The following is a 53,076-nucleotide window of genomic DNA, read 5'->3' on the forward strand; positions in this document are numbered from 1 at the left end:
CGGGTCGAATAGGGCAGGTCGGCCCCGCCGGTGGGTTTCGAGACAGGCGCCAGAGCGCCTTCCTCAACCGTCGGACGGAGTGGGCTCGAGAATGAGGGTGATGGGGCCGTCGTTGACCGACGCGACCTGCATGTCGGCGCCGAACACCCCGCGCGCCACGATGCTGCCCAACCGTTCGAGCTCGGCGCAGACAGCGACGTACATCGGCTCGCTGATCCCGCTCGGAGCGGCGGCGTTCCCAGTGGGCCTGCGGCCCTTGCGCGCTCGCCGTACAACGTGAACTGACTGACCACGAGGATCGGTGCGTCGACGTCGCTGGCGGACTGCTCGTCGCGGAGGATCCGGACGTCGCGGATCTTGCGCGCCATCCGGAGCGACGTCTTCGTGCGTGTCGGTGTGGGTGATGCCGAGGTAGACGAGCAGGCCGGGGCTGGTGATCGCCCCGACGACCTCACCGTCGACGGACACGCTGGCTGTCAGGACCCGCTGAACCACTGCTCGCATGGTGCAAGGATGCCGCTCATGTCTGCTCCACTCCTGATCACCGTCGCGCCCACCGGCGCCGAAACCACCAAGGCCGACTGTCCGCAGCTCCCCACCACCCCCGAGGAGCTCGCCCAGACCGCCGCCGAGTGCGAGGCGGCCGGTGCCGCCATGATCCACATCCACGTGCGCGACGCGTCGCACTCGCCGACGCTGGAGCTGCCCCTCCTGAAGGAGTGGGTGGCGGCCGTCCGCTCGTCGTCCTCGCTCGTCGTGCAGCTCTCCACCGGCGGGTCGGTCCACGACCCGCTCGACGAACGGCTCAAGGTGCTCGACGCCGCGCCCGACTCGTGCAGCCTGACCATGGGCACGACGAACTTCGGCGACGACGTCTTCCTGAACCCCCGGCCGTTCGTGAAGGAGCTCTACCAGCTCGCGCTCTCTCGGGGGATTGCCCCCGAGTTCGAGCTCTTCGACCTCGGGCAGGTGCACGCGCTCGGGCGGCTGTTCTCGCTCTATGGGCCGCCCCCGTCCGGTCGCGCCCACGTCGACTTCGTGATGGGCGTGCCGGGCGGCATGCCCGGGCACGGCGCCCGCGCTGGTCGCCTCCGTCGCCGCACTGCCCCCCGAGGTGACCTCGTGGGCGGCCACCGGCATCGGGCGCTCCACGCTGTCCGTCGCCATGGCGTCGCTCGCCATGGGCGGCCACCTGCGCGTGGGCATGGAGGACGTGCTGACCATCAGCCGCGGTGTGCCCGTGGAGTCCAACGCGCAGCTCGTGTCTCGCGCCGCCTCGCTCGGGCGGATGGCCCAGCGGACGCCCATGACGCCCGCCGAGTGCCGGGTGCTGCTCGGGTTGTCTTGAGGGAGAAGTAGCCCGATTGGCATACTCAAGCGCATGACCGAGATGACGACGATCGAGGTGTCAAAGGACCTGCGTGACTCTGTCATGCGCTCCGCCCGCGCCGCGGGTCTGACGGTCGTCGGAATTCCTCGAGCTCGCCATCCACGAGCACGCTCGGCGCAAGCGCTTTGAGGCCGTGCGTCGTGCCTACGCCGACGCTGGCTCCGATCGTGACTACGTCGCGATCACCGACACTTGGGAAGACGCGGCGAGCCGGGACTTCCTCGGGCTGCCTTGAGGGGGCCGCTTTGACGGTGCATGGCCCGCGACACGCGTACGGCGAGAGCGACACGCCGTGCCTGACCGCGGATTGCTCTCGGAGGCGGCCCTCACGCAGCCTCACGCAGCCTCGCAGCACAGGCGCGGCACGGACGGTGGCAATCACGTCGCCCGGCTTGAACATGACCTGGTCCCGGGTGAACCGCAGCACGATCCAGCCGCCGGTGACCGGGGCGTTGTAGCGGAGGCAGTCGTCGTCGTGGTCCTGCTTCTCGGCGTGATGAGCAAACGAGTTGGCCTCGATCGCAATGCCGTTGAAGGGGTCGGCGAGATCGGGGTGGTAGGTGATGCCGTCGATGGTGGTCGCCCACTGCGGCACCACGGAGATCCCGGCCTGAATCAGGATCGCGCGGAGCACCGACTCGAACGGGTTCGCGGCGAGTGGGGAGGCGTGCTCGATCACCCGGCGCACGGCTGCATCCGCAGGTCGAACCGCCTCGAGGTCCTCGCGCGACACCTCACCGCTCCGTAGCGCCGAGTCGGCCACCGAGAGCGCTTCGTCGAACGACAGCTCGGCCGCGCAGTCCGGGACCGTGCGCACGCGCGACGTGGCCCAGCCGTCGAGGTCGGCGCGGGGCAGTGCGCCCACGGTCAACGACGCATCGACAAACTCGGTTGGCTTTGTCGCGACTCGGATCTGCGGCCACTGCGCCGACCACTTCACCTTCCACCCCCAGTGCGCCGCCGCCGACAGCAACCGCAGGTGGCCGTTGTTGGCCACGGCGACCGCCCGCGCCTCGTCCGCGGCGGGCAGCGCGTAGCGGGGAGCGCGCCACGTGCACGATCCGCCCGGCCGCCACCGCGTGACGAACCCGCTTGCGGCTGGTCAGCCCGACAAGCTCAGTCGTGGACGCGATCCCACCGAGCTGGGTGAGTGCGGCGACGGCGTCCATGCCGCGAGTCTCGCCAAGCGTGGGCGATCGCGCGAACGGTTCTCCACAGGGGGCCGCAACTGCGGTCGAAGACCGGCAACACGCCGTACGGCGAGAGCGACACGCCGCGCCCGGCCGCGGAGGAAGAGCCGGATTGGCCCCTCAGTCCTTGCGCTTCATCCCGACGAGCCCGGGGGTGAAGTTCGGATCCTCAAGCTGGGCGATAGTGGGCGAGCCGAACATCGGCAACCCCCGGCCCTTGCGCAGGAAGCCCCAGACGATCGGGAGCACGACCACGACGAAGAGGCCGACGCCCGCGATCAGCATCGGGTGGGTCTCGTCCGCACCGGCGCCCAGCGGCGCCCATCCGGCCTTGTCGAGCAGCGCGACGCCGCTCATGGTGAGCACGACGACGATGCCGCGGCGGATGATCGACTGCGGCACCTTGGGCGCGATCTTGGAGCCGAGGAGCGTGCCGGGGACGGAGCCGACGACGAGCGGGATGAGCACGCCCCAGTCGAGGCCGTGCAGGGCGATGTTGGAGATCGCGGCCGCCATCACGAGCGGCACCGCCTCGGACGAGGTCGGTGCCGACGAGCTTCACGGCGGAGAGCCCGGGGTAGAGCATCAGCAGCGCGATCATGATCACCGAGCCGGAGCCGACGCTGGTGATGCCGACGAGGAGTCCGCCGAGGGCGCCGACGAGCAGCGTGGGGATCGGGCGGATCGGCGGGTTGGGGTCTGCCTGCTCGCCGTCGCCGCGGACACGCTTGAGGTTGATGTAGAGCCGCAGGGCGTAGGTGGCCGCGGCGAAGAGCAGGGCGAAGCCGATGCAGAGCTTGAGGGTCTCGTCGAGGTCCTCCGGGTCGGCGAACCAGTTGATCAGGTGCGGCCCGAGCAGCGCCATCGGCACGGAGCCGAGGATCAGCCACTTGGCCAGCTGCATGTTGGGCGAGCCCTCGCGCTTGTGCACGATCGCGCCGCCGGTCTTGTAGACCGCCGCAGCCGTCAGGTCGGCGGTCACCACGGTCGCCGCTTCACCGACGCCGAGGAAGATCAGCGCGGGGGTCATCAGCGCGCCGCCGCCCATGCCGGTCAGGCCGACGACGATGCCGACGAAGAAGCCGGCCGCCGGGATCGACAGTGCGGTGACGGTGAGAAGGTCCGCCATCAGTCCTCCTCGGTCAGCACAGGAACAATCACGCTCAACATAGTCGAGATTGTGCCCGCTGCCGTGTCGGCTGCCGAATCCCCGCGCCGGTAGGGATCGGCGACGTCCGGGGCAGGATCTGCGGCTGTACGCCGCTGGCCGGCCGCCTCGATGAGCTTGCGCCCACGCAGGCCGCCGGCCTCGCGTGCGCTGGCCGCGAACTGGCCGAGGGTGAAGACCTTGCGGATCGCCTGCGGGAACTCCTCGAGGATGTGCGCGCGGTGGGTCGACTCCGCGGTGAGGATGACGTCGGCATCCTCGACCAGCTGCCCGGTCAGGCGCTGGCTGCGGAAGTCGTCGTCGGGCTGCTCGAGGGTGCCCGCCATCACGTCGTCCATCGCGTGGTCGGTGAAGCCGTGCGTCCCGGCGCTGACGAAGCGCACTCGGGCGTCCGCCCTCGCGAACTGGCGGGCGCGGATCTCCATGTAGGCCGAGCGGCAGATGTTCGCCGTACACACGAAGAGGACGGTGAGGGGGGCCTTGGTTTCGACACGCTCCTCGCTGCGCTCGTCGCTGCTCAACCGGCGGATGGGAGCGCGCAGGTCGAGGTGGCCGGACTCCGCGAGCGCCTCGATCACGGCGTCGAGCGCGGCCTCGATCGTGCGACCGGTGGTGTCGACGCGCACGGCGGCGTCCTCGGGCTCCTCGTATGGCGACGAGATGCCGGTGAACTCCGGGATCTCGCCGCGGCGGGCCTTCGCGTAGAGCCCCTTGCGGTCTCGGCGCTCGCACTCCTCGAGCGGGGTGGCGACGTGCACGAGGAAGAACGCGCCGCCCGCCTCCTCGACCATCGCCCGCACCTGCTTGCGCGTCTCGTCGAAGGGCGCGATCGGGCTGCACACGGCGAGCCCGCCGTGGCGCGAGATCTCGGCCGCGACCCAGCCGATGCGACGGATGTTGGTCTCGCGGTCGGCCTTCGAGAAGGTGAGACCGGCGCTCAGGTTGCGGCGTACGACGTCGCCGTCGAGGCTCGTCACGGAGCGGACGCCCTGCTCGAGCACCCGGTCCATCAGCGCCTGCGCCAGCGTCGACTTGCCGCTGCCCGACAGGCCGGTGAAGAACAGCACCGGGCCCTGCTCGTCCGGCGCGGGCAGGTCGCGCCTCGACGATGGCGGCGATGGGGTCGGGGTAGGGCCCGTCGACGTCCGTCAGCGCGTGCACCGGGTCGCCATCGGCGTACGTCGAAGCGACCTGAACCCCGAGCGCGTGATCGGCCTCGGGGTCACCGTGGTCGGCGAGGGGAACCACGACAACGGCCGCGTCGTCGAGCAGGTCGGCGGCGGCGAGGGTCGCGCGGACCAACGCCACGGAGGAGAGCCGTGAGGTGCCGTGGCCGGCGAAGGCGAGCAGGAGCACCGGGCCGAGGGCGCCGATCTCCGCGAGCTCGGGCTCGGTCAGGGCGTCGGTCACCGGCACCACGGTGCGCCCGGCGTAGGCAGCGCGCCCGGGCGGGGACAGGTGCAGGCGCCGGAAGGGGCCGTACTGAGCGTGCGTCAGCGCGACGACCTCGCCCGTGGCGGGCGTCAGCGTCGCGAGCGGCAGGCCCTCGGGATCGACGAGCTCGACGGATTCCGCGGCGGCGACATCGGCGGGCAGGTCGAGGGTGACCACGCTGCCGGACTCGTTGAACGAGGTGAGCGGGGCCAGCGCGCCCGTCGTGAGGAGCTGGAGGTCATCGAGCTCGCGGGGCGTGGGGCAGTGCTGGGGGCGGGGCTGGGGTGTCGACACGGCTGCAATCCTGCCAGCCCGCGGGCACTAGCCTGCAGCCATGCCAAACCCAGTCGTCGTGGCCGAGATCGTGCGTTCGGGGTTCGTGGAGGGCCACCACTACGGATCGGTGGTCGCGCTCGACGCGACCGGCGAGGTCGAGTGGTCCGTCGGCATGGTCGACGAGCAGGTCCTGCCGCGCTCCTGCAACAAGCCGATCCGGGCGCTCGCGATGGTGCGCGCAGGCCTGAAGCTCGAGCCCGAGCTGCTCGCCCTCGCCTGCGCCTCGCACTCCGGCGAGCCCTTCCACCTCGAGGGCGTACGGCGGATCCCGGCCGCCGCAGGCCTGTCGGAGGACTCCCTGCAGACCCCACTGGACTACCCGCTCGACGACGCGGCCCCGCGAGGCCGTGATCCGCGACGGCGGCGCCAAGAGCTCGATCCAGATGAACTGCTCGGGCAAGCACGCCGCCATGCTCGCCACCTGCGTGCTCAACGGCTGGTCCATCGACGACTACCTCTCACCGAAGCACCCGTTGCAGGTCGCGATCGCCGCGACCTTCGCCGATCTGACCGGCGAACCGGTCGAGGTCGTGGCCGTCGACGGCTGCGGTGCGCCCCTGCTCTCGACGTCGCTGATCGGCCCGGCCCGCGCCTTCCGTTCGCTGGCGGTCGCCACGTCCGGGCCGTCCTTCGAGATCGCCTCGGCCATTCGTCAGCACCCGGCCCACGTCTCCGGCACCACCCGCGACGAGCTCACGCTGCTCACTGCGATCCCCGGCTCGATCGGCAAGGCCGGTGCCGAGTCCTGCTACGCGGTCGCGCTGGCGGACGGCCGGGCGTTCGCGTTGAAGACCGACGACGGGGCGCCGCGCGTGCGTCCGGTGCTGATGGCCGCTGCGCTCGAACGTTCGGGCGTGCTGGACCTTGCGGGCGTCGACGCGGTCGCCGTACGCAAGACCGGGGAGCTGGCGCTGCTCGGCGGCGGGAAGCCGGTCGGCGAGATCCGCGCCTGCTACTGACGAGGGACGCGCCGCAGCGCCCACGCGAGCAGCGCACCCAGCGCTGCGCCGAGGGTGTTGGCCACCACGTCGGCGTGCGTGGCCCGGCGGTCGGGCAGCAGCGTCTGCAGGGCCTCGACGAGCAGCGACCCGCCGAACCCGATCGCGATCCGGGTGCTCACCGAAACGGCCGGGCGCAGGAGCGAGGCGAGCAGCGCGAGCGGCACGAACGCCAACACGTTGAGCCCGAACTCGATCCGGGGTCGCATGACGAGCGCTGTCGGGAGGTCGAGCTGTCGTCCGAGGGACGCGGCACCGTCGATGAAGCCGTTGCCGACCGCGGGCGACGGGTTGAGCAGCACGATCACCAGTGCTGCGGCATAGACCGCCAGCGCGATGGTCGCCATCACGCGGGCAGACGAGGACACGCCGGACGACGTCAGCGGCGTGCGGACTTCTCGGCCTTGATCTCGGCGCGGACGCGCTCCTTGGCCTCGCGTGCTGAGCGCTTCGAGCTGCCGGAGTCGTCGGCGCTGTAGCCATAGCCATAGCCGTATCCGTAGCCATAGCCGTAGGCACTGCCGACCTTGCGCTGCGGCGCCCTGTTGATGACGACACCCCGGGACCTTGGCGTCGACGGAGTCGAGCCGATCGACCGCGTGCGCCAGCTGGTCGCGGGTCGTCGACCCGTGGTGCGTGACGACCACGGCGCCGTCGGCCCGGGTGGACAGGAGCGCGGCATCGGTCACCGGCAGCAGCGGGGGAGCGTCGAGGATCACGACGTCGAAGTCGGACCGCAGGTCGGCCAGCAGCTTCTCCATCGCGTGCGACTGCAGCAGCTCGGACGGGTTCGGCGGGATCGGGCCACAGGCCGGGACACGTAGTCCGCTGTCGCCGTACGACTGCAAGGCGTCCTCGAGGCTGATCTTGCCGATGAGCACGCTGGTGGTGCCGACGGCGTCGTCGAGGCCGAGGCGCCCGGCGATCAGGGGGCGACGCAGGTCGCACTCGATCAGCGCGACGCGCTCGTTGGCCAGCGAGAGGGTGATGGCGAGGTTGACGGCCACCGTGGACTTGCCCTCACCGGGCAGCGAGCTGGTGACGACGATGACCTTCTGGTCCTCGTCGACCTCGACGTACTGCATGTTGGTGCGCAGCACCCGGAAGGCCTCGGCCCACGGCGTGGCCTGCTGCAGCACCTCCAGAGGTGCGCGCTTGGCCGCGTCGTCGGTGAAGATGTTGCCGAGGATCGGAGCGCCGGTCACCGCGGCGACGTCGTCGCTGGTGGTGATCGAGGTGTCGAGGAGCTCGCGGGCCACCGCCGGGCCGAGGCCGAGCAGGAGCCCGAGGACAGCCGCGAGGCCGAGGTTGCGCAACGGCTGCGGCGAGACCGGGTCGGTGGACTCCCGGGCGTCATCGACGATCGTGGCCTTGATCAGCGCGTTGTTGCCGCCCTTGGGAGTCTCGAGGTCGTCGATCAGCTGGGTGAGCTCGTCTGCATAGGCCTGCGCGATGTCGCGCGCCATGGCCGGGTCGGGATCGGTCGCGCTGATCTCGAGGTTGACGGTCTCGGGCACGACGGTGGCTCGACCTGCTGGCGCAGGTCGTCGGGATCCGTGCCCGGGGGCAGGGTCCCGCTGACGCCTCCGCGAGCTGACGGCTGGTCACCGTGTCGGCGTAGGACGTCACGCGCTGGCTCGCGAAGAGATTTCCCGTGTACGCCGCACTCGTGTCCGACTCGCTCGTGGAGACGAACAGGCGCGTGGAGGAGGAGTACTGCGGCGTCGACTGCCACGTGAGGAGGGCGGCGCCGATCAGCGTGACCACGAAGCACACGACGACAACGCGCCAGCGGCGTCGGACGGTGCGCCAGTAATCCTTGAGCTCCACGAGATCCCTCTTCTTGGTCGATGGGCGGTCCCCTGATCCGCCGGTGGCACTCTAGGTCACGGTCGGCGTTGCTAACTCAAGGACAACGATTCTCCCGTGTGTGAGCGCCGTCACGGGAGCCGAGTTTGCATTTTGCTAACAGTTGTTAGCAGGATGGCGACATGGCCAAGGGCAAGGACGGGAAGACCGTCGTCGGTTCACTCGGGGGTTTCCTCAGGGAGCAACGACTCGCGTCGCGTCTGTCCCTGCGGCAGCTGAGTGAACAGGTAGGCGTCAGCAACCCCTACCTGAGCCAGATCGAACGTGGTCTGCGCCGGCCCTCGGCAGAAGTTCTCCAGCAGATCGCGAAGGCGCTGCGCATCTCGGCCGAACAGCTCTATGTCCGGGCCGGGATCGTCAGCCCCGAACCGCATGTCGGTGGTTCGGTCGAGCTCGCCATCCTCGCGGATGTCGGCCTCACCGAGCGCCAGAAGCAGTCCCTGCTGGACGTCTACTCGTCCTTCCTCGCGTTGAACGCGGGGCAGGAACCGGATTCACCTCAACCTACGGAGAAATGACATGGCGAAGACCAAGTTCGACCTCAAGACCGAAGCCACCAAGCCGCTCCTCGCGGGCGTCGGCGTCACCGACCTCGCCGTCGAGGTCGTCCGCGACTTCGTCTCGGAGACCCAGACCCGCCTCGCGGGCGTCCAGAAGGACGTCACCGCTCGCGTCGCCGGTGTGCAGACCAAGGTCGCCAACCCGAAGGCGCTGCGCGAGCAGGCCGTGACCGTCGTCAACGCCCGCGTCGACGCGATCACCACCGACGCGAAGGCCCGCCGCAAGGCGATCGAGGCCCGCGTGACCGAGCTCCGGGCCGAGGCCAAGGCCTACCCGACGAAGGTCCGGGCCCTCGTCGAGGAGAACGTCACCGTCGCCACCGGCACCTACTCCGACCTGATCACGCGCGGCGAGTCGCTCGTCGGCCGGATCCGTGGCCGAGGAGTCGACCAAGGCGACCGTGAAGTCCGCCAAGACCACCGTGTCGAAGGCCAAGAGCACGACCACGCAGGCCAAGAAGGCCACCGCCACGGCCACCACCCGTGGCCAAGACCGCCGCGAAGAAGGCCACCACCACGGCCAAGTCCTCCGCAGAAGCCGGCCGCCAAGCGTGCCGCGGCGACCAAGTCGTCCGCCAAGGCCACCGTCACCGCCGCCAAGAAGACCGCGACCTCCGCGGTCAAGGCCGTCACCGACGCCGCCGACAAGCTTGGCGACTGAAGAGAAGACGACGAACAGTTGACGCTGTTCTGACCCCCTGAATCCTTCCTCCCGGGGATTCACTCGAGGCCCTCGGCGTCCTGCCGGGGGCCTCGACTCTTCCGCCCTCAGCGCCGGGGCGTGACCTCGGCGAGAGCCGGGCGGATGTCGGCGAGATAGACGAACGCCGCGATCGTGAAGGCCAAGTTGATCAGGTTGAGCGGCGTCGCGATCAGGATCTGCGCCGCGAGGCCGAGCCCGAGCCCCGATGGTCCAGTGGCAGCCTTGGTGCCGCGGCTGGCCGCGGGGTAGGCCTCGGTGGGGTAGAGCACCGCGTTGATGAAGGCGAAGCCCTTGATGGCCAGCATCACGACGAGCACCACCGGGTAGGCGTAGCCCTCCGGGGCGAAAACAGTCACACCGTCACCCTACGTGCGCGTCCGGTGGTTAGGGTGTGCGCGGCATTCAGTGATTGGGACGGGGATTTTGTGATGGCGATGGACTCCGAAGAGCGGCCGTGGGGCTCGTGGCACGTGATCGACGAGGGCGTCGGCTACAAGGTCAAGCGCATCCACGTGAAGCCCGGACAGCGGTTGTCCTACCAGACCCACGAGCACCGCAGCGAGCACTGGGTGGTGATCTTCGGGATGGCCACGTGTGTCGTGGACGGCGAGACGCACGTCATCGGCCCCGGTCACTCCATCGACGTCAGCCGGGGCGCGGCGCACCGGATCACCAACATGCACAACGAGGAGCTCGTGATCATCGAGGTCCAGCGCGGCGGCTACACCGGCGAGGACGACATCTGCCGCCTCGAGGACGACTACGGGCGCTCGGACTCTGCCTCCTGATACTGGCGTCGGCAGGGTCGTCGTCGCCGTACCAAGAAATGTAACCGGCGTTTAGTCGCACTGAACGGCCGCTGCAACGGCCGGTCAGTTCAGGTAAACGCCGGTTACATAAAACCGGGGATCAGGCGAGGTAGCGGTCGAGAGCGACGAGCGCGTCCTCGGGCTCGAACCCGGTGGCGCGGATCTTGGCGAGCGACATCGCTGACTGCAGCGGGCGGGGGCGAAGGGGTTGCCCTTCTCCAGCACGCCGGCGGCGTACGCCTCCGTCGTCGTCTCCGACACGTCGTCGCCGGAGCGGCCGGAGCGGGTGAAGACCTCGCGGGCGATCTCGGCCCACGACATGGCGGCCCCCGAGTTCGACATGTTGTAGGTGCCGAACGAGGCGTTGGAGTCGATGAGGTGCTTCGTCGCGCGCGACAGCTCGGACGCGAAGGTGAGGCGCCCGACCCGGTCGGAGACGACCGATGGGGAGACGCCCTTGGCGGCGAGGTCGGCCATGGTGCGGACGAAGTTCTTGCCGTCGCCGATGACCCACGAGGTGCGCACGAGGTAGTGGCGCGGCGCGAGCCCGACGGCGATGTCGCCGGCGGCCTTGGACTGGGCGTAGACACCGAGCGGCGAGACGGGCTCGTCCTCGGTGTGCTCCTCCGCGGTGCCGTCGAAGACGTATTCCGAGGAGTAGTGCACGAGCGTGAAGCCGTGCGTCGCAGGCCAGGCCCGCCGGGGTCGCGGGGGCGGTCGCGTTCGCGGCCCGGGACGTACGGCGACCATCTGGCGTCTCAGCGACGTCGACGGCGGTGTAGGCGGCGGCGTTGAGGACCGCGGCGTATTCGTGCCGGGGCCGGGCGGCGACCGCGGCAGCGTCGGTCAGGTCGAGCGCGGTGACGCCATGGCCCTCGACGAGGTCGACGAGGTCGGAGCCCGGGAAGTCGACCTGCAGGGCGCGGCCGAGCTGGCCGAGCGCGCCGATGATCAGCGTCTTCTTCGGCGCGATCGCGGTCGACGGGTCGAGCGTCGGGTTGTGCTGGTCCTTGTCCGAGATGATCGCCTCGGCCAGCGGGATCGGCCACGCGATCGCGACCGTGGGGTCGTCGAGAGCCAGCGCCGGGTAGGCGACGCCGGGACGCCAGTGCTCGTTGACGAGGTAGGTGTAGGCCGTTGCGTCCTCGAGCACTCGGTAGCTGTTGCCGACTCCACGCGGGACGAAGACCGCGACCGCGGTGTCCATCTCGAGCGTGAAGGTCGCGCCGAAGGACTCACCCTCGGCGCATGTCGACCCGGGCGCCGAAGATCCGGCCCGTCATGAGGGAGACGAACTTGTCCCACGGCTCGGTGTGGATGCCTCGGGGTCACGCCGCGGTCGGAGTTGAAGGAGACGTTGTTCTGGACCGGGCCGAAGTCGGGCAGCCCGAGGGCCAGCATCTTCTCCCGCTGCCAGTTCTCCTTGAAGAACCCGCGGGAGTCGTCACGACGGTCCAGCCGGACCACGACCGTGCCCGGGATGGGCGTGGTCTCGAGGGAGGGCAGGGACACTTACTGGCCCTTCTGGGCGTAGGCGGCCTCGACGGCCTCCTTCACGGGGCGCCACCAGACCTGGTGGTTCTGGTACCACTCGATGGTGTTGGCCAGTCCGGACTCGAAGTCCCGGAACTGCGGCGACCAGCCGAGCTCTCGGCGCAGCTTGCCCGACTCGATGGCGTAACGCATGTCGTGGCCGGCGCGGTCGTTGACGTGGTCGAACGCGTCCTCGGCCCGGCCCATCAGCTTGAGGATCAGCTGCACGACCTCGAGGTTGTTCTTCTCGCCGTCGGCGCCGATGAGGTAGGTCTCGCCGATCACGCCCTTGTTCAGGATGGTCCACACGGCCGAGGAGTGGTCGTCGGCGTGGATCCAGTCGCGGACGTTCTCGCCCGAGCCGTAGAGCTTGGGGCGGATGCCGTCGATGACGTTGGTGATCTGGCGCGGGATGAACTTCTCGATGTGCTGCCGGGGACCGTAGTTGTTCGAGCAGTTGGACACGGTGGCCCGGACACCGAACGAGGCGCACCCAGGCGCGCACGAGGTGGTCGGAGCCGGCCTTCGAGGCGGAGTACGGCGACGAGGGGTTGTAGGGGGTGTCCTCGGTGAACCGCTTCGGGTCGTCGAGCTCGAGGTCGCCGTACACCTCGTCGGTGGAGACGTGGTGGAGGCGCTTCTCGTGCTTGCGCACGGCCTCGAGGATGGTGAACGTGCCGAGGATGTTGGTCTTGATGAACGGCGACGGGTCGTTGAGCGAGTTGTCGTTGTGCGACTCGGCCGCGTAGTGCACGACGGCGTCGTGCTCGGCGACGAGCGGGTCGACGACGTCGGCCTCGGCGATGTCACCGACGACGAGCGAGACCCGGTCCTCGGGGAGGCCGTCGAGGGCCTCCTTGCTGGCCGCGTAGGTCATCTTGTCCAGCACCGTGACGCGGACGTCGGTCTCGCGCATGAGGTAGTGGACGAAGTTGGAGCCGATGAAGCCGGCGCCGCCGGTCACGAGAAGTCGATCCATGGCGGGGATCCTACGGGCTGGACGCGGAACTTCCGGCACTGAGCGTGAGGCGTGGAGACTCGTCGAGCGCCTCGGCAGACCAGTCGCAGCCCGGTCGCCGACCGCCGTCCAGCCGTCCGGCAGGTCGGGCACGCTGAAGCCCCGGGGGAACCGCACCGTGGTGGTGACGGACTCCGGTCGGACCATGCCCTGCGGGTCGGGCGCGCGGGCGACGGAGACGCCCGGGGCCACCATCCCCGCCGCGAATGCCGGGAGAACGATCGGCTTTCGCAGGGACGGGGCGGACGGCACGAGCGTCATCGTGTCAGGGAGAGCTTCACCTTGAAGGACTGTTGGGAGATCAGGGCGGGGCCGCCCCGAGCGATGGTGTCGGCGTCGAGCGCGACCCAGCCCTCCGGCATCTCGACGACCGCGGAGCCCGGCGGAAGATGCAGTGTGACGCTGATCGCCGACGGTCGCGCCAGGCCCTGCGGGTCGATGTCCGGGCGGTAGGTCAGCTCGTCGCCCTCGACCTCGGCGGCGCGGGGCACGTCGTAGGCCACCGCGAGCTCACGGGTCTCCCGGGGCTTGAAGGGAACCGTGCGGCGTACGAACGGGCGACCGTAGAAGTCGTTGACGATCGGCTCGAACAGCTCGTCGTCGACGCGGCCCAGCACGTTGCTGGCGCCCCGCGGGAGGAAGTGCGCGATCGACAACGTGGCGAACCGGGTCGAATATCCCCCGGCGCGGGTCGGGGCCGTCGAAGGGGTAGGGCGTCGAGTCGTTGTGGATCCGGGTGGTCGCCGTGACGGATGCGCTGCCGTCGGTCTTCAGCACGACGTCGGAGGTGACGGTGCGGCTCTGCCAGTAGTCCGTCTTGCTGGGGACGGCGTTCTGGGTGAAGACCCCGAGATAGTCGTGGTCGGTGTCCGAGAGCTCGCCCGTGAGGCCGAGGCGCGCGACGGCACGTTGTGCGGCCGGGTCCGCGCAGGTAGAGCGCGAAGTGGCGACCGTCCGCGTTGTGCTTGAGTGCTCGGAGCTTCTCGACGAACTGGCCGGTGCGGAACAACCGGTCGCGGAAGATCGGGACCAGCGCTCGGTTGACCGCGTGCCGGCCGCGGGAGTCGAGGATGTAGTCGTAGCTGCCGATCAGGGTCTGCACGAAGTTGTCGGCGTTGACCTCGCCGTAGAACGGGACCTGCATCGGGCCGGTGATGGCGACCGGGTCGCGCAGCGCCATCACGTCGATCGCGATCAGGCCGTCCATCTGCTTGCGGCCCAGGCTGCGCCACGCGCGCAGGGTCTCCTCGCCGGACACCGACCAGTCGGGGGCGAAGGTCGCCGTGCCGATCCGCAGCGCGCCGTGGTGGAACGGGTTGCCGCGCACCTTCGGCCACGTGCGCGGCAAGAAGGCAGCACCGTGGGTGGCGGTGTCTCGGGGAACCCCCATGTCGATCCTGCCGTCACGCACCGACATCGGGGTGAAGGTGAGCGGGGTCCCGCCGGAGTAGAGCTGCTCGGCCGGGTTGAGGATCGCGATCAGGTAGTCGCGCCGGCCGTTCTTCCCGAGCAGGTCGGGAAGGACGTCGGCGAGCGGCGCCAGCGTCTTCACGCCGCGCTCGACCGGGCGCAGGCCTGCGAGCCCCTCGTCGTCGGAGCTCGGCGATCTTCGAGCCGAGCAGGGGAGCGTCCGCCTCGACCGAGGCCGGGAGTCCCGGGCCCGCGCGACATGGACCCGGACGTCATCGAAGGAGTCGAGGACGTCGGTGAGCGTGGCCAGGTCGACCTTGCCGTTGGTGACCAGGCGGCCCTCGTCGCCGGTGAGCTGCAGGGTAGATCGCGATGCCCTCCTCGGCCACCGCGGTCAGGTCGTCGACGGCGTCGGCCATCCGCACGGCGTCGTCCGCGGCCGGTGCGAGGATCGGCAGGTTGCGCCACAGCGTGCCGACGACTCCGTGGCGGGTGGCGACCCCGCGGTCGGCGTACGCCCGAGCGTCCTCGACGTGCCCGCGCGCCTCGTCGACGTCCTCGTCCTGCAGGGCCACGAGCGCCTTCTCCAGCGAGGCCCGGGCCTGGTTGCCCTGCCACCACGTCCAGCCGAGGGGTACGGCGACGGCGACCGCGAAGAGGACGAGCGCCGCCACCAGCGTGAGGGCGACGCGTCGTCGTACGGAGGCCACGGGCATGGGCGTCATGGTGTCAAACGCCCCGGGCCATAAGGTGACCGCCATGCGCGGAATCATTCTGGCCGGCGGCACTGGGTCGCGACTGCACCCCATCACGCAGGGCATCAGCAAGCAGCTCGTGCCGGTCTACGACAAGCCGATGATCTACTACCCGCTCTCCACCCTGATGCTCGCGGGGATCCGGGACGTCCTGATCATCACCACCCCGCACGAGGCCGAGGGCTTCCACCGGCTGCTGGGCGACGGCTCGCAGTTCGGCGTGAACATCACCTTCGCGGTGCAGCCGAGTCCCGACGGGCTGGCGCAGGCGTTCATCATCGGCGCCGACCACATCGGTGGCGAGACCGCCGGGCTCGTGCTCGGCGACAACATCTTCTACGGCACGGGCCTCGGCACCCGGCTGCGCCGGTTCGAGAACCTCGAGGGCGCCGCGGTGTTCGGCTACCACGTGGCCGACCCGAAGGCCTACGGCGTCGTCGAGTTCGACGCCGACGGCCGGGCGCTCTCGCTGGAGGAGAAGCCCGAACGCCCCAAGAGCCACTTCGCGGTGCCGGGGCTCTACTTCTACGACAACGACGTGATCGGCCACGCCGCCGACCTCAAGCCGTCGGCGCGCGGCGAGCTCGAGATCACCGACCTCAACCGGATCTATCTCGAGCAGGGCAACCTCCGGGTGGAGGTGCTGCCTCGCGGCACCGCATGGCTCGACACCGGCACGTTCGACTCGCTCAACGACGCCAGCAACTTCGTCCGCACGATCGAGGGCCGCCGGGGCTTCAAGATCGGCGCCCCCGAGGAGGTCGCCCGGCGGATGGGCTTCCTGTCCGACGCCGAGCTCGCCGAGCGGGCCGAGCCGTTGGTCAAGAGTGGCTACGGCACCTACCTGCTCGGGCTCCTCGAGGAGCAGGCGGGTCAGTAGGCCCCGCGCGGTCGCACGACCGCCGCGAAGGTGCGCGCCGGGATCATCAGGTCCCGGCGCAGCGACCAGTTGTCGACGTACTGGAGATCCAGCCTGATCGCCTCGTCCCACGGCAGGTCCGAGCGCCCGGACACCTGCCACAGGCCGGTCATCCCGGGGCGGACGCGCAGTCGTCGCCGCATCTCGGCGGTGTACGCCGATGCCTCGGTCGGCAACGGCGGGCGAGGTCCGACCGAGCTCATCTGCCCGCGGAGCACGTTGACCAGCTGGGGGAGCTCGTCCAGCGAGAACCGGCGCAACCACCGCCCCGGCCCGGTGACGCGGGGGTCGTCGGGAAGCTTGAACAGACCGCCGGTGTGGTCGAAGCGCGGTGCAGCTCGGGGAGCATCGCCTCGGCGCCCACCATCATCGAGCGGAGCTTGAGGCACTCGAACGGCTCTCCGTCGCGACCCACGCGGAGCTGGCGGAAGATCACGGGTCCACGGTCGTGCGCGCGGATCCTGATGGCTGCGACCGGGAGCACCGGTGCGAACAGCACCATCAGTGCCATCGCGCCCACGATGTCGAAGGTGCGCTTGGCGGCCCGAGGGGTCGACCACGCGGTGACGCGAGGCGTGCCAGTGCTCTCAACCGTCACGCCCGATCTCCCTCCATGGCAGATACAACGTCAGCCACGATCTCAGGTCACTGGCACGGTGTCATGAGTTCTCTCGCATGTCGGCCGCCACCATCGCGGCCACCAGCCCGTCGAAGTCCACGGTCGGCTCCCAGCCCAGCTGGTCACGGGCGTGCGTCGCATCGCCCGTGAGGTCGGTCGCGTCGGCCGGGCGGGTCAGCGCTGGGTCGCTGGACACCAGCGGCTCCCAGTCGGTGATGCCGGCGTGCCCGAAGGCGGTGGCGACGAAGTCGCACACGGTGTGACCGACGCCGGTGGCGACGACGTAGTCGTCCGGTTCGTCGGCCCGGGCGGCCCGCAGCATCGCGTCGACGTAGTCGGGCGCCCAGCCCCAGTCTCGCCTTGCCTCGAGGTTGCCGAGGGTGAGGGTGCCGGCTCGGCCATGTGCGATGGCGGCGACCCCCGCGGTGATCTTGCGCGTCACGAATCTCTCGGGCCGGCGCGGGGATTCGTGGTTGTAGAGCACGAGGCTGGACGCGTGCGCTCCGCGCTGGCGTTGTACGCCGATCGCGAGATGTGCGTAGGCCTTCGCGGCGCCGTACGGGTTGAGCGGACGGACCGGCGTGGTCTCGCTCTGGGGAGAGGAGTCGGGTTGTCCGAAGATCTCGGCGCTGGACGCCCGGATGAAGCGGACGTGGTCGCCGACCTGCCGGGCGGACTCCATCAGCGCGACCGCGGCCGGGCCGTTGACGCGGGCGACCGTGTCGGGCTCGTCCCACGACTGCGCGACGGAGCTGATCGCCGCGAGGTTGTAGACCTCGTCGGGCGCGAGATCGAGGACGAGCCGACGGATGGCCTCGACGTCGGTGAGGTCGCCGTGGTGCAGCGTGACCCCCGTCGGTGTGTACGGCGACGCGTCGTCGCGCAGGACGAGCGCGTGCACCTCGACGCCCTCCGCGAGCAGCCGCTCGGCGAGGTAGCTGCCGTCCCGGCCACTGATGCCGGTGACGAGTGCCCCGGTCACCGGTGTCTCACCAGCCGGCCTTGAGGGCCGCGACGTCGGCGTCGACCATCATCGCGATGAGCTCCTCGAAGCGCACCGTCGGCTCCCAGCCGAGCACCTCGCGGGCCTTGCTCGCGTCGCCGATCAGCTCGTCCACCTCGGCGGGGCGCATGAAGGCCGGGTCCCGGCGGACGTAGCGCTTCCAGTCGTCGATGCCGACGTGGGCGAAGGCGATGCGGACGAGCTCCTCGATCGTGTGCGTCTCGCCGGTCGCGATGACGTAGTCGTCACCCTCGGGCTGCTGCAGCATCCGCCACATCGCGTCGACGTAGTCGCCGGCGAAGCCCCAGTCGCGACGCGGTCGAGGTTGCCCATGACCAGCTCGTCCCGGAGGCCGAGCTTGATCGCGGCGACGGCCTTGCTGACCTTGCGCGTCACGAACTCCTCGCCGCGGCGCGGTGACTCGTGGTTGAAGAGGATCCCGGAGCTGGCGTGCATGCCGTAGGACTCGCGGTAGTTGATGGTCATGTAGTGGCCGTAGACCTTGCTCACGCCGTACGGCGAACGCGGCCACAGCAGGGTCTTCTCGTGCTGCGGCGTCTCCTGCACCTTGCCGAACATCTCCGAGCTCGAGGCTCGGTAGAAACGCACGGCCGACGGGTCGTCGCCGGCGTGCAGCCGGACCGCCTCCAGCAGGTTGAGGACGCCCATGCCGGTCACGTCGCTGGTGACGAACGCGTTCTCCCGGGAGTAGGCGACGAAGCTGACGGCGCCGAGGTTGTAGACCTCGTCCGGGTTGGACTCGCGCAGCCGCGCATCAGGCTGGACAGGTCGGTGAGGTCACCGTTGTGGAGCCGGACGTCGGGCACGAGGCGCTCGACGAGCTCGCGGCGCGGGTTGTTCTGGCCGCGGATCACGCCGTGGACGTCGTACCCCTTCGCGAGCAGCAGCTCCGCGAGGTAGAGGCCGTCCCGGCCGGTGATCCCGGTGATGAGAGCGGTGGGCATGAGGGTGAGTCTGGCAGCCGCCCCGGCCGTAGGCTTCCGCACCATGAAGATCCTCGTCACCGGCGGCGCCGGGTACATCGGTTCACACACAGTCCTCGAGCTGCTGGCGCACGACCACGTCGTCGAGGTGCTCGACAACTTCGACAACTCCTCGGCCGAGTCGATCCGGCGTGTGGAGAAGCTGTCGGGACGTGACGTGGGCGTGCACGAGCTCGACCTGCGCGACGAGCCGGCCGTGACGGCGCTGTTCGCCGAAGGTGGCTACGACGCAGTGATCCACTTCGCCGGGCACAAGGCCGTCGGGGAGAGCGTGGCCAAGCCGCTCGACTACTACGGCAACAACCTCGAGTCGACGCTCGTGCTGCTGCGGGCGATGGCCGCCTCGAGCACGCGTCAGCTGGTCTTCTCCTCCTCCGCGACGGTCTATGGCGACCTCGCGCCGGTGCCCTACCAGGAGGACCACGAACCGCTCGGCGCCAGCAACCCCTACGGCTGGACGAAGGTGATGATCGAGCAGATGCTCAAGGATCTCGCCGTCTCCGACCCATCGTGGCGCATCGGCATCCTTCGCTACTTCAACCCCGTCGGGGCGCACGAGTCCGGCGAGATCGGTGAGGACCCGTCGGGCATCCCCAACAACCTGACGCCCTACATCGCCCGGGTCGCGGTCGGTCGCCGCGAGTCGCTTCCAGGTCTTCGGTGACGACTACGCCACCCCCGACGGGACCCCGCTGCGCGACTACATCCACGTGCTCGACCTCGCCGCGGGCCACGTGGCTGCGCTGGAGCACCTGTCGTCATCCGAGGGCGGCGCCCGCGCCCGGAACCTCGGCACCGGGCGCGGCACCTCCGTCCTCGAGATGATCGCGGCGTTCGAGAGGGCCGCCGGCAAGGAGATCCCCTACACCGTGATGCCCCGTCGCGCCGGAGACCTGACCGAGACCTACGGCGACCCGACTCGCGCCGAGGCCGAGCTGGGCTGGAAGGCCACCCGGTCGATCGACGACATGGTCACCGACCTCTGGCGCTGGCAGTCGCAGAACCCCGAGGGCTTCTCGGCCTGATGCTCGCGTCGCTGGCCGGTGCCCTGCTGGTGGCGTCGACGCCACTGGCGGGAACCACCATCGTCATCGACCCCGGACACCAGCTGGGCAACCACAACTTCCCGTCCCGGATCAACCGGCTCGTGCCGGCCGGCGGGTTCGACAAACCCTGCAACACCACGGGTACGGCGACCAACGGCGGCTACCCCGAGGCGACGTTCTGCCCGGGAGGTGTCGGTCGCACTGCGGGCCCGTCTGCGAGACCCGGGTGCGCGCGTCGTGATGACGCGGACCTCCAACCGCGAGGACCGTTGGGGACCGTGCGTCGATGCCCGCGGCCGGGCGGGGAACCGCATCCACGCCGACCTCAAGGTCTCCGTGCACGGTGACGGCTCGTATGCCGCCGGCGCCCGTGGCTTCCACGTCATCGCGCCGGCCGACCGCTCGCCGTGGACCTCCGACATCCACCGGCCCTCGTTGCGGCTGGCGGGCGCCGTACGCACCGGGCTGCTGTCGTCCGGGTTCCCGGTCGCCAACTACATCGCCGGCGGCGACGGGCTCGACGTCCGCTCAGACCTCGGCACGCTCAACCTCTCCGACATCCCGACCGTGATGGTCGAGCTCGGCAACATGCGCAACGCGGGCGAGGCTGCCGTGATGACGTCGGCCCGCGGCCGGGGGCGGTACGCCGATGGGCTGGCCACCGGGATCCGCCGCTTCCTGCGCTGACCGCCCCTCAGGTGACGGCGAGGCGGGTGGCGTACTTCGGCTCGCGCCAGATCTCGGTCGTCAGGACATCGGTGAGCACGTCGACGGCGTCCCACACATCGGCGTACCCGACATAGAGCGGGGTGAAGCCGAACCGCATCAGGTCGGGCGCCCGGAAGTCGCCGATCACGCCGCGCTCGATGAGGGCCTGCATGGGGGCGTAGCCGTCCTCGTGGCGCAGGGAGACCCGGCTGCCGCGGACCGCGTGGTCGAGGGGCGTGACGACCTCGACGTGGTCGCCCACGCGTCCCTCGACCAGCGAGATGAAGAGGTCCGTCAGGGCCGGGCTCTTCGCGCGTACGGCGTCGAGCGAGACCTCGTCCCACAGGGAGAGGCTCGCCTCGAGCCCGGCATAGCTGAGCAGGTGCGGGGTGCCGACCGGGGAAGCGGGTGATGCCCGGGGCCGGCTCATAGGAAGGCGTGAACGCGAACGGGTCGGCGTGCCCGTGCCAGCCGGACAGCGGCTGGGTGACGGCGTCCCGGGTGACGCGTCGCGACGTAGATGAAGGCGGGGGCGCCGGGGCCGCCGTTCACGTACTTGTACGTGCAGCCGACGGCGAAGTCCGCGCCGCACCCGTCGAGGTCGATCGGGAGCGCACCGACGCTGTGGCACAGGTCCCAGATCATCAGCGCACCCGCGGCCTGCACCTGCGCGGTGACGGCGGCCATGTCGTACATCCGACCGGTCCGGTAGTCGACGTGCGTGAGCACCACCGCGGCGACGTCTCCGTCGAGCACGTCCTCCGGGGGACGGACCGTCGGCCGAGACCAGCCGTTGCTCGTGACCGGCGGCCGCGCCCTGCATCATGTAGAGGTCAGTGGGGAAGTTGTCGCGATCGCCCACGACCACGCGGCGATCGGCGCGCAGACCGAGCGCCGCGGTCAGCGCCTTGAAGACGTTGATCGAGGTCGAGTCGCACACCACGACTCGGCCCGCCCCGGCGCCGATCAGCCGACCGACCCGGTCACCGAGGGTGCGGGGCGCGTCGAACCAGCCGGCGTCGTTCCAGCTGCGGATCAGCCCCTGTCCCCACTCCTCGGCGACGACGTTCTGCACGTGCGCGGCCGTCCGCTTCGGGAGCGCCCCCAGCGAGTTGCCGTCGAGGTAGATCACGCCCTCCGGCAGGACGAACTCGTGCCGGAAGGAAGCCAACGGATCGCTCGCATCGAGCGCCGGGCAGTCAGATCGGGTCGGGCTCATGTAGCGACTGTATGTGGGCGCACAACTGAGGCAGTTGGAGTCGTCGAGCAAGTCGGCGAGCGTGCCGCTGTCGCCGTACCCGATCAACTGCCTCACGTGTGCCTATGGACAGCGAGATGCGAGCAGCAGCCGGATCGGTCAGTGTCGGCGGCATGAGTGACGGCAGGTTCAGTCCGGAGGAGCTCGTCCGCATGTTCGGCGGCGTGCTGGAGTACGGCGCCCTCACCGAGCTGGCCACACGATCGGAGATCGACCGATCGCTGGCGAGCGGTTCGATTGTTCGACTGCGGCGGGGACTCTATGCGCTCTCCTCCGAGGGGGCTCGGGAGACGGCCGTGGCGATCGGCGGCCACGTCTCCCACCTCAGCGCTGCGGTGCACCACGGCTGGAAGGTCAAGACCGTGCCGGATCGGCCATGCATCACGATCCGACGCAACCGGGCCCGGCCGGAGGAGGACGTGGAGGTGCACTGGGCGGAGGTTGCGCCGACGCAGCAGTCAGAGGGCGTGACCCGCCCTGTCCGCACGGTCATCGACTGTGCCCGGGCCTACGCCTACGACGAAGCGCTGTCCGTCGCCGACTCTGCCCTGCGGTCGGGCGACGTGACGCAGCAGGAATTGCTGGAGGCAGCAGCCCGGTCGCCCCGGACCGGCCGGCCGCGTGCACTCAAGGTGGCCGCGGCCGCGGACGGCAGGGCGGACAACCCGTTCGAGTCGTGCACGCGGGCGATCTGCCACGAAGTGCCGGGGCTCGAGGTGGAGCCCCGTGTCTTCATCCCGGGCATCGGCACGGTCGACTCGGCCGACCGGAGGCTGCGGATCATCATCGAGTGCGACTCGTTCGAGTTCCACAGCGACCGCGACGCCCTCCGCAAGGACATCCGCCGCTACACCGAGGCCGCGCGACGTGGCTGGGTCGTCCTGAGGTTCACGTGGGAGCAGGTCATGTCGGACCAGGGACTACGTCCGATCAGTTCTGGCCGATGTGGTGCGACTTCGCATGTCTGAGGCAGTTGGGTGTTCGTGCGCGGCGGATGAGCGTTGAGACAGCGCCGTTGCCGACCAACTGCCTCAGATCATCGGACCTCCGGGGCCCGGAGCGCGTTGAGCACGACGCGCAGGTGGGGAACTTCGTGGATGCGGAGCAGGTGGGCTCCGCCGAGCGCGGCCAGCACCCCGTAGAACCCCTCGGCCTTGCGGAACTCGTCGCCGAAGAGGTCATAGGTGTGCGGCAGCACGTTGCACACCGGCACCCCGAGCGGCCGCAGCCGGAAGGTCTGGGTCAGCACGCGGGTCTGGTGCCGTGACCGCTCCAGCGGGTCGAGCAGGTTGCCGTAGTGGAAGCCCATCCCGGGGTCGATGACGACGCGGTCGACGCCGAGCTCGCGAGCCCTCTCGAGTCGTACGGCGAAGTGCTCGAGCAGCACGGGCATCGGGTCGCCGTCGGGCGGGACGTCGGTGGGTTCTCGGACATTCGCGGCGTCGCCGAAGCACATCACCACCGCCGCCTCGTGCTCCGCGGCGAGCGTGAGCATCTCGTCCTCGTGCTCGCGGCCGGTCATGTTCAGGATCCCGGCACCGGCGGCGAGGCACGCCTTCACCACGCGCGGCTCGTAGGTCTCGACGGACACGATCGCGTGCTCGGCCAGCCCCTCGACGGCCGGCACCGGGGTCGCGATCTGCTGGTCGGGGCCGACCCGGGCGGCGCGCGTTGCTGGACTCCGCACCGAGGTCGATGATCGCGGCACCCCCGGGCGACCCGGATCCGGCCCATCCGCACGGCGTCGGCCGGCGAGGTCGCGACGCTCTCGCGATAGGTCGAGTCGCGCGACAGGTTGACGCAGCCCATCAGGGTCACGGGGCCGTCGCCGACGACGACATCCCCGTGCGGTGAGGAGAAGACGACCGGCGTCACGGGCGCGGCCCATGCGTCGCCGTGCTCCGTGTGCAGTGAGCCGAGGTCGGCAAGCGTGATCACGGGAGCCACACTAGGACGGTGACCGAACTCAGCCTGCAGCCACTGGCCGACCTGTCCGACGCCGAGCTCGCCGAGGCCTACGCCCCCCGCGCGGAGCCGTGGTTGCGCGTCAACTTCGTCAGCACGGTCGACGGCGCGGCGCAGGGCACGGACGGGCTGAGCAAGAGCATCAACAACGCCGCGGACATGCGGGTCTTCAACGCGCTCCGCGACCGCGCCGACTGCCCGGTCGTCGGGGCCGGCACGCTGCGGGCGGAGGGCTACCAGTCCCGAGGAAGCCGCTCGTGGTCGTGAGTCGTTCAGGCCGGGTCCCCGAGAGCCCGGTCGACGCGCCGCCCGGGCGGATCACGATGGCGACCGTCGCGACGGCGCCGCACCCGGCCGAGACGAGGTCACGCATCGGCATCGAGAACACGCTCGTCCTCGGCGAGGGGGAGGTCGACCTGAAAGCCATGAAGGCCGAGCTGGCGACGCGGGGTTGGCGAGACCAGCTGTCCGAGGGCGGGCCGCACCTGTTCGGCTCGCTCCTCGCCGCCGGTGTGGTCGACGAGCTTTGCCACACGATCGTGCCGCGCCTCATCGGCGGCGCGCACCTGCGGATCCCGGCGGGAGTTGACGTGGACGTGGCCCCGGAGCCGGTGTCCCTGCTCGAGCAGGACGGCACGCTGCTCGGACGCTGGCTGGTGTCAGAGACCCGCGGCTGACGCCCGGGCGCGGAGGAGAGGCAGCACGTCCTTCTCGTACGCCGCCATGAACCGCGCCTGGTCCGGACCCGGCGCGTGGAAGACGAGATGGCGGAACCCCATCTCGACGTACTCCCAGATCTTCTCGACGTGCTCGTCGGGGTCGCTGGAGACGATGAAGCGGGAAGCCGTCCGCTCGACCGGGAGCGCGTCGGCGAGGCGCTGCATCTCGATCGGGTCCTCGACCCCGGTCTTCTCGTCGGACGAGAGCGCCAGCGCGCCCCAGAAGCGGGTGTCGTCCATCGCGCGGGAGAGGTCCTCGTCGAAGGAGACCTTCACCTCGATCATCAGGTCGAGGTCGTCCAGCGTCCGGTCCGACTTGGCCGCGCCCTCGGCGAGTGCGGGCAGCAGCGTGTCGACGTACAACGAACGGCCCTTGCCGCTGGTGCAGATGAACCCGTCGCCGACCCGGCCGGCGAGTCGCGTGGCGGAGGGGCCCGACGCGGCGACGTACAACGGGACGGGCTGCTCGGGAAGGTCGTAGATCGTGGCGTTGGCGAGCTGGTAGTAGGTGCCGTCGAAGGTGACGCGCTCGCCGGCCCACAGGGACTGGATGACCCGGAGCGCTTCCTTGAGGCGGGCGAAGCGTTCCTTCCCCTCGGGCCACTCGAGCCCGAGCGGTGCCTCGTTGAGGGACTCGCCGGAGCCGACGCCGAGGATGATCCGGCCCGGGGCCGGGCAGCCCAGCGTCGCGAAGGCCTGAGCGATCACGCCGGGGTGGTAGCGGAAGGTCGGGGTCAGCACGCTGGTGCCGATGGCGACCCGGGTGGTACGCGCGGCGACCGCACCCAGCCACGGCAGCGCGGCAGGGGCGTGACCGCCGTCGTGGCGCCACGGCTGCAGGTGGTCGCTGATGAAGACCGAGTCGAAGCCGGACTCCTCGGCGAGCACCGCCGGGTCGGCGAGCTCGCGAGGGGCGAACTGCTCGGAGGATGCCTTGTAGCCGAACCTGAGCATGCGGAGTCCTTCAGTCTGGATGGGGCGGTCAGCCGATTGTGTCGCGGCTGATGGATCCCGAGTTGTCCTTGGCCAGTGAGCGGGAGATGACCATCCGCTGGATCTGGTTGGTGCCCTCGAAGATCTGCATCACCTTGGCCTCGCGCATGTAGCGCTCGACCGGGAAGTCGCGGGTGTAGCCGTAGCCGCCGAGGACCCGGACGGCGTCGGTGGTCACCTTCATCGCGTTGTCGGTGGCGACCATCTTGGCGATGGAGGCCTCGCGCGAGAAGGGCTTGCCGGCGTCCTTGAGGCGTGCGGCGTGCAGGAGCGTGGCGCGCGCGGAGACGATCGCGGCCTCCATGTCGGCGAGCACGAAGGCCAAGCCCCGGTGCTCGATGATCTTCTTGCCGAAGGTCTCGCGCTCGCGGGCGTAGGCCACGGCCGCGTCGAGGGCGCCCCCGGGCGAGCCCGGTCGCGACCGCGGCGATCCCGAGCCGCCCGGAGTCGAGCCCGGCGAGGGCGATCTTGAGCCCGTCGCCCTCCTCGCCGAGCCGGCGCTCGGCGGGGACCCGGACGTCGTCGAAGCGCATGGTCGCGGTCGCCGAACCGGTGAGCCCCATCTTCCGCTCCGGGGCGTCGGCGGTGAGACCTTCCGACGAGGCGGGGACCGGGAAGCACGAGATCCCGCCCCGGTCCTCGGAGGTCCGCGCCATCACCTTGTAGAAGTCGGCGTGGCCACCGTGCGTGGTCCACGCCTTCGCGCCGTTGAGGACGTAGGAGTCACCGTCGCGTCGAGCGGTGGTCTTCATCGCCGCGGGGTCGGAGCCGGCGTGCGCCTCGGAGAGGCAGTAGGCGCCGAGCAGGTCGCCCGACAGCATGTCGGGCAGCCACTCCTGCTTCTGTTCCTCGGTGCCCGCGGTGACGAGCCCGAAGCACGACAGCGCGTGCACCGAGACGCCGACGCCGACCGACGACCAGACGGCCGCGATCTCCTCGAGCACCTGCAGGTAGACCTCGTAGGGCTGGCCGCCACCGCCGTACTCCTCGGCATAGGGCAGGCCCGGGATCCCGGCCTCGCCGAGCAGCCGGAAGACGTCGCGCGGGAACGTCTCGGTCGCCTCGGCCTCGGCCGATCGGGGCGCGAGCTCCTTGGCGGCGATCTCACGGACGAGCTTGAGCAGCTCGACGGATTCCTCTGACGGCAGGGTGCGGGGAGGCAGTCATGCGACGGACGTTACCGCTGCCGCTCCGGCGGCAGGACGGGTAGTCCGTCAGGGCCATCTCTGTGAGTTGGCCGCCGTGTCCGTCCGGTCAGGACTAGGTTCGTCCATCATGGGTGATCGTTGGGTTCCGTACGCCGCTGCAGCGCTCGCCTCAGGCGCCTGCGCGCTGGTCATGGGCGCCCTCACGCTGCCCTCCTCGCCCAACGGCACCGACCTCGTCAGCACCTTGCAAGCCGCCCCGGACCGCTGGTTGCTGGCGTCGGCGGCGTTCATGTATGCCGCCTTCGCGCTGACCCTCGGCATCCCGACCTTCCTGCGCCTGCTGACCAAGCGCGGCCGCGGCACGGGCCAGTCGGTGCCGCAGTCTTCGCCTTCGGCACCATCGGCACGGCCGGCTACGCCGCGATGCTGATCCTCTTCCGCGCCCTCGTCGTCAACGTGCAGATCGAGGAGGACGCGGTCGATGCACTGTCGCGCGACGCCGGTCTCAACATCTACATGGGGGCCTTCGTGCTGGCCTTCGTCGCGGGGCTGCTGCTGCTCGGCATCGCGTGCTGATGGGCGGCGCCGTCGCGCGCTGGATCCCCGTGCTGCTGATCGCCTACGCGCTGACCGTGCCGCTCACGCGGTTCCTCCCCGACGGGTGGCAGGGGGCGCACAGCACGATCCCGGGGGCCGCCCTGATCGGCGTCGCCGTCAGCGCCAACGAGTCGTGGTCCGGTGTCTCCCGTCGCGTCCAGCAGCTGCAACCTCCCTCGTAGGCTTGCGAGGTGAGCACATCGCCGTACGCCCGCCGCAATCCGCAGTGGCGCGTCGCGGGCGTGTGGAGCGCAGGTTTCGTCGGGGTGCTGTGGCTCTCCGAGATCATCGACACGGTGCTGGACAACCGCCTCGACCGTGAGGGCATCCGGCCCGGCAGCAGCGAGGGGCTGCTCGGGATCCTCTTCGCACCGCTCCTGCACGGCGGGTTCGGGCACCTGATCGCCAACACCGTGCCGCTGCTCGTGCTGGGCTTCCCGGTGCTGTTGTCCGGCCTGCGCCAGTGGCTCGTGGTCACGGCCGCGGTCTGGCTCATCGGTGGCTTCAGGGACATGGCTGTTCGGCGGCCCGGGCACGCTGCACATTGGCGCGTCCGGGCTGGTGTTCGGGGTGGCTGGCCTACCTGATCGTGCGCAGCTTCTTCAACCGCCAACCGACACAGATCCTCATCGGCGTCGCGGTGTTCTCGGTGTACGGCGGGGCGCTGCTGGGCGTGCTTCCCGGCCAGCCCGGGATCTCTGGCAGGGCCACCTCTTCGGCGCCGTGGGTGGCGTCGTGGTGGCGTGGTTGATGTCGCCCCGCGCGTACCCCGAAATCTGTAACGCCGGGTCAGAAGCTGTACCCACCCTGAAATATCAGGGGTGGAACAAGCACCAACCCGGCGTTACAGCAGCTGGAGCTGATGGCTAGCGGTTGGCCTTGCGACTCTGCGACGCGGTCTTGGCACGCGCGTTGGCGTCGAGGACGACCTTGCGGATGCGGACGGCGTCGGGGGTGACCTCGACGCACTCGTCGTCGCGGCAGAACTCCGGGCACTGCTCCAGCGACAGCTTGCGCGGCGGGATCAGCTTCTCGAAGTTGTCGGAGGTGGCGGACCGGATGTTGGTCTGCTGCTTCTCCTTGGTGATGTTGACGTCCATGTCGTCGGCGCGGGAGTTCTCGCCGATGATCATGCCCTCGTAGACCTCGGTGGTGGGCTCGACGAACATGATCCCCCGCTCCTGCAGGTTGGTCATGGCGTAGGCCGTCGCGGCGCCCTTGCGGTCGGCGACGAGCGAGCCGTTGGTGCGCGAGCGGATCTCGCCGGCCCACGGCTCGTAGCCCTCGGAGATGCCGTGCGCGATGCCGGTGCCGCGGGTGTCGGTGAGGAACTGGGTGCGGAAGCCGATCAGGCCGCGCGCCGGGACCAGGAACTCCATGCGCACCCAGCCGGTGCCGTGGTTGGTCATCTGCTCCATGCGGCCCTTGCGGGCGGCGAGCAGCTCGGTGATCGTGCCGAGGTATTCCTCGGGGGGCGTCGATGGTGAGGCGCTCGAACGGCTCGTGCACCTTGCCGTTGACCTCCTTGGTGACAACCTGCGGCTTGCCGACGGTGAGCTCGAAGCCCTCACGACGCATCTGCTCGACCCGGGATGGCCAGCGCCAGCTCGCCGCGGCCCCTGGACCTCCCACGCGTCAGGGACGCTCGGTCGGGAGGATGCGCAGCGACACGTTGCCGACGAGCTCGGAGTCGAGGCGGTCCTTGACGAGGCGGGCCGTGACCTTGCCGCCCTTGGTGCGGCCGACGAGCGGAGACGTGTTGGTGCCGATCGTCATCGAGATGGCGGGCTCGTCGACGTGGATGAGCGGCAGCGCGACCGGGTTCTCCGGGTCGGCCGGGGTCTCACCGATGGTGATCTCCGGGATGCCGGCGATGGCGACGATGTCGCCGGGGCCGGCCGACTCGCCCGGCTGGCGCTCGAGGCCCTCGGTGACGAGGAGCTCGGTGATCTTGACGTTCTTGACCTCGCCGTCGCGACGCATCCAAGGCGACGGTCTGGCCCTTCTTCAGGGTGCCCTCGTGGACGCGGACCAGCGCGAGCCGGCCGAGGAACGGCGAGGCATCGAGGTTGGTGACGTGGGCCTGCAGCGGCGCGCCCTCGGTGTAGACGGGGGCGGGGATGGTCTCGAGGATCGTCTTGAACAGCGGCTCGAGGTCGCTGCCCTCGGGCATGGTGCCGTCCTCGGGAGCCGTGAGGCTGGCGATGCCGGCGCGGCCCGAGGCGTAGACGACGGGGAAGTCGAGGGCCTCCCCGGCTGTGGCTCTCGTCGAGGAGGTCCATGAAGAGCTCGTAGGTCTCGTCGACGACCTCGGCGATGCGGGCGTCGCTGCGGTCGGTCTTGTTGACGACCGGGATCACCGGCATGTCGGCGTTGAGCGCCTTGCGCAGCACGAAGCGGGTCTGGGGGAGCGGGCCCTCGGAGGCGTCCACGAGCAGCACGATGCCGTCGACCATGGACAGGCCGCGCTCGACCTCGCCACCGAAGTCGGCGTGACCGGGGGTGTCGATGATGTTGATGACCATCGGCTGACCGCCACCGGCCGGACCGGCGTAGTGCACGGCGGTGTTCTTGGCGAGGATCGTGATGCCCTTCTCGCGCTCGAGGTCGCCGGAGTCCATGACCCGCTCGGCAACGCTCTCGGCCCGGTGCGCGGTGAAGGCGCCGGCCTGACGCAGCATGGCGTCGACGAGCGTGGTCTTGCCATGGTCGACGTGGGCGACGATGGCGACGTTGCGGAGATCTGAACGTGCAGGCATGCGAAAAGCACTCGCTTTCAAGTAATGAGGGCGCGGGTTAGACGCGCCGCCCAAGGTTACCGGCGTCTTGGGGCTGGCCCCGAATCCCAAGGCCCTTGCGTTGTCGGAGCCAACGGGTAGACCTAGTACATGGACATCTCTCGGGACACCTGCACCTTCATCCCGCCCCGGCTCCTCGAGCGCATCGGCGCCGCCGACGCCCTTGCCCTCGACGAGCAGCTTCGCGTACGCCGCAGCGCCCGCGCCGCAGGGGCGCGCACCACCGCGGCGCGCGCTGTCGACGTGCCGGCGTGGACCGTCCACGACGCCGACAACGCGACGACGCTCCCCGGCCGACCGGTGCGCGCGGCCGGCCAGCCGGCCACCGGCGACGTCACGGTCGACGAGGCCGCGGACGGGATCGAGGCCACGCTCGCGATGTTCGCCGAGGCGTTCGCCCGCGACTCCTACGACGGGGCCGGCGCGCCGGTCAGCATCACCGTCCACTACGGCAAGGACTACGACAACGCCTTCTGGGACGGCACCCAGCTGGTGTTCGGCGACGGTGACGGCACGGTGTTCGAGCGGTTCACCGGGAGCGCCGACGTGCTGGCGCACGAGTTCGGGCACGCGGTCACCGAGCACACCGCCGCCCTCGTCTACCGCGACCAGCCCGGTGCGCTCAACGAGTCGGTCTCGGACGTGTTCGCGGCCTGCTTCAAGCAGCACCGGCCGGCGAGACCGCGGCCGAGGGCGACTGGCTGATCGGCGAGGACATCTTCGTGGAGGCCATCAACGCCCGGGCCCTGCGCGACATGGCCGCCCCCGGCACCGCCTACGACGACCCCACCCTCGGCGCCGACCCGCAGGTCGGCCACATGGACGACTACATCCGCACCAGCGACGACAACGGCGGGGTGCACCTCAACTCCGGCATCCCCAACCGCGCCTTCCAGCTCGCAGCCACCGCAATCGGCGGCACGAGTCTCCGGGGCGCCGGCCAGATCTGGTACGCCGCACTCACCTCCGGCAATCTCACGCCGACCACCGACTTCGCGGCGTTCGCGGCGGCCACCATCGACGCGGCGGGCGAACACGCCGGCGCCGTCACCGGAGCGTGGCAGCAGGTGGGTGTGGAGCAGGGTTCGGCGCCGCGGCCGGGCCCCGTCGAGGCGGGCGTCGAGGGCGTGGTCCGGGTCAAGCGCTCGGGAGGTTTCGCAGGCCGGACCGAGGAGGGCGTGGTCTCGCTCGACGACGCCGATGACGGCGTGCGGGCCCTCGTGGAGCGCATCGATCTCGACGCGGCGGCGGCCGGCGCTGCGGCGTACAGGCAGATGCCCGACATGTACGTCTACACGTTCCAGGGTCGCCGACGGCGACCCGGTCACGCTCCCGGAGCAGGCGTTGTCGGGCGACCTGCACGAGCTGGCGGCGACGGTGCTGCGCAGCGACCGCTGAGGATCAGGCGAGAGCCTTGTCGATCGCGGCCTGCACGTGCAGCGTCGTGCAGGGGATCGCGGGCAGCTCGATGTCGGCCCGGCGGATCAGCAGCTCCAGCTCGGTGCAGCCCAGCAGGATCGCGCCGGCGCCGGCGTCCCACAGCTCCTCGGTGATCGCGACGACCCGGCGGCGGGTGGCGTCGACGACGTTGCCGTGGACGAGCTCGTCGTAGATCGCGTCGTTGAGGGTGTCGTGGTGCTTCGCGTCGGGCACCAGCACGGTGACGCCGTGGGCGGCGAGCCGGTCGACGAAGAAGGAGTCCTCCATGGCGACCTTGGTGCCGATCAGGCCGACGGTCGAGTGGCCGCCCTGCTTGCACGCCTCGGCGACGACGTCACCGAGGTGCAGCAGCGGGATGTCCACGGCGTCGGAGACGGCGTCGGCGACCTTGTGGAACGTCGTCGTGCACAGCAGCAGGAAGTCGGCGCCGGCGCGCTCGACGCCGCGGCCGGCCTCGGCCAGCAGGTCGCCGATCTGGTCCCAGCGCTCGTTGTCCTCGAGGTCGGTCAGCTCGGCGAAGTCAACGGTGCTCAGCACGACCTTCGGCGAGGAGAGCCCGCCGAGTCGTTCCTGCACGCCGAGGTTGAGGTCGCGGTAGTAGACGAGGCTGGATTCCCAGCTCATGCCGCCGATGAGTCCGATGGTCTGCACGGTCGCAGTCTTTCAGACCCGGTGCACCTTGTGGGGTGCTGCCTGCGCGACGGGCTTGATCACCAGCTCGTCGATGTTGACGTGGGCGGGCAGGGTCGCGATCCACCGCACCGCCTCGGCGACGTCCTCGGCGACCAGCGGCTCGGCCACGCCGGCATAGACCTTGTCCGCTGCGGCCCGGTCGCCGCCGAAGCGGACCGGGGGCAGAACTCGTCGGTGCGCACCATGCCCGGCGCCACCTCCGAGACCCGGATCGGTTCGCCGTTCAGCTCGAGCCGCAGCGTCTCGGTGACGGCTCGGGTGGCGTGCTTCGCGGCCGTGTAGCCACCACCGTTCTCGTAGGTCCGGCGCCCGGCGATCGAGCCCATGTTGACGATCAGGCCGGCGCCGCTGGCGCGCAGCGCGGGGGGAGCAGCGCCCGGGTGACCCGCACCGGGCCCACCACGTTGACGTCGTACATCGCCGCCAGCTGCCCGGGATCGGCCGACTCGATCGAGTCCGCCCCGAACGCGCCGCCGGCGTTGTTGACCAGCACGTGCACGACGTCGAGCGCGGCCGCGAACGCGGTGACCGACTCCGCGTCGGTCACGTCCGGGGGCGATGGCGACACCGCCGATCTCTCTCGCCAGAGCCTCGATCCGGTCCGTACGGCGAGCGGCGCACACCACCCGGAAGCCCGCGCTCGCCGGGGGCGCACGCGGTGGCCGCCCCGATCCCGCTGGAGGCTCCGGTGACGACGGCGATCTTCTGGTCGGTCATGTGGTCCATTCTGACGCCTTGGTTTCGACACGTTCGGCGCCGGGGGCGCCTCTCTGCTCAACCAGCGGCGGCGTCCCGCTGATTGAGCAGGCGCGCCAGCGCCGTGTCGAAATCAAGGGACCGGACGAGCCCTGATTGGATGCACCCGTGATCATCGCGGCGGCAGACGGCTCGGCACTCGGCAACCCAGGACCAGCGGGGTGGGCGTGGTACGTCGACGACACGTGCTGGGCCTCGGGCGGCTGGCCCCACGGCACCAACAACATGGGCGAGCTGATGGCCGTCCTCGACCTGCTCCAGCAGACCGCGCACCTCGACGACGACCTGCTCGTCTACTGCGACAGCACCTACGTCATCAACGCCATCACCAAGTGGATGGCCGGCTGGAAGCGCAAGGGCTGGAAGACCGGGGGCGGCCAGCCGGTGAAGAACGTCGAGCTGATGAAGGCCCTCGATGCGGCGATGCGCCCCAACGTGAAGTTCGAGTGGGTCAAGGGCCACTCCGGACACGTGCTCAACGAGGCGGCCGACGTGCGGGCCAACGCCGCCGCTGCGGCGTACCAGAGGGGCGCCGTGGCCGACCCGGGCCCGGGCTTCGTCGGCAGCAGCACCGCCCACCCGGCAGCCACGGTCGGGCAGGTCGAGGAGGAGCCCGACCTGTTCTCCGACCTCGAGGCGCCCATGACCGACGAGGAGCAGGTCGTCGCCCTCGAGCGGTCGATGCTCACCGACGAGGTGCGCGGCGATCCCGCGACGATGGCCGCGCTGCTGCACCCGCAGTGGTCGGAGATCGGTGCCTCGGGTCGCCTGTGGACCCGCGAGGACACCCCGGCCGAGGTCGGCCCGCTGGACGAGCCCGTCTCCCTCGACGTCATCTCCGTCTCCAAGGTCGCCCCCGACCTGATCCTGCTCGTCTGGCGCGCGTCCTCCGACGACGGCACCCGGCTGCGCAGCACGCTGTGGCAGCGCACCGGCGGCCAGTGGCAGGCACGTTTCCACCGGGGCACGCCCGAAGCGTGACCTTCACCATGTGGCGAAGGTAAGGCTTACCTACTAAAGTTCGCGGGTGACCACCACCCCGCACCTCGGACGCGCCGCCCGGCCGCTCGAGACCCACCTCGCCTCGTTCGGCGAGCGCGTGGCCCTGCGCGCGGGTGCCCAGACCCTGTCGTACGCCGACCTCGCCGGTCGCGTCCGCGACGTCGCCGATGCCTATGCCGGCGAGCGGCGGCTGGTGCTGCAGACGCCGGGGCAGGACGTCGACTCGGTCGTGGAATACCTCGGCGCCCTCGCGGCCGACCGTGTCGTGATCGTGGCCGGTTCGCACGCCGACGCGCTCATCGACGCCCGGGACCCGGACGTCGTCGTCGGCGCGCACCGGACCTTCCGTCGGGACGTGTCTGCCCACGAGCTGCACCCCCGACCTCGCCCTCCTGCTCTCGACGAGCGGCACCACCGGCTCGCCCAAGCTGGTGCGACTCGGTCTCGACGGCCTGCTCGCCAACGCGGTCGCCATCGCCGCGTCGCTCTCGATCCGGTCCGACGACGTCGCCGCGACCACACTGCCGATGCACTACTGCTACGGCCTGTCCGTGCTTCACAGCCACCTGCTCGCCGGTGCGAGCCTGCTGCTCACCGACGACTCGGTCCTCGACGAGAGCTTCTGGAGCGACGTCGCGACCCACGGCGTCACCACGATCCCGGGCGTCCCGCACACCTTCGACCTGCTGGAGCGCAGTCGTTTCGCGGATCGCTCGACCCCGACGCTGCGCACGCTGACGCAGGCCGGTGGCCGGATGGCCCCCGAGCGGGTCCGGCGGTTCGCCGAGCTCGGCCAGCGCCGCGGCTTCGACCTCTTCGTCATGTACGGCGCCACGGAGGCCACGGCACGCATGAGCGTGCTGCCCTCCGACCTCGCGCTGGCGGCGCCGACCTCGATCGGCCGGCCGCTGGCGAGCACCACCTTCCGCCCGGACGAGGTCAACGACGAGGGCGTCGGCGAGCTCGTCTTCACCGGACCCAACGTGATGCTCGGCTATGCCACCTCGCCCGCCGACCTCGCACTGGGCAGGACCGTCGCCGAGCTTCGCACCGGTGACCCGGCTCGCGAGCTCCCCCGACGGGCTGTGGGAGGTCGTCGGCCGGTGCAACCGGCTCGCCAAGGTCTGCGGGCTCCGCATCGACCTCGACCACGTCGAGCGCACGCTGTGCGACCGGGGGTTCGTCGTCGCGGCCGCCGATGGCGGGGACCGCCTCGTCATCGGCATCGCGGACGGCGCCCGACCCGTCGCCGTACACACCCTGCTCGGCATCGCCACCGAGGTGACCGGCGTGCCCGCCGCGCTGATCGACGTCGTGGTGCTGCCCGACCTGCCGCGGCTGGACAACGGGAAGGTCGACTACTCCTCGCTGGTTCAAGCGAGCCTTGGTTTCGACACGTTCGGCGCTGGCGCGCCTCACTGCTCAACCAGCGGAGACGGCGTTTCGCCGGCCGACGTCACCGCGCTATTCGCGACGGTGCTCGCCCGCCCGGACGCCCAGCCGACGCATTCCTTCGTCGACCCGGGTGGCGACTCGCTGTCCTACGTCGAGGCCTCGCTCCGCCTCGAGCGGCTTCTCGGCGAGCTGCCCCCGGGTTGGCACGCGCGGTCCGCGGCGGCCCTCGCGGACTCGGCCGGTGAGCCGAAGTGGGGCCGCGCTGTCGAGACCAACGTCGTGCTGCGGGCGCTGGCGATCTTCACGATCGTGGCGTCGCACGCCAACCTCTTCGTGCTGATGGGCGGCGCGCACGTGCTGCTCGCGGTCGTCGGCTTCAACCTCGGTCGCTTCCAGCTCGGCGACCAGCCGCGCGGGCAACGGGTTCGCGGCATGCTGCGAGGGGTGGCCCGCGTGGTCGTGCCGTCGGTGCTGGTGATCGGCACCATCGCCTCGGTCACCACCGAGATCACCCGGAAGCAGGCGCTGCTCGTCACGTCGTTCACGGAGTGGAGCTGGTCCGAGCCGAGGTGGAGCTACTGGTTCATCGAGGCGCTCGCGCTCTCCACCCTGCTGCTGGCCGCGCTGCTCGCCATCCCGGCCGTCGACCGCGCGTCACGCCGGTGGCCGTTCGCCCTGCCCGTCGCGCTCACGATCGCGCTGACGCCCGGTCGTTTCGACCTGTTCGGCATCCCCGGCGACCACGTGCACCGGCTCAACGGCATGTTCTGGCTGGTCACGCTCGGCTGGGCGATCTCGCAGGCCCGCACGGCCCGACAACGCCTCGTCGTGAGCGCCCTGACGCTCTGGCTGGCGCCGGGCTTCTTCATCGTCGGCGGGCCGCTGCGGCCGGCCTACCTCGTCGTCGGGCTGCTCGCGTTGATCTGGCTGCCGCAGGTCCGGTTGCCGTCCCTCGCGGCGTCGCTCATCGGCGTGCTCGCCGCGTCGTCGCTGTGGATCTACCTCCTGCACTGGCGGGTCTACCCCGCCTTCGAGGTGTCCTCGCCGGTGCTCGCGACCGTGCTGTCGCTGGCGGTCGGGGTGGCGGCGGCCGAGGGCGTACGCCGAGTGGGCAACCGCCTGCAGGACCGCCTCGGGAATCGCTGACGCCGCACGCGTGTTCAACCCCGCGTGGACCGCGTAGCGATGATCAGCCTGCACACCTCCCCGCTGGACCAGCCGGGGATCGGTGACGCGGGCGGCATGAACGTCTACGTCGTCGAGCTCTCCCGCCGGCTCGCCGCGCAGGGCATCGCCGTCGACGTCTTCACGCGCGCCACGTCCTCCCAGCTGCCGCCCGTCGTCGAGGCCTTCGACGGCGTCCACGTGCGCCACATCGCGGCCGGCCCCTTCGAGGGCCTGACCAAGGGCGAGCTGCCCGGGCAGCTGTGTGCGTTCGCCCGCGAGGTGCTGCGTGCCGAGGCCAGCCAGCCGCTCGGCCACTACGACGTGGTGCACTCGCACTACTGGCTCTCGGGTCAGGTCGGCGCGCTCGCGCGCGACCGCTGGGGCGTGCCGCTCGTGCACTCGATGCACACCATGGCCAAGGTCAAGAACGAGGCGCTCGCCGTCGGCGACACCCCCCGAGCCGCTCGCGCGGTCATCGGCGAGGAGCAGGTCGTCGAGGCGTCGGACCTGCTGATCGCCAACACCGACCTCGAGGCCAAGCAGCTGATGAACCTCTACGGCGCCGACCCCGACCGGGTCGAGGTCGTGCACCCGGGCGTCGACCTGTCGGTCTTCAAGCCCCCGGACAAGAGGGTCGTACGCCGCCAGCTCGGACTGCCCGAGGACGCGATCGTGCTGATGTTCGCCGGTCGCATCCAGCCGCTCAAGGCCCCCGACGTGCTCCTGCGCGCGGTCAGCGTGCTGCTCGACCGCGACCCGTCGCTGCGCTCGCGACTCGTCGTACCCATCGTCGGCGGCCCGTCCGGCAGTGGCCTCGAGCACCCGGAGTCCCCTGGCCCAGCTGGCCGACGAGCTCGAGCTGAATGACGTGGTCCGCTTCGTGCCGCCGGTCGCCCAGCCGGAGCTGGCGCGCTGGTGCGCTGCCGCGACCGCGGTCGCCGTACCGTCCTACAACGAGTCGTTCGGCCCGGTCGCCGCCGAGGCCCAGGGCCACCGGCACCCCCGTCGTGGCCGCCGCGGTCGGCGGGCTGACCACCGTCGTCGCCGACGGGACCAGCGGCCTGCTGGTCGACTCGCACGACGCCCACGACTGGGCCAACGCGCTGCGCCGGCTGATCGACGATCCGGCGCTGACCGCCCGGCTCGGCGAGGGTGCGCTGCGGCACGCCCACGACTTCTCCCCGGGAGAAGACCGCGGAGCGCACGCTCGCGGCCTACCGCGACGCCCGCACACTGATGCGTGATGAGATGTCGGTGTGACTGCACCTGACGTGATCCGTGGCTATCTCGACGCCAACGAGATCGCCTACGAATCGCTCAGTGACACCTCCTTCTCGCTCACGCTGCCCGGTGAGAAGAAGCTGCAGACCCCGGTCCGGCTCGACGTCGGGGAGCATGCCCTCGGGGTGCACGCCTTCGTGTGCCGCAACCCCGACGAGAACCACGATCGCGTCTACCGCTGGCTCCTCGAGCGCAACCTGAGGATGTACGCCGTCGCGTTCGCCGTCGACCACGCGGGCGACATCTACCTCGATGCCCGCCTGCCGCTCTCCTCGGTGAACGACGGCGAGCTCGACCGGATCCTCGGCTCCGTGCTTGCGCACGCCGACGAGTCGTTCAACGCCATCCTCGAGCTCGGCTTCGCCAGCTCGATCCGCAAGGAGTGGGAGTGGCGGATCTCCCGCGGGGAGTCGACGGCCAACCTCGAGGCGTTCCGGGGCTGGCTCGAGGCCGGCACCGACCCCTCCCCTTCCATGTAACCGGCGTTTACCCGGACTGAACGGCCCACGCAACGGCCGGTCAGTTCAGGGTAAACGCCGGTTACATTTGTACGGCGACGAGCGCTCACCCCGCGAGCAGCACCGCGGCGAGGGCCAGCACGGCCGGCACCGCCCGGACGAAGAGGATCTTGCGGCTGACCGTCGCGGCGCCGTACAGACCCGCGACGATCACGCAGCCGAGGAAGAAGACCTTGAAGGCGAGGTTGTCGTCGACCGGGCCCCACACGAGCCCGGCGACCGGGAAGCCGTTGTAGAGGCCCCCGGTTGGCGGCCAGCGACTTCGTCTCCTCCGCGAAGGCGGGAGTCAGCCCGAACGCCGCGCGGCCTGCCGGCTTGGTCCACAGGAACATCTCGAGCACGAGGAAGTAGGCGTGCAGCGCGGCGACGACACCGACGAGGAAGTTGGCGACCAGAGTCATGTCCGCAGCATGGCAGGTCGTCAGGCCTTCGGGGCGGACTTCCGGCGCGTGAGCAGCACGCCGGCGATGCACAGCCCGCCGCCGAGGAACGCCAGCGCCGGCGGCACCTCGTCGAGCAGGAACCACGCCATCAGCGCGGTGATGAACGGGACGAGGAAGGTCGACTGCGCGAACTTGCCGGCGTCGGCGTGGCTGAGCGCGAACGCCCGGGTGGTGAAGGCGATCGCGCTCGGGGAAGACGCCGAGGTAGAGGATCCACCACAGCGTGTCGGCGCTGGCGTCGCCGAGCACGCTGACCGTCTGGCCGGCCCACGGCAGACAGACGACGGCGCCCACGACGGCATACCAGAACGTCAGGTCGAGGGCGCGCATGTGCGGCAGCAGCTTCTTCTGGGTCAGTACGCCGACCGCGAAGGTCAGTGCCGCGACCACCGAGAGCAGCACGCCGACCATGTCGCCGCTGTCACCCCGGGAGGACGCGCGGCCGATGATGACCACGCCGGAGAAGCCGACGCCCATGCCGATGAGCAGCCACTTCGAGAGCCGCTCGCCGAGGAAGAACGTCGCGAGCAGCGCGACCGGGGAGCGGACCGATCTGCACGATCAGCGCCGCCGTGGCCGCGTCGATGCGCCGCTCGGACTCGTTGAGGGCGAGGTTGTAGACGCCGAACCAGCTCGCCCCACCGGCGACGATCAGCGGCCACTCGCGCCTCGTCGGGGAGCCGGGGCAGCCGGCCCTTCATCAGCGCCAGCAGGGCGAGCGCCATCACCAGCAGCCGGCTCAGCGAGAGCGCGCCCGGGGGCACGGACTCGCCGAGGTGCCGGATCCCGACGAAGGCGCTGGCCCAGAGCACGAGGGTGGTCGCGACGGCGGCCAGCGCGGCAGCCGGGCCTTGGGCGCCACCACGGTCGGCGTCTCGACGGGTTGGGTCGGCGTCGTGCCGGGCGTCGTTGTCACGAGTCAAGGCTACGGACGACCATGACGGTGCGCGAGCGGATTCCGGACAGGGAACCCCGACTTCCCGCCGACGGTCAGAGGTCGAGCTTGTAGCCCAACCCACGCACCGTCACGAGGTACTTCGGCTCGCCCGGGTCGGGCTCGAGCTTCGCGCGCAGGCGCTTGACGTGTACGTCGAGGGTCTTGGTGTCGCCGACGTAGTCGGAGCCCCACACGCGGTCGATGAGCTGGCCGCGCGTGAGCACCCGGCCGGGGTTGCGCAGGAACATCTCCAGCAGCTCGAACTCCTTGAGCGGCAGGCGCTGCTCGGAGCCGTCGACGGTGACGACGTGGCGCTCGACGTCCATGCGCACCGGTCCGGCCTCGAGGGTGTCGGGCAGCAGGTCGGGCTCTCGGCCGCGGCGCAGCACGGCGCGGATGCGGGCGACGAGCTCGCGGGGGAGTAGGGCTTGGTGACGTAGTCGTCGGCGCCGAGCTCGAGGCCCACCACCTTGTCGACCTCGTCGTCCTTCGCGCTGACCATGATCACCGGGACGCTGGACGTCTGACGGATCTGGCGGCAGACCTCCGTGCCCGGCAGGCCGGGCAGCATCAGGTCCAGCAGCACGATGTCGGCGCCGTTGCGCTCGAACTCTGCGATGGCGGAGTTGCCGTCGGCGGCGATCGCCACCTCGTAGCCCTCCTTGCGGAGCATGTAGGCGAGCGCGTCGCTGTAGCTCTCTTCGTCCTCGACGACGAGTACCCGGGTCATGCGGGGTCCCCGTCGCGTTGTTCGCTGGAGGAGCGAAGCGGGGAATCGGACAACGCGGTGGGGTGCTCACCGGCGTACCTCCTGCTGTTCCGTGTTGGCGCCGCTGTCGGCGTCGTGGTGTCTGGCTCTGGGGGTGGGATCGGGTGTACGGCGCGGGGGCACGACCATCGCCACCGGCCCCGACGGTCCGTCGTGATGGTGCGGGTTGAGCGGCAGGGTCAACGTGAACGTCGAGCCCTGCCCCTCGACGGACCACACGCTCACGTCGCCGCCATGGGTGGCCGCGACGTGCTTGACGATGGACAGGCCGAGACCGGTGCCGCCGGTGGAGCGGTGGCGCGCCGGGTCGACGCGGTAGAACCGCTCGAAGATGCGGTCGATCTCGCGGGCCGGGATGCCGATGCCCCGGTCGACGACCGATATCTGCGCGGTGTCGCCCAGCGACTTGGTGCTGACCAGCACCCGCGATCCCCGTCGGAGTAGGCCACGGCGTTGGCGACGAGGTTGCTCACCGCGGCGCTGATCTGGTCGAGGGAGCCGAACACCTCGAGCTCGTTGTCGCCCGTGGTGACCGGGGTAATGCCCTTGGCGCCCGCGTCGATGGTGCTGGTGTCGACGGCGGCGGCGACCACGTCGTCCGGGGACACCGGGACCGGCGCCTCGAGCGGGTCGTCGCCCCGGAGGCGGGAGAGCTCGATGATCTGCTGGACGAGCTTGGTCAGCCGGTCGCTCTCCGTCAGCATCCGCTTGGCAAACCGCTCGACTGCCTCGGGGTCGTCCGCGGCCTCGGTGACTGCCTCTGCGAGCAGGCGGATCGCGCCGACCGGCGTCTTCAGCTCGTGGCTGACGTTGGCGACGAAGTCACGGCGTACGGCCTCGACCCGACGCTCGCGCGTGCGGTCCTCGACCAGCGCCAGCACCGGGCGCGAGCCCAGCGGTGCAACGCGTGCGATGACCGTGCGCGCGGACGAGCTGTCGGTGCCCGTGGTGCAGCTCGGTCTCGCGGATCTGGCCGTCGCGGCGCACCTGTCGGATCAGGGCCGACAGGTCAGGGACGAGCACCTCGTTGCCGCGGACCGGAGCCGAGCGCGTAGGCCGGCGCGGAGGCCTTCAGGACGTGGTCCTCGGCGTCGACGACGACCGCGCTGGAGCGCAGCACCGAGAGCACCGCGGCGACGCCCGGGGGCACCAGCGGCTCCTCGACATGGGGCAGGCGGGACTGCTGGCGATCGCTGATGTGCCAGGGCGAGCACGCTGCCGCCGGCGACGATTGCTCCGATGACGGCCGCGAGCGCTGCCTGCGTCGTCGGGTCCACACGCTGATCGTACGCATCCTGACACGTCGAATTCGCCGTGTGGACGTCGAGCGCCCACTGTTCACGCCCAGTTCACCGAAGACGGTCCGGGTCGGTTGTGGCTCGCCTTAGGCTTCGTCCATGCGCGAAGCCTTCCATGACCAGCTCGATTCGATCTTCGTCGACCTCGCCGCCATGTGTGGACAGGTGGAGACCGCAGTCAACCGGGCCACGGCGTCCCTGCTCACCGGTGACGCGGCGATCGCCGAAGAGGTGATCAGCGCCGACCGGGCCATCGACGCAGTCCGCGAGAAGGTCGAGGACAACGCGTTCGCGCTGCTCTCCCTCCAGCAGCCGGTGGCCGGCGACCTGCGCGTCGTCGTCTCCGCTCTCCGGATGGTCAGCGAGCTGGAACGGATGGGCGACCTCTCGGTCCACGTCGCCAAGATCGCGCGCCTGCGGGTGCCGAACATCGCCGTACCCGAGTCGATCCGCGACACCATGGTGAAGATGGCCGAGACCGCCGAGGACATGGTCAGCCGGGTCAAGTCGATCATCGCCGACCGCGACGTCGAGGCCCGCGATCGCGCTCGGTCGCGACGACGAGATCATGGACCAGCTGCGTCGCAAGAGCTTCGCCGAGCTGCTGGGTGACGACTGGGAGCACGGTGTCGAGGCGGCCGTCGACATCGCGCTGCTCGGCCGCTACTACGAGCGGATCGCCGACCACGCCGTGTCCGTCGCCAACCGCGTGATCTTCGTGGTCACCGGCCAGCAGGTCGCACGCAACGACAACTGACGTTCAGGAGTCCTCGCACACCTTTTGGTACGGCAGGTCGCCGAAGGCGTCGGCCCATTCGGTCTCCGTGAGCTCGCGGCCGGCGGCTCGGCAGGCGAAGGCCCCGGCGCGCTCGGGGCTGGGATCCCAGACGTAGAGCGCCGGCTCCGCCGAGTAGATCGGTGACAACAGGATTGTGCCGTCCGGCCTGAACCCGGCCATTGCCGAGCTCGGCACTGGGAGTGAGATCCGCGCCAGTTGCGAGGCCGTCTCGGTGTCCCAGAGCACCACCGATCCGTCCTCGGCGCTCGTCATGAGTCGGGAGCCGTCGGTCGAGAAGGCAATCCCGGAAACATTACCGGGGTGCGCGACGACGAATGGTCGCACCGGGTTGCCGGTCACCGGGTCGATCATCAGGACCTGCCCACCCTCGACCCCGATGACCGCGGCGCGATCCCCGCTGGGCGACATCATTCCCCCGTTTCCGTAGAACCCGAGGTCGCCTTCGCGCGTCACGACGCCCCCGGTCCAGGTCGAGCACGGACCACTTGCTCCCCCGGGACGACCAGAACTGGCCTGCAGGCTCGGGGGAGGTCACGGCGAAAAGCGGTGCGGTTGTCGGGCCCGATCCCTATCGAGATGATCGAGTCGTCGAGCCTGAGCGGGCTCGCCAAGGCCTCGAGGGTTTGGGCGCTCAACAGGGTGACGTCGCCGTTGAGCTGCCCGACCACCACGACCGTGCCGTCGGGGGAGTACGCCACGTCCGCGACCAGTCCATCCATCCGGCGCGTCTGCAGCAGGCGGGCCGAGCGCGTGTCGAACTCGCGAATGGTGTCCCCGTCGGCCCGCAGGAAGGTGGGCTGGTCTGGGCGCCAACTGCCGAGACCGAAGTGGAAGCCCGAGATCGCGTGCCGCGCGATACGGACCCGGCGGCTGGCCACGTCGAGGAACACGTAGGAGTTCGCGAGTGCCGGCGCCACTTCCCCGCAGGGGATGAACATGACCCGGGCGCCGCCGGGCGACACGGTGCCTCCGCAGTTCCCGCTGGGATCCGGTTCGGGCCACGGGAGACGCACAGGGAGGCGGCGGAGGAAACCGCGCTCGCCCGTGACGTCCCAGCGGCGCATCAGGTCGATCTCCTTGTGCCCCTCGACACTCACGACGGTGTGCCCGGTGCTGTGGAGGTCGACGGCCTCGGCCGTCCGGCCACTGAGGGAGAGGTCGGCCAACAGGCTTCCGGTCGCCACCTCCCACACTTGCGCCGGCCGGGGAGCGCCCTCATACGCGGTCAGCAGGCGACTGCCGTCGGCGTTGAACCGCACTGAGCGGACGGATGAAGGCTCCCCTAGGCGGCGCACCTCTTGCAGTGACCGGGTGTCGACCACCGCGGTGCCCCTGGTCGGGGCCGGCCGCGAAGGCCAGCCACCTGCCGTTCGGGCTCAGGTCGATGTATGAGTTCCAGTCAAGCGGCCGGGGGAGGAATGCTGCACGTTCGCCCGTGCGCAGGTCGTGGACCACTCCATCCGGCAACGCATAGAGGCGGCCACCATCCGGGCTCAGTGCGACGTACGGCCTTTTGGTGCTGGACAACTTCAGCAGGTCCAGCTCGCTCGGGCGGTCCAGCCGCCACACGGCCGCCCAGGTGGAGGAGACCTCCGGGGTGTCCTCTCCGTGAACATGCTCCCGCAGCCCCGCCACGATGAAGCGACCGTCCCGGCTGTACGCGATGTCGGTGGCCTGCCAGATCCCCCGGGGCAGTCCGCCCAGCCGCGGGCCCGCCTCCGAGAGGGTCCGTGCGTCAAGGAGGCCGACCGGTCTTCGCGACGACGTCGTCATGGCCACTGCGATCGTCTCGCCATCCGGGCTGAACTCGAGGGACCGCGGGTAGGGATCCTCCCTGTGGGCGCCCGCCGGCTCCTCGGCCAGCACTTCCCCCGTTCGCGCATCGAGGACCTGCACCCGGTGGAAGCCGTCCATGATGGCCACGGTCCTATCGTCCGGGCTGAGGTCCAGGGAACATGTGGTCGTCCATGCCGGAGATTTCCACGGACGAGAGAAGAGTGGAGTTGTTGGAGAGTGCCCGGCCCGGGGCGGTGGTGGACGTGGGCGAGCTGTCCAGCTTCGTGGCGGCAACGGCCAGCAGAAACGACAGGTCGACGTCATCGGTCGCCACGGACATGAGAGCCGCCTGACGGACCGGGGCCGTGAACTCGCCCCGCTCTGCGGCCCGCTTCGAGGCCAGTGCCTGCGCCTCGTTGTCCCCAGCCCGATTGGACTGGACGGCGGCAACACCGCCCGCGAGCAGCGCAAGCACGAGCAGCACGACGGCACCGGTCAGGACGCTGCGCAGGCGCCCGATGAGGCGTGCCTGCTCGCGAGCACGCTCTTCCGCGCTGCGTTCCTCGGTCTCGGCCTGCTGTTGCGAAGCGACCAGGGAAGGCCTGCTCGGTGTCCGTCAGCGTGGTCGAGGAGCCGGCCCGCCAGTCACGGATCCGCGCCAGCCGGACCCCTCGGTAGAGCTCGCTGTCCGGGCGATCCATCGAGTCCCACGCGTCGGCCGCGGTGAAGAGGTGGTGCAGCATCCGCTGGCCCTCGACGTCATCGTCGAGCCACCCCGCGCAGCCGTGGCCAAGCCCGGGCCAGCGCCTCGTGCGTGATCTCCAGGACCCCGTCGTCGCTCGTGACCAGCCGGGCGGCGACCAGCTGCTCGATCAGGTGGTCGCGGTCGCTGTCCGTGGCCACCATCCGGCGGGGCACCCGGCTGCGCACCGGTTCGCCCTGCGGTCCGGGGGCGACGAGCCGCAGCACCGTGTCTCGCAGCGTGTGCCGCTGGTCGACCGCGACCTTCGCGTAGAGCGCCTCCGCCGACTGGGCTACCGCGCCGTGGATCCCACCCGAGGCGCGGTAGCCCGCCACCGTCAGCGTGTTGCCCTCACGCCGGCGCCAGGTCTCGAGGAGCACGTGCGAGAGCAGCGGCAGTGCGCCCGGGTCGTCCTTCACCTCGCGCACCAGCAGGTCGACGAGGCCGGCCTCGATGACGAGCCCGGACTGCCGGGCCGGCGCCTCGATCGCCTCGGCCGGGCCGGCCTCGCCGAGGCCGCCGACGATGTAGAGCCCGCGCTCGACGAGACGGACGAAGTCGCCGTACGCCGAAAGGTCGGCGAGGTGGTCGGCGCGCAATGCGATCACGACGGTGCGTGCCCGGGCCTCCGCCGCCAGCAGGCGCAGGAACTCCTGCCGTTGTGCCGGGTCGTCGCACAGGGAGAAGAGCTCCTCGAACTGGTCGATCAGCAGGGCGGTTCCGGCGGGCGCGCCCGCCATGGCGGTCAGCGCGTCGACGGGCCTCTGGCCCGGCGTGATGGCCACGGCCGGCGTCCCCCGCGAGCGCAGGGCTGCCCCCAGCCCGGCGCGCATCAGGGACGACTTCCCGGAGCCCGAGGGCCCGACGAGCGCCAACAGGCTGGTGCGGCGCAGCGCCTCGAGGCAGGCGTCGACGTCGGCCCGGCGCCCGAAGAAGCGATCGGCGTCGTCGACGTCGAAGGCCCGGAGTCCCCGGTAGGGACAGGTGCTCCGCGACGCCACCGCCGGGCTCCCGGACAGCAGGGACGCGTCTCGGCGCAGGATCGCCCCTTCGAGGGCGATCACGTCGGGGCCCGGGTCCACTCCCAGCTTCGTGGCCAGCACCGACTTGAGCTGGTGGAGTGTCCGGAGGGCCTCGCCCTGCTGGCCGGCTCGGTACTGCGCGTGTGCCTGCAGCACCCAGCGGTGCTCTCGCAGCGGCGCGGCGCGTACGAGGGCCCGGATCTCCGCGAGCACCTCGGAGTGCCGTCCGCTGCGGAGGAGGGCGTCCGCGCGCAGCTCCTCTGCCTCGAGCCGGAGCTCGTGCAACCGGCGCGCCTCGCGCATCGCGGGCGGCCACTCCTCGAGGTCGGAGAACGCCTCGCCGTTCCACAGTCCCAGCGCCTCCGTCAGCTGGTACGCCGCACGGTCGGCCCGGCCGAGGGCGAGCAGCTCGCGCGCCCGGACGACCATCCGCTCGAAGCGTTGCGAGTCGAGCTGGTCGGGTGGGAGTGCCAGCAGGTAGCCGTGCGACGACGTCTCGATGGCATCCGGGCCGAGCGCCTTGCGGAGGCGTACGACGCACCCCTGCAGGATCTTGTGCGCCGACGAGGGTGGGTGCTCGCCCCACAGTGCGTCGATCAGCTCCTCGGAACGGACGGGGTGACCAGCCCGCACCGCCAGCGCCGCCAGGACCACCCGGTCCCGACGGCTCACGTTGCCGACACCCGCCACGAGAAGGGGGCCGAGTACGGCGATACCCACCTCGCCAGAGTCGACCTCCGCGAACCCTCGGTCAATGCCTTTGATACCCGGTCGATACCAGTGCAGTACCGGCGTGGAGCGGGGTTGATACCCGGCGGTGCCAGAACTGAGGGCATCCGGGGCATCCGGCCCCACTCGCCAAGGAGATCCTCATGAACAGCTACTCGCTCAGCTCGGACTCACGCCGCTGGTGGTGGCCGTCGGCAGCCGCGGGCAGCGCAGGGGCCGCCGCCATCGCCGCCATCCTGATCGTGCCGGCCGCCGTGCAGGCGCAGCCGGAGCCGATCGCGCCGGCCGAGCCCGCCTACTCGGTCTACATCGGCGAAGGCGTCGACCGACCGTGCTTCGCCCACCGGTCGACGTGGAACGAGGCCCCGGACGGTCACCAGCCGCGCTGCTACACGCAGACCGGCACGCCTGCCAGCGGGGGCATCGCGGTCGAGCCCACCGCGGACGAGTTCACGCCGCGACCCAACGCGTGGTGAGGCCGGGCGCGGTGTTCTTCGGCCCGGACTGCTCAGCCGAATTTCGTCGCGCCCGTCGCGGCTTCGTTCCTCAGCCGCGGGGCTTGCTCAATCTCCCTGAGCGACGCCGAGAGCTTCGCTCTCGACTGCTCAGCGACCCCGGTTCGCCACGGCCGCGGCGGCGGCAGCAGCGGCCTCGGGGTCGAGGTACTCGCCACCGGCCACGGTCGGCTTGAGCGACTCGTCGAGGCGGTAGAGCAGCGGCATCCCGGTCGGGATGTTGAGCCCGGCGATGTCCTCGTCGGAGATCCCGTCGAGGTGCTTGACCAGCGCGCGCAGGGAGTTGCCGTGGGCGGCGACGAGGACGGTCTGGCCGGCCTGCAGGTCGGGGACGATCGCGGATTCCCAGTAGGGCAGGAAGCGGGCGATGACGTCCTTGAGGCACTCGGTGCGCGGCAGGTCGTCGCCGAGGTCGGCGTAGCGCGGGTCGCCGGCCTGCGAGAACTCCGAGGAGTCGTCGAGCGGCGGGGGAGGGGTGTCGAACGAGCGGCGCCAGAGCATGAACTGCTCCTCGCCGTACTCCTCGAGCGTCTGCTTCTTGTCCTTGCCCCGGAGCGCGCCGTAGTGGCGCTCGTTGAGGCGCCACGAGCGCTTCACCGGGATCCAGTGGCGGTCGGCGGCGTCGAGGGAGAGGTGCGCGGTGGTGATGGCGCGCCGTTGCAGCGAGGTGTGCACCACGTCCGGGAGGAGCCCGGCGGCCACGAGCAGCTCGCCGCCCCGGACGGCTTCGGCGCGGCCCTTGTCGGTCAGGTCGACATCGACCCAGCCGGTGAAGAGGTTCTTGGCGTTCCAGTCGCTCTCGCCGTGGCGGAGCAGGACCGGGGTGTAGGTCATCAGGCTCAGTGCTCCGACTCGGAGTGCTCGGCTTCTTCGGTGGGCTCCTCGGCCGGCGCGGGGCCGTCGAGGTCGGCGTAGTAGCCGTCGTTCTCCACGACCGGCACGTCCATGACGACGCGCTCACCGTTGTCGAAGCCGAGCGAGACCTCGACGAAGTTGCCGGCCTCGAACTCGCCGGTGAGCTTCAGGTCGGCGGCCGGCTCGGCCGAGGTTGACCGGGCCGCCCTTCGGCACCACGACGGGCTCGAGCTCGACGGGCGTGCCGCCGGTCAGCGAGAGCTCGGTGAGCGAGACGTCGGTGTCCCGGTCGCGGTTGGAGAGCGAGGCGACGAACGTGCCCGACCCCGGCTCAGTGGACACGACCACGGCCGCGAGCACCTTGACGGTGCCGTCGTGGTCGTTGGTCCCCACGCTGGGGGTGTAGTAGCGGTCGGTCGCGTAGTCGAAGCCGCACGAGGACAGGCCGGTCGTGGCCAGTGCGACGGCGGCGGTCGTGAGCGCGAAGGAGCGTCGGAACTGCATGGCGCACAGCCTAGCGTCGACTCAGGTCAGTCCGATCGCCTGTCCCGCGATGAGTTGGGCCACAACGACGGCGGCCGTGAAGACACCCGACAGGACGAGCAGTCGCGGCGCCCCGATCTTGAGCGCGAAGCGCAGCGGCAGCGAGCGCAGGCCGTCCCGGTTGTCGGGCACCAGCCCGGGCAGCGAGCGCAGGAAGTGCACGCCCAGCCCGAGCAGCCCGGCCAGCACGGTCATCACCACGGTGGGCGGGGTGTCCGCTCCGGTGCCGTTCCATCCGCCGTACGCGAGGTAGGCGGGGTAGAGGGCGAACTGCAGCACCCACGGCACGAAGGACAGTGCGCTGCCGCGCAGGAACCGGTTGGCGATGAAGCCGATCAGCAAGGCGATCAGGTAGGTGCCACCCGCGCGAGCCGGCGCTGAGGGCGAGGGGTACGACGAGGAGCAGCGCGCAGGTCACGCTGAACCACGCCGTGCCGGGGTCGAGCAGACCGCTGCCGATCGGCTTGCCATCGATGTCGTGGCGCTCGTCGCGCACGCGGTCGACTAGTCGTTGTCCCAGCCGAGCATGGTCTGTCCGGCCAGCACGGTGACGAAGACCGGGCCGATCTCGCGCAGCGGCCGCCCCGCGATGCCGGCCGCGATCGCGAGGCCGGCAGCAGTGAGGACGGCCTGCTTGGGGTGCGCGGCCTTCAGCAGCAGCACCGGCAGGGTCTCGCCCAGCCTGAACGGGTGCTTCTCGACGTCCTCGACCCGCGCCGGCGGGGGTGGAGGCGTCGGAGCGGGATCGGCGTGCGGCGTACCGACAGGAGCGTCCGCGGAGGCACGCTTGCGCAGACGCTTGAGGGGCGACATGGGACGCAGTATGTCCACATCTGGGCCCTGCGAGGGGACGTTGCGGGTGTCGGGACGGGCGAAACCTGTCCGCCCGGACCATACGAATGCCCGTCTGTCAAGATCGCATGTGGCCTCTGACCTGCGCAAACGATGTCGGAGGGTCACCGGTGCCGTGTTAGACTGGTCACCTAGGAAGGGGTACAAATACATGACTTTCACCGTCGGCGAAACGGTTGTTTACCCAAATCACGGGGCCGCTGTCATCGAAGAGATCGAGACGCGGACGATCAAGGGTGAGGACCGGGAATACCTCGTCCTTCGGATCGTTGCCCAGCAGGACCCGGTCGTGCGGGTCCCGGCCATGAACCTCGACCTCGTGGGTGTCCGCGACGTGGTCGACAAGGAGGGCCTCGAGCGCGTGTTCGACGTCCTGCGCGCGGCGCACGTCGAGGAGCCGACCAACTGGTCGCGCCGCTACAAGGCCAACCTCGAGAAGCTCCACTCCGGCGACGTCATGAAGGTGGCCGAGGTCGTCCGCGACCTGTGGCGCCGTGAGCGCGACCGCGGCCTGTCGGCCGGCGAGAAGCGGATGCTGGCGAAGGCTCGCCAGATCCTCGTCTCCGAGCTCGCGCTCGCCGAGCACACCAACGAGGACAAGGCCGAGGCCATCCTCGACGAGGTGCTCGCGTCCTGACGCACTGATCTACCAGTGGGGCCCCGGCTGATGCCGGGGCCCCACTGCATTTGGACCGGCGGAGCGCATTTAGGTTGGGCGGGCGATGGACTACTTCGACGATGAGACACCCCCGGCGCTCGGGATCCTGCTCGACCAGGACCGCGGCTCGCTGCCCTACTCGTTGATCCATGGCGAGGCGCTCGTAGCCTGCGCGGCTCGGGCGCTCGGCGATGCCGGCGTGACGCCCCTCGACTCGGGCATCACACGGATGCGGTCCGCCGCTCCGGCGAACCGGTCGTCCTGCACGACTCGCTGTGCCCGATGACGCCCGCCGAGTTCATCGCCTCGTGCGTACGCCGCTCGCTGGCCGACGACGTCGTCGTGGTCGGCACCCGGCCGGTCACGGACACGATCAAGGAGCTCGCCGACGGCCCGGGTGGGTGCCACGGTGGACCGTTCCGAGCTGGTGTCCGTGGCGTCGCCGGTGGTGCTGCCCCCGTCCGTCGCTTCGACCCTCGTCGACGACCCGGGCTCCGACCTCGTCGCGCTCGTCGCGCGGTTGGCTGGGGATCACCCGGTCGTGCTGGTCGAGGCTCCCGCGTCCGCCCGTCGCGTGAGCACTGCCGAGGAGATCGCCGTGCTCGAGGCGCTCACCGCCCGCTGACTGGCTACAGCAGCCGTTCGGCGAGGGCCACGTCCTCGGGGAACGTGATCTTCAGGTTGCGCGCGCTGCTGGGGACGGCGGCGATCTCGACGTCACCGTGCGACGCGAGCACCGCCGCGGTGTCGGTGCCCTCGAAGCCCGACCCGGCCGCTGCGCGGTGGGCGGCCAGCAGCAGGTCGGCACGAAACGCCTGCGGAGTCTGTACGGCGCCGTGCTCGCCGACGAGCGGCACCAGCCCGGTCGTCATCAGCCCGTGCGCGGGGACCACCGGGATCGCGCCGCCGTGCTCCCGGGCGGCGACCAACGTCGCGTCGAAGAGTGCGGCCCCGGCGAGGGGGCGGGCGCCGTCGTGGATCGCCACCGGGTCCACCTCGCCGGACTCGATCCCCGGTGCGAGGTGCTGCAGGGCCGCCCACTCCGAGGCGTGCCGGGTCTCGCCGCCGTCGACGAGCACGACCTCCGCGTCGCCGAGGAACAGGGCGAGCGCATCCGCCACGGCGCTGCGGTCCGCGGGACGGATGACGACCACGATGCGGCGTACGTCAGTGGCGGCGAGGGCGTCGCGCACCGACCGGGCGAGGACCGGACGGTCGCCGAGGGGGAGCAGGACCTTGTTGACCTCGGCCCCGACGCGGGTGCCCGAGCCCGCGGCGACGATGACGACGGCGGCTGGCATGGGATGACCCTATAGCCCGCCGTGAGGTCGTGAGGACAAGTTGACTCCTGCGTGAAACAAACGGACGCGAACGCGAAACCTCGGCTTCCTACGGTTCCGGCATACCCCTGAATCGAGGAGTCGCTCCCATGACCACCACCGCGTTGCCCCCTGAGTCCGCCTACCGAGGCGGCGTCACCATCGACCACTGGACCCCCGAGGACGACGCCTTCTGGGAGTCGACCGGCACGCAGGTCGCCAAGCGCAACCTGACCCGGTCGATCTTCTCCGAGCACCTCGGCTTCTCGGTCTGGCTGCTGTGGTCGGTCAGCGCGGCGCTGCTGCCGAAGGCCGGCTTCACGTTCACGGTGAGCCAGCTCTTCCTGCTGGTCGCGATCCCCAACCTGATCGGCGCGCTGATCCGGCTGCCCTACACCTTCGCGGTGCCGAAGTTCGGCGGTCGCAACTGGACGATCGTCAGCGCCATGGCGCTGCTCGTCCCGACGCTGCTCTTCGCGTGGGCCGTGCAGCACCCCGAGACGCCCTACTGGGTGTTCTGCCTGATCGCCGCGACGGCGGGTCTCGGCGGCGGCAACTTCGCCAGCTCGATGGCCAACATCAACTTCTTCTACCCCACCAAGAAGAAGGGGATGGCGCTCGGCCTGAACGCGGCCGGCGGCAACCTCGGCGTCGCCGTCATCCAGTTCTTCCTGCCGATCATCGTCGGCGGGGCGGGCGTCTTCGGCCCGGTCCGGGCCAGCGAGGGTGGCTTCCACCTCGAGCGCGCGGGCTACCTCTACGCCGTCCTCGCCGTCGTCGCCGGGGTCTCCGCCTTCTTCTTCATGAACAACCTGTCCGGGGCCAAGTCGAGCCCGCGCGAGCAGATGAAGGTGCTCAAGTACAAGCACACCCGGGTGATGTCGTTCCTCTACATCGGCACCTTCGGATCCTTCATCGGCTACTCCGCCGCGATGCCGCTGCTGATCAAGCTCAACTTCTGGAACCAGCCCCTGCCGACGGTCCCGGGCATCGGCATCAACTTCGCCTACTACGCCTTCCTCGGTGCCCTCGTCGGCTCGGTCGCGCGCCCCCTCGGTGGCTGGCTGGCTGACAAGTACGGCGGGGCGCGGGTCACCCTCTGGACGTTCGTCGCCATGATCGTCGGCACCATCGCAGTGATCTACACGTTGACGCTGCTCACCGCCGTACCCAAGCCCCCGGCCGGTGCCCCGGCGCCCGACCCGGCGACGTTCCAGTACTCCGACGCGGTCGTCACGGCCGTCAACGCCAACTCCGACATCTTCCCGTTCTTCCTCGCGGCCTTCCTCTTCGTCTTCGCGGCCACGGGCATCGGCAACGGGTCGACCTACCGGATGATCCCGCTGATCCCGGCCAACCGGGCTCGACGCAACGCCACCCCCGAGACCGCGGGGTGCCGCGATGCTCAAGGCGACCAAGGAGTCCAGCGCCGTCATCGGCATCGCCGGCGCGATCGGCGCGCTGGGCGGCTTCCTGATCCCGATGACGTTCGGTGCTCCGTGGATCGAGGACCCGGTCTCGGCGGTCAAGGTCGCCTTCGGGGTGTTCACTGGCTTCTACGTGGTCTGCCCGGCCACGACCTGTTTCGTCTACGTCCGCACGGTCAGCTTCGCGGGT

At 70.4% G+C, this 53,076-nt stretch carries 65 protein-coding genes and 19 pseudogenes (1 of these 84 only partly in view); 34 read left to right on the forward strand and 50 right to left on the reverse strand.

Annotated elements, in window-relative coordinates; translation table 11 throughout:
* Positions 1-63: 63 nt before the first annotated feature.
* A pseudogene (dtd, locus tag LP418_RS15195) lies at positions 64-504 on the reverse strand (D-aminoacyl-tRNA deacylase).
* A gap of 18 nt (positions 505-522) precedes the next feature.
* On the opposite strand from dtd, the gene LP418_RS33545 reads away from it, so the two are divergent.
* Positions 523-1,359, forward strand: coding sequence for a 3-keto-5-aminohexanoate cleavage protein (locus tag LP418_RS33545; protein WP_442939920.1), 837 nt, complete (start codon positions 523-525; stop codon positions 1,357-1,359).
* Positions 1,360-1,430: 71 nt separating this feature from the next.
* Here the strand turns inward: LP418_RS33545 and LP418_RS15210 are convergent, their stop codons facing one another.
* From LP418_RS15210 to cysC, 4 genes and pseudogenes are all read right to left on the reverse strand, one after another.
* A complete protein-coding gene (locus tag LP418_RS15210) occupies positions 1,431-2,387 on the reverse strand; it encodes a hypothetical protein (protein WP_257952704.1) in 957 nt (318 codons plus the stop codon).
* Between the two features lie 313 nt (positions 2,388-2,700).
* Positions 2,701-3,096, reverse strand: coding sequence for a sulfite exporter TauE/SafE family protein (locus LP418_RS15215; protein ID WP_257952705.1), 396 nt, complete (start codon positions 3,094-3,096; stop codon positions 2,701-2,703).
* 79 nt (positions 3,097-3,175) lie between these two features.
* Positions 3,176-3,709 (reverse strand): annotated as a pseudogene (locus LP418_RS15220) (sulfite exporter TauE/SafE family protein); the annotation flags it as partial.
* On the reverse strand, positions 3,709-4,815 hold the full coding sequence (gene cysC, locus LP418_RS15225; RefSeq protein ID WP_257952706.1) for an adenylyl-sulfate kinase: 1,107 nt from the start codon (positions 4,813-4,815) through the stop codon (positions 3,709-3,711). The gene cysC and the pseudogene LP418_RS15220, both read right to left, overlap by 1 nt.
* On the opposite strand from cysC, the gene LP418_RS15230 reads away from it, so the two are divergent.
* A complete protein-coding gene (locus tag LP418_RS15230; protein WP_257952707.1) occupies positions 4,802-5,071 on the forward strand; it encodes a hypothetical protein in 270 nt (89 codons plus the stop codon). The two genes, cysC and LP418_RS15230, sit on opposite strands and share 14 nt — an antisense overlap.
* A 445-nt stretch (positions 5,072-5,516) precedes the next feature.
* Positions 5,517-6,477: pseudogene (locus tag LP418_RS15235) on the forward strand (asparaginase).
* On the opposite strand, the gene LP418_RS15240 reads toward LP418_RS15235, so the two are convergent.
* Both LP418_RS15240 and LP418_RS15245 read right to left on the reverse strand, forming a co-directional pair.
* Positions 6,471-7,982 carry a polysaccharide biosynthesis tyrosine autokinase gene (locus LP418_RS15240; RefSeq protein WP_257957055.1) on the reverse strand — a complete coding sequence of 504 codons (1,512 nt, stop codon included), beginning with the start codon at positions 7,980-7,982 and terminating at the stop codon, positions 6,471-6,473. The pseudogene LP418_RS15235 and the gene LP418_RS15240 sit on opposite strands and share 7 nt — an antisense overlap.
* On the reverse strand, positions 7,870-8,346 hold the full coding sequence (locus LP418_RS15245) for a Wzz/FepE/Etk N-terminal domain-containing protein (protein WP_257952708.1): 477 nt from the start codon (positions 8,344-8,346) through the stop codon (positions 7,870-7,872). The genes LP418_RS15240 and LP418_RS15245 overlap by 113 nt, the downstream gene beginning before the upstream one ends.
* Before the next feature lie 161 nt (positions 8,347-8,507).
* Between LP418_RS15245 and LP418_RS15250 the strand changes: the two genes are divergently transcribed.
* The gene (locus LP418_RS15250; protein WP_257952709.1) at positions 8,508-8,903 is read left to right on the forward strand and encodes a helix-turn-helix domain-containing protein; all 396 of its coding nucleotides are present in this window, start codon (positions 8,508-8,510) and stop codon (positions 8,901-8,903) included.
* Position 8,904: 1 nt separating this feature from the next.
* Positions 8,905-9,606, forward strand: a complete 702-nt coding sequence (locus LP418_RS15255; protein ID WP_257952710.1) for a hypothetical protein — start codon at positions 8,905-8,907, stop codon at positions 9,604-9,606.
* Positions 9,607-9,713: 107 nt separating this feature from the next.
* On the opposite strand, the gene LP418_RS15260 is transcribed toward LP418_RS15255, so the two are convergent.
* The gene (locus LP418_RS15260) at positions 9,714-10,004 is read right to left on the reverse strand and encodes a DUF2516 family protein (RefSeq protein ID WP_257952711.1); all 291 of its coding nucleotides are present in this window, start codon (positions 10,002-10,004) and stop codon (positions 9,714-9,716) included.
* 78 nt (positions 10,005-10,082) lie between these two features.
* Between LP418_RS15260 and LP418_RS15265 the strand changes: the two genes are divergently transcribed.
* Positions 10,083-10,436 (forward strand): phosphomannose isomerase type II C-terminal cupin domain, encoded by a 354-nt coding sequence (locus tag LP418_RS15265; RefSeq protein ID WP_257952712.1) that lies wholly within the window; start codon positions 10,083-10,085, stop codon positions 10,434-10,436.
* 84 nt (positions 10,437-10,520) lie between these two features.
* On the opposite strand, the gene LP418_RS15270 is transcribed toward LP418_RS15265, so the two are convergent.
* The 7 genes and pseudogenes from LP418_RS15270 to LP418_RS15300 all read right to left on the reverse strand — a co-directional run bounded on the left by LP418_RS15270 (position 10,521) and on the right by LP418_RS15300 (position 15,143).
* The gene (locus LP418_RS15270) at positions 10,521-11,207 is read right to left on the reverse strand and encodes an SDR family oxidoreductase (protein WP_257957056.1); all 687 of its coding nucleotides are present in this window, start codon (positions 11,205-11,207) and stop codon (positions 10,521-10,523) included.
* Between the two features lies 1 nt (position 11,208).
* Positions 11,209-11,664 (reverse strand): annotated as a pseudogene (locus LP418_RS15275) (dTDP-4-dehydrorhamnose 3,5-epimerase family protein); the annotation flags it as partial.
* Positions 11,665-11,846: 182 nt separating this feature from the next.
* Positions 11,847-11,969: pseudogene (locus LP418_RS30965) on the reverse strand (dTDP-4-dehydrorhamnose 3,5-epimerase family protein); the annotation flags it as partial.
* Positions 11,970-12,969 (reverse strand): annotated as a pseudogene (rfbB, locus tag LP418_RS15285) (dTDP-glucose 4,6-dehydratase).
* A gap of 296 nt (positions 12,970-13,265) precedes the next feature.
* Positions 13,266-13,511 (reverse strand): hypothetical protein, encoded by a 246-nt coding sequence (locus tag LP418_RS15290; RefSeq protein ID WP_257952713.1) that lies wholly within the window; start codon positions 13,509-13,511, stop codon positions 13,266-13,268.
* Positions 13,463-14,560 (reverse strand): DUF4012 domain-containing protein, encoded by a 1,098-nt coding sequence (locus tag LP418_RS15295; protein WP_257952714.1) that lies wholly within the window; start codon positions 14,558-14,560, stop codon positions 13,463-13,465. Before LP418_RS15295 ends, LP418_RS15290 begins: the two co-directional genes overlap by 49 nt.
* Positions 14,561-14,690: 130 nt before the next feature.
* Entirely contained in the window at positions 14,691-15,143 is a 453-nt protein-coding gene (locus LP418_RS15300; RefSeq protein WP_257952715.1) for a YdgA family protein, read from the reverse strand.
* 34 nt (positions 15,144-15,177) lie between these two features.
* On the opposite strand from LP418_RS15300, the gene rfbA reads away from it, so the two are divergent.
* A complete protein-coding gene (gene rfbA, locus LP418_RS15305; RefSeq protein WP_257952716.1) occupies positions 15,178-16,053 on the forward strand; it encodes a glucose-1-phosphate thymidylyltransferase RfbA in 876 nt (291 codons plus the stop codon).
* Here rfbA and LP418_RS15310 read toward each other — a convergent pair.
* From LP418_RS15310 to LP418_RS33550, 4 genes and pseudogenes are all read right to left on the reverse strand, one after another.
* Positions 16,047-16,352 carry a sugar transferase gene (locus LP418_RS15310; protein WP_257952717.1) on the reverse strand — a complete coding sequence of 102 codons (306 nt, stop codon included), beginning with the start codon at positions 16,350-16,352 and terminating at the stop codon, positions 16,047-16,049. The genes rfbA and LP418_RS15310 overlap by 7 nt on opposite strands.
* Complete coding sequence (locus LP418_RS15315; protein ID WP_257952718.1) at positions 16,292-16,690, reverse strand: sugar transferase; 399 nt, start codon at positions 16,688-16,690, stop codon at positions 16,292-16,294. Before LP418_RS15315 ends, LP418_RS15310 begins: the two co-directional genes overlap by 61 nt.
* Before the next feature lie 61 nt (positions 16,691-16,751).
* Positions 16,752-17,693, reverse strand: a complete 942-nt coding sequence (locus tag LP418_RS15320; RefSeq protein ID WP_257952719.1) for a GDP-mannose 4,6-dehydratase — start codon at positions 17,691-17,693, stop codon at positions 16,752-16,754.
* 7 nt (positions 17,694-17,700) lie between these two features.
* Positions 17,701-18,757 (reverse strand): annotated as a pseudogene (locus tag LP418_RS33550) (GDP-mannose 4,6-dehydratase).
* Here LP418_RS33550 and LP418_RS15335 point away from each other — a divergent pair.
* The 4 genes from LP418_RS15335 to LP418_RS15350 are packed head-to-tail and all read left to right on the forward strand — an operon-like array spanning position 18,723 to position 20,451.
* Positions 18,723-19,382 (forward strand): NAD-dependent epimerase/dehydratase family protein, encoded by a 660-nt coding sequence (locus LP418_RS15335; protein ID WP_257952720.1) that lies wholly within the window; start codon positions 18,723-18,725, stop codon positions 19,380-19,382. The pseudogene LP418_RS33550 and the gene LP418_RS15335 sit on opposite strands and share 35 nt — an antisense overlap.
* 28 nt (positions 19,383-19,410) lie before the next feature.
* Positions 19,411-19,743, forward strand: a complete 333-nt coding sequence (locus tag LP418_RS15340; RefSeq protein ID WP_257957058.1) for a GDP-mannose 4,6-dehydratase — start codon at positions 19,411-19,413, stop codon at positions 19,741-19,743.
* Entirely contained in the window at positions 19,743-20,111 is a 369-nt protein-coding gene (locus LP418_RS15345) for a hypothetical protein (RefSeq protein WP_257952721.1), read from the forward strand. Before LP418_RS15340 ends, LP418_RS15345 begins: the two co-directional genes overlap by 1 nt.
* On the forward strand, positions 20,005-20,451 hold the full coding sequence (locus LP418_RS15350) for an N-acetylmuramoyl-L-alanine amidase family protein (RefSeq protein WP_257952722.1): 447 nt from the start codon (positions 20,005-20,007) through the stop codon (positions 20,449-20,451). Before LP418_RS15345 ends, LP418_RS15350 begins: the two co-directional genes overlap by 107 nt.
* Before the next feature lie 7 nt (positions 20,452-20,458).
* Here the strand turns inward: LP418_RS15350 and LP418_RS33555 are convergent, their stop codons facing one another.
* Entirely contained in the window at positions 20,459-21,691 is a 1,233-nt protein-coding gene (locus LP418_RS33555; protein WP_442939921.1) for a kynureninase/PvdN C-terminal domain-containing protein, read from the reverse strand.
* A 152-nt stretch (positions 21,692-21,843) separates the two neighbouring features.
* Between LP418_RS33555 and LP418_RS15365 the strand changes: the two genes are divergently transcribed.
* The gene (locus tag LP418_RS15365; protein ID WP_257952724.1) at positions 21,844-22,698 is read left to right on the forward strand and encodes a DUF559 domain-containing protein; all 855 of its coding nucleotides are present in this window, start codon (positions 21,844-21,846) and stop codon (positions 22,696-22,698) included.
* A gap of 68 nt (positions 22,699-22,766) precedes the next feature.
* Here the strand turns inward: LP418_RS15365 and LP418_RS15370 are convergent, their stop codons facing one another.
* Entirely contained in the window at positions 22,767-23,357 is a 591-nt protein-coding gene (locus tag LP418_RS15370; RefSeq protein WP_257952725.1) for a dihydropteroate synthase, read from the reverse strand.
* On the reverse strand, positions 23,288-23,668 hold the full coding sequence (locus tag LP418_RS15375) for a hypothetical protein (RefSeq protein ID WP_257952726.1): 381 nt from the start codon (positions 23,666-23,668) through the stop codon (positions 23,288-23,290). The genes LP418_RS15370 and LP418_RS15375 overlap by 70 nt, the downstream gene beginning before the upstream one ends.
* An 18-nt stretch (positions 23,669-23,686) precedes the next feature.
* Between LP418_RS15375 and LP418_RS15380 the strand changes: the two genes are divergently transcribed.
* Positions 23,687-23,962, forward strand: a complete 276-nt coding sequence (locus LP418_RS15380) for a dihydrofolate reductase family protein (RefSeq protein ID WP_257952727.1) — start codon at positions 23,687-23,689, stop codon at positions 23,960-23,962.
* Positions 23,959-24,372: a dihydrofolate reductase family protein gene (locus LP418_RS15385; RefSeq protein WP_257952728.1), complete on the forward strand. Its 414-nt coding sequence runs from the start codon at positions 23,959-23,961 to the stop codon at positions 24,370-24,372. Before LP418_RS15380 ends, LP418_RS15385 begins: the two co-directional genes overlap by 4 nt.
* Here the strand turns inward: LP418_RS15385 and fgd are convergent.
* The 3 genes and pseudogenes from fgd to LP418_RS33565 all read right to left on the reverse strand — a co-directional run.
* Entirely contained in the window at positions 24,355-25,368 is a 1,014-nt protein-coding gene (gene fgd, locus LP418_RS15390; RefSeq protein ID WP_257952729.1) for a glucose-6-phosphate dehydrogenase (coenzyme-F420), read from the reverse strand. The two genes, LP418_RS15385 and fgd, sit on opposite strands and share 18 nt — an antisense overlap.
* Positions 25,369-25,396: 28 nt before the next feature.
* Positions 25,397-25,789, reverse strand: coding sequence for an acyl-CoA dehydrogenase family protein (locus tag LP418_RS33560; RefSeq protein WP_442939922.1), 393 nt, complete (start codon positions 25,787-25,789; stop codon positions 25,397-25,399).
* 193 nt (positions 25,790-25,982) lie between these two features.
* Positions 25,983-26,570: pseudogene (locus LP418_RS33565) on the reverse strand (acyl-CoA dehydrogenase family protein); the annotation flags it as partial.
* A gap of 112 nt (positions 26,571-26,682) precedes the next feature.
* On the opposite strand from LP418_RS33565, the gene LP418_RS15400 reads away from it, so the two are divergent.
* Genes LP418_RS15400 through LP418_RS15420 form a run of 5 tightly spaced genes read left to right on the forward strand, consistent with a single transcriptional unit; the run spans position 26,683 to position 27,903 of the window.
* On the forward strand, positions 26,683-26,985 hold the full coding sequence (locus LP418_RS15400; RefSeq protein WP_257952730.1) for a hypothetical protein: 303 nt from the start codon (positions 26,683-26,685) through the stop codon (positions 26,983-26,985).
* Positions 26,979-27,131, forward strand: a complete 153-nt coding sequence (locus LP418_RS15405; protein ID WP_257952731.1) for a hypothetical protein — start codon at positions 26,979-26,981, stop codon at positions 27,129-27,131. Before LP418_RS15400 ends, LP418_RS15405 begins: the two co-directional genes overlap by 7 nt.
* A complete protein-coding gene (locus LP418_RS15410; protein WP_257952732.1) occupies positions 27,131-27,334 on the forward strand; it encodes a hypothetical protein in 204 nt (67 codons plus the stop codon). Before LP418_RS15405 ends, LP418_RS15410 begins: the two co-directional genes overlap by 1 nt.
* Positions 27,335-27,343: 9 nt before the next feature.
* Entirely contained in the window at positions 27,344-27,739 is a 396-nt protein-coding gene (locus tag LP418_RS15415; RefSeq protein WP_257952733.1) for a rhomboid family intramembrane serine protease, read from the forward strand.
* A gap of 2 nt (positions 27,740-27,741) precedes the next feature.
* Entirely contained in the window at positions 27,742-27,903 is a 162-nt protein-coding gene (locus tag LP418_RS15420) for a hypothetical protein (protein ID WP_257952734.1), read from the forward strand.
* 115 nt (positions 27,904-28,018) lie between these two features.
* On the opposite strand, the pseudogene typA reads toward LP418_RS15420, so the two are convergent.
* A pseudogene (gene typA, locus LP418_RS15425) lies at positions 28,019-29,911 on the reverse strand (translational GTPase TypA).
* Positions 29,912-30,040: 129 nt separating this feature from the next.
* On the opposite strand from typA, the gene LP418_RS15430 reads away from it, so the two are divergent.
* On the forward strand, positions 30,041-30,655 hold the full coding sequence (locus LP418_RS15430) for a M4 family metallopeptidase (RefSeq protein ID WP_257952735.1): 615 nt from the start codon (positions 30,041-30,043) through the stop codon (positions 30,653-30,655).
* A 17-nt stretch (positions 30,656-30,672) separates the two neighbouring features.
* A pseudogene (locus LP418_RS15435) lies at positions 30,673-30,966 on the forward strand (M4 family metallopeptidase); the annotation flags it as partial.
* Between the two features lie 385 nt (positions 30,967-31,351).
* Here the strand turns inward: LP418_RS15435 and LP418_RS15440 are convergent.
* Positions 31,352-32,041 (reverse strand): aspartate/glutamate racemase family protein, encoded by a 690-nt coding sequence (locus tag LP418_RS15440; protein ID WP_257952736.1) that lies wholly within the window; start codon positions 32,039-32,041, stop codon positions 31,352-31,354.
* A gap of 12 nt (positions 32,042-32,053) precedes the next feature.
* Positions 32,054-32,800, reverse strand: a pseudogene (locus LP418_RS15445) (SDR family NAD(P)-dependent oxidoreductase).
* 147 nt (positions 32,801-32,947) lie between these two features.
* Here LP418_RS15445 and LP418_RS15450 point away from each other — a divergent pair.
* The 6 genes and pseudogenes from LP418_RS15450 (at position 32,948) to LP418_RS15470 (ending at position 38,163) form a co-directional block, all read left to right on the forward strand.
* Positions 32,948-33,820: a ribonuclease HI family protein gene (locus tag LP418_RS15450; protein ID WP_257952737.1), complete on the forward strand. Its 873-nt coding sequence runs from the start codon at positions 32,948-32,950 to the stop codon at positions 33,818-33,820.
* Positions 33,821-34,272: 452 nt separating this feature from the next.
* Positions 34,273-34,779: pseudogene (locus tag LP418_RS33570) on the forward strand (AMP-binding protein); the annotation flags it as partial.
* Between the two features lie 115 nt (positions 34,780-34,894).
* The gene (locus tag LP418_RS15460; protein WP_257952739.1) at positions 34,895-36,382 is read left to right on the forward strand and encodes an acyltransferase family protein; all 1,488 of its coding nucleotides are present in this window, start codon (positions 34,895-34,897) and stop codon (positions 36,380-36,382) included.
* A 39-nt stretch (positions 36,383-36,421) separates the two neighbouring features.
* On the forward strand, positions 36,422-37,270 hold the full coding sequence (locus tag LP418_RS15465; protein WP_336275731.1) for a glycosyltransferase: 849 nt from the start codon (positions 36,422-36,424) through the stop codon (positions 37,268-37,270).
* A 140-nt stretch (positions 37,271-37,410) separates the two neighbouring features.
* Positions 37,411-37,647: a glycosyltransferase gene (locus LP418_RS30970; protein ID WP_336275732.1), complete on the forward strand. Its 237-nt coding sequence runs from the start codon at positions 37,411-37,413 to the stop codon at positions 37,645-37,647.
* A gap of 12 nt (positions 37,648-37,659) precedes the next feature.
* Complete coding sequence (locus tag LP418_RS15470) at positions 37,660-38,163, forward strand: YbjN domain-containing protein (protein ID WP_257952740.1); 504 nt, start codon at positions 37,660-37,662, stop codon at positions 38,161-38,163.
* An 85-nt stretch (positions 38,164-38,248) separates the two neighbouring features.
* On the opposite strand, the pseudogene LP418_RS15475 reads toward LP418_RS15470, so the two are convergent.
* The 10 genes and pseudogenes from LP418_RS15475 to LP418_RS15515 form a co-directional block, all read right to left on the reverse strand.
* Positions 38,249-38,428: pseudogene (locus LP418_RS15475) on the reverse strand (DUF1304 family protein); the annotation flags it as partial.
* 25 nt (positions 38,429-38,453) lie between these two features.
* A pseudogene (locus tag LP418_RS33575) lies at positions 38,454-38,603 on the reverse strand (DUF1304 family protein); the annotation flags it as partial.
* A gap of 20 nt (positions 38,604-38,623) precedes the next feature.
* On the reverse strand, positions 38,624-38,947 hold the full coding sequence (locus LP418_RS15480; protein WP_257952741.1) for a DMT family transporter: 324 nt from the start codon (positions 38,945-38,947) through the stop codon (positions 38,624-38,626).
* Positions 38,948-39,019: 72 nt separating this feature from the next.
* A complete protein-coding gene (locus tag LP418_RS15485) occupies positions 39,020-39,568 on the reverse strand; it encodes a hypothetical protein (protein WP_257952742.1) in 549 nt (182 codons plus the stop codon).
* A gap of 67 nt (positions 39,569-39,635) precedes the next feature.
* A pseudogene (locus LP418_RS15490) lies at positions 39,636-40,312 on the reverse strand (response regulator).
* Between the two features lie 66 nt (positions 40,313-40,378).
* Positions 40,379-40,576, reverse strand: a complete 198-nt coding sequence (locus tag LP418_RS15495; RefSeq protein WP_257957264.1) for a hypothetical protein — start codon at positions 40,574-40,576, stop codon at positions 40,379-40,381.
* Positions 40,577-40,774, reverse strand: a pseudogene (locus tag LP418_RS15500) (ATP-binding protein); the annotation flags it as partial.
* 275 nt (positions 40,775-41,049) lie between these two features.
* Positions 41,050-41,232: pseudogene (locus LP418_RS15505) on the reverse strand (histidine kinase dimerization/phospho-acceptor domain-containing protein); the annotation flags it as partial.
* Complete coding sequence (locus LP418_RS15510) at positions 41,174-41,374, reverse strand: hypothetical protein (protein WP_257952743.1); 201 nt, start codon at positions 41,372-41,374, stop codon at positions 41,174-41,176. The gene LP418_RS15510 and the pseudogene LP418_RS15505, both read right to left, overlap by 59 nt.
* A complete protein-coding gene (locus LP418_RS15515) occupies positions 41,361-41,501 on the reverse strand; it encodes a hypothetical protein (RefSeq protein ID WP_257952744.1) in 141 nt (46 codons plus the stop codon). The genes LP418_RS15510 and LP418_RS15515 overlap by 14 nt, the downstream gene beginning before the upstream one ends.
* 247 nt (positions 41,502-41,748) lie before the next feature.
* On the opposite strand from LP418_RS15515, the pseudogene phoU reads away from it, so the two are divergent.
* Positions 41,749-42,406, forward strand: a pseudogene (gene phoU / locus LP418_RS15520) (phosphate signaling complex protein PhoU).
* A 3-nt stretch (positions 42,407-42,409) separates the two neighbouring features.
* Here phoU and LP418_RS15530 read toward each other — a convergent pair.
* From LP418_RS15530 to LP418_RS15550, 5 genes are all read right to left on the reverse strand, one after another.
* A complete protein-coding gene (locus tag LP418_RS15530) occupies positions 42,410-42,901 on the reverse strand; it encodes a WD40 repeat domain-containing protein (RefSeq protein ID WP_257952747.1) in 492 nt (163 codons plus the stop codon).
* Positions 42,898-43,632: a hypothetical protein gene (locus LP418_RS15535; RefSeq protein ID WP_257952748.1), complete on the reverse strand. Its 735-nt coding sequence runs from the start codon at positions 43,630-43,632 to the stop codon at positions 42,898-42,900. The genes LP418_RS15530 and LP418_RS15535 overlap by 4 nt, the downstream gene beginning before the upstream one ends.
* Before the next feature lie 31 nt (positions 43,633-43,663).
* A complete protein-coding gene (locus LP418_RS15540; protein ID WP_257952749.1) occupies positions 43,664-44,371 on the reverse strand; it encodes a WD40 repeat domain-containing protein in 708 nt (235 codons plus the stop codon).
* 4 nt (positions 44,372-44,375) lie between these two features.
* Complete coding sequence (locus LP418_RS15545; RefSeq protein WP_257952750.1) at positions 44,376-44,708, reverse strand: hypothetical protein; 333 nt, start codon at positions 44,706-44,708, stop codon at positions 44,376-44,378.
* 275 nt (positions 44,709-44,983) lie between these two features.
* Complete coding sequence (locus LP418_RS15550; RefSeq protein ID WP_257952751.1) at positions 44,984-46,708, reverse strand: nSTAND1 domain-containing NTPase; 1,725 nt, start codon at positions 46,706-46,708, stop codon at positions 44,984-44,986.
* Between the two features lie 152 nt (positions 46,709-46,860).
* On the opposite strand from LP418_RS15550, the gene LP418_RS15555 reads away from it, so the two are divergent.
* Complete coding sequence (locus LP418_RS15555) at positions 46,861-47,193, forward strand: hypothetical protein (RefSeq protein ID WP_257952752.1); 333 nt, start codon at positions 46,861-46,863, stop codon at positions 47,191-47,193.
* Between the two features lie 129 nt (positions 47,194-47,322).
* Here the strand turns inward: LP418_RS15555 and LP418_RS15560 are convergent, their stop codons facing one another.
* From LP418_RS15560 to LP418_RS15570, 3 genes are all read right to left on the reverse strand, one after another.
* The gene (locus LP418_RS15560) at positions 47,323-48,066 is read right to left on the reverse strand and encodes a phosphoglyceromutase (protein ID WP_257952753.1); all 744 of its coding nucleotides are present in this window, start codon (positions 48,064-48,066) and stop codon (positions 47,323-47,325) included.
* A gap of 123 nt (positions 48,067-48,189) precedes the next feature.
* Positions 48,190-48,591 carry a hypothetical protein gene (locus LP418_RS15565; protein ID WP_257952754.1) on the reverse strand — a complete coding sequence of 134 codons (402 nt, stop codon included), beginning with the start codon at positions 48,589-48,591 and terminating at the stop codon, positions 48,190-48,192.
* Between the two features lie 21 nt (positions 48,592-48,612).
* The gene (locus tag LP418_RS15570) at positions 48,613-48,972 is read right to left on the reverse strand and encodes a hypothetical protein (protein WP_257952755.1); all 360 of its coding nucleotides are present in this window, start codon (positions 48,970-48,972) and stop codon (positions 48,613-48,615) included.
* Between the two features lie 13 nt (positions 48,973-48,985).
* Between LP418_RS15570 and LP418_RS15575 the strand changes: the two genes are divergently transcribed.
* Positions 48,986-49,138 (forward strand): hypothetical protein, encoded by a 153-nt coding sequence (locus tag LP418_RS15575; protein WP_257952756.1) that lies wholly within the window; start codon positions 48,986-48,988, stop codon positions 49,136-49,138.
* Here LP418_RS15575 and LP418_RS15580 read toward each other — a convergent pair.
* Complete coding sequence (locus LP418_RS15580) at positions 49,135-49,443, reverse strand: hypothetical protein (RefSeq protein ID WP_257952757.1); 309 nt, start codon at positions 49,441-49,443, stop codon at positions 49,135-49,137. The two genes, LP418_RS15575 and LP418_RS15580, sit on opposite strands and share 4 nt — an antisense overlap.
* Before the next feature lie 190 nt (positions 49,444-49,633).
* Between LP418_RS15580 and LP418_RS15585 the strand changes: the two genes are divergently transcribed.
* Complete coding sequence (locus LP418_RS15585; RefSeq protein ID WP_257952758.1) at positions 49,634-50,119, forward strand: CarD family transcriptional regulator; 486 nt, start codon at positions 49,634-49,636, stop codon at positions 50,117-50,119.
* A 156-nt stretch (positions 50,120-50,275) separates the two neighbouring features.
* On the opposite strand, the gene LP418_RS15590 is transcribed toward LP418_RS15585, so the two are convergent.
* On the reverse strand, positions 50,276-50,548 hold the full coding sequence (locus LP418_RS15590; RefSeq protein WP_257952759.1) for a hypothetical protein: 273 nt from the start codon (positions 50,546-50,548) through the stop codon (positions 50,276-50,278).
* Between the two features lies 1 nt (position 50,549).
* On the opposite strand from LP418_RS15590, the gene LP418_RS15595 reads away from it, so the two are divergent.
* Positions 50,550-50,765: a hypothetical protein gene (locus LP418_RS15595; protein WP_257952760.1), complete on the forward strand. Its 216-nt coding sequence runs from the start codon at positions 50,550-50,552 to the stop codon at positions 50,763-50,765.
* Positions 50,766-50,769: 4 nt separating this feature from the next.
* Here LP418_RS15595 and LP418_RS15600 read toward each other — a convergent pair whose 3' ends face one another.
* A complete protein-coding gene (locus LP418_RS15600) occupies positions 50,770-51,441 on the reverse strand; it encodes an IspD/TarI family cytidylyltransferase (RefSeq protein WP_257952761.1) in 672 nt (223 codons plus the stop codon).
* Positions 51,442-51,569: 128 nt separating this feature from the next.
* On the opposite strand from LP418_RS15600, the pseudogene LP418_RS15605 reads away from it, so the two are divergent.
* Positions 51,570-52,556 (forward strand): annotated as a pseudogene (locus tag LP418_RS15605) (MFS transporter); the annotation flags it as partial.
* Positions 52,557-52,600: 44 nt separating this feature from the next.
* Here the strand turns inward: LP418_RS15605 and LP418_RS15610 are convergent.
* Positions 52,601-52,765 (reverse strand): hypothetical protein, encoded by a 165-nt coding sequence (locus LP418_RS15610; RefSeq protein WP_257952762.1) that lies wholly within the window; start codon positions 52,763-52,765, stop codon positions 52,601-52,603.
* Between the two features lie 95 nt (positions 52,766-52,860).
* On the opposite strand from LP418_RS15610, the gene LP418_RS15615 reads away from it, so the two are divergent.
* Positions 52,861-53,076, forward strand: partial view of a hypothetical protein gene (locus LP418_RS15615; protein ID WP_257952763.1) — the 5' portion only. 33 nt of this gene lie beyond the right edge of the window; the window shows 216 of its 249 coding nt (coding positions 1-216); it begins with the start codon at positions 52,861-52,863; its stop codon lies beyond the right edge, outside the window.

It is taken from the genome of Nocardioides sp. B-3, assembly GCF_024703895.1.
In the GTDB taxonomy this organism is placed as follows: Bacteria; Actinomycetota; Actinomycetes; order Propionibacteriales; family Nocardioidaceae; genus Nocardioides.

Bases quoted from the DNA above. Each gene is read 5' to 3' on its own strand.
- LP418_RS33545 (WP_442939920.1), top strand. From the start codon at position 523: ATGTCTGCTCCACTCCTGATCACCGTCGCGCCCACCGGCGCCGAAACC.
- LP418_RS15215 (WP_257952705.1), bottom strand. From the start codon at position 3,096: ATGGCGGCCGCGATCTCCAACATCGCCCTGCACGGCCTCGACTGGGGC.
- LP418_RS15240 (WP_257957055.1), bottom strand. From the start codon at position 7,982: ATGGCGCGCGACATCGCGCAGGCCTATGCAGACGAGCTCACCCAGCTG.
- LP418_RS15250 (WP_257952709.1), top strand. From the start codon at position 8,508: ATGGCCAAGGGCAAGGACGGGAAGACCGTCGTCGGTTCACTCGGGGGT.
- LP418_RS15255 (WP_257952710.1), top strand. From the start codon at position 8,905: ATGGCGAAGACCAAGTTCGACCTCAAGACCGAAGCCACCAAGCCGCTC.
- LP418_RS15265 (WP_257952712.1), top strand. From the start codon at position 10,083: ATGGACTCCGAAGAGCGGCCGTGGGGCTCGTGGCACGTGATCGACGAG.
- LP418_RS15270 (WP_257957056.1), bottom strand. From the start codon at position 11,207: ATGGTCGCCGTACGTCCCGGGCCGCGAACGCGACCGCCCCCGCGACCC.
- LP418_RS15300 (WP_257952715.1), bottom strand. From the start codon at position 15,143: ATGACGCCCATGCCCGTGGCCTCCGTACGACGACGCGTCGCCCTCACG.
- rfbA (WP_257952716.1), top strand. From the start codon at position 15,178: ATGCGCGGAATCATTCTGGCCGGCGGCACTGGGTCGCGACTGCACCCC.
- LP418_RS15335 (WP_257952720.1), top strand. From the start codon at position 18,723: ATGAAGATCCTCGTCACCGGCGGCGCCGGGTACATCGGTTCACACACA.
- LP418_RS15345 (WP_257952721.1), top strand. From the start codon at position 19,743: ATGCTCGCGTCGCTGGCCGGTGCCCTGCTGGTGGCGTCGACGCCACTG.
- LP418_RS15350 (WP_257952722.1), top strand. From the start codon at position 20,005: ATGACGCGGACCTCCAACCGCGAGGACCGTTGGGGACCGTGCGTCGAT.
- LP418_RS33555 (WP_442939921.1), bottom strand. From the start codon at position 21,691: ATGAGCCCGACCCGATCTGACTGCCCGGCGCTCGATGCGAGCGATCCG.
- LP418_RS15365 (WP_257952724.1), top strand. From the start codon at position 21,844: ATGAGTGACGGCAGGTTCAGTCCGGAGGAGCTCGTCCGCATGTTCGGC.
- fgd (WP_257952729.1), bottom strand. From the start codon at position 25,368: ATGCTCAGGTTCGGCTACAAGGCATCCTCCGAGCAGTTCGCCCCTCGC.
- LP418_RS15400 (WP_257952730.1), top strand. From the start codon at position 26,683: ATGGGTGATCGTTGGGTTCCGTACGCCGCTGCAGCGCTCGCCTCAGGC.
- LP418_RS15405 (WP_257952731.1), top strand. From the start codon at position 26,979: ATGCTGATCCTCTTCCGCGCCCTCGTCGTCAACGTGCAGATCGAGGAG.
- LP418_RS15410 (WP_257952732.1), top strand. From the start codon at position 27,131: ATGGGCGGCGCCGTCGCGCGCTGGATCCCCGTGCTGCTGATCGCCTAC.
- LP418_RS15430 (WP_257952735.1), top strand. From the start codon at position 30,041: ATGGACATCTCTCGGGACACCTGCACCTTCATCCCGCCCCGGCTCCTC.
- LP418_RS15465 (WP_336275731.1), top strand. From the start codon at position 36,422: ATGATCAGCCTGCACACCTCCCCGCTGGACCAGCCGGGGATCGGTGAC.
- LP418_RS15480 (WP_257952741.1), bottom strand. From the start codon at position 38,947: ATGCCGTCGTGGGCGCCGTCGTCTGTCTGCCGTGGGCCGGCCAGACGG.
- LP418_RS15555 (WP_257952752.1), top strand. From the start codon at position 46,861: ATGAACAGCTACTCGCTCAGCTCGGACTCACGCCGCTGGTGGTGGCCG.
- LP418_RS15560 (WP_257952753.1), bottom strand. From the start codon at position 48,066: ATGACCTACACCCCGGTCCTGCTCCGCCACGGCGAGAGCGACTGGAAC.
- LP418_RS15565 (WP_257952754.1), bottom strand. From the start codon at position 48,591: ATGCAGTTCCGACGCTCCTTCGCGCTCACGACCGCCGCCGTCGCACTG.
- LP418_RS15580 (WP_257952757.1), bottom strand. From the start codon at position 49,443: ATGTCGCCCCTCAAGCGTCTGCGCAAGCGTGCCTCCGCGGACGCTCCT.
- LP418_RS15585 (WP_257952758.1), top strand. From the start codon at position 49,634: ATGACTTTCACCGTCGGCGAAACGGTTGTTTACCCAAATCACGGGGCC.
- LP418_RS15600 (WP_257952761.1), bottom strand. From the start codon at position 51,441: ATGCCAGCCGCCGTCGTCATCGTCGCCGCGGGCTCGGGCACCCGCGTC.